General features: G+C 59.9%; 61 protein-coding genes, 1 tRNA gene, 1 other RNA gene and 2 pseudogenes (1 of these 65 cut by a window edge). 30 read left to right on the top strand and 35 right to left on the bottom strand.

Features of this window, described 5'->3' with window-relative positions; all coding sequences use genetic code 11:
* Nucleotides 1–1,164 carry the 5' portion of a type III PLP-dependent enzyme gene (locus ACTIEN_RS14390; RefSeq protein WP_439523841.1) on the bottom strand. It extends 18 nt beyond the left edge of the window, so only the first 1,164 of its 1,182 coding nucleotides appear in the window; its start codon is at nt 1,162–1,164; the stop codon falls past the left edge of the window.
* Between the two features lie 103 nt (nt 1,165–1,267).
* Between ACTIEN_RS14390 and ACTIEN_RS14385 the strand changes: the two genes are divergently transcribed.
* On the top strand, nt 1,268–1,708 hold the full coding sequence (locus ACTIEN_RS14385) for an Lrp/AsnC family transcriptional regulator (protein ID WP_439523840.1): 441 nt from the start codon (nt 1,268–1,270) through the stop codon (nt 1,706–1,708).
* Nucleotides 1,709–1,738: 30 nt separating this feature from the next.
* On the opposite strand, the gene ACTIEN_RS14380 is transcribed toward ACTIEN_RS14385, so the two are convergent.
* Together ACTIEN_RS14380 and ACTIEN_RS14375 are read right to left on the bottom strand one after the other, a co-directional pair.
* Nucleotides 1,739–2,338 (bottom strand): inner membrane-spanning protein YciB, encoded by a 600-nt coding sequence (locus ACTIEN_RS14380; protein ID WP_439523839.1) that lies wholly within the window; start codon nt 2,336–2,338, stop codon nt 1,739–1,741.
* A gap of 3 nt (nt 2,339–2,341) precedes the next feature.
* Complete coding sequence (locus ACTIEN_RS14375; RefSeq protein ID WP_439523838.1) at nt 2,342–3,244, bottom strand: EamA family transporter; 903 nt, start codon at nt 3,242–3,244, stop codon at nt 2,342–2,344.
* A 59-nt stretch (nt 3,245–3,303) separates the two neighbouring features.
* Between ACTIEN_RS14375 and ACTIEN_RS14370 the strand changes: the two genes are divergently transcribed.
* Entirely contained in the window at nt 3,304–3,780 is a 477-nt protein-coding gene (locus ACTIEN_RS14370) for an MgtC/SapB family protein (RefSeq protein WP_439523837.1), read from the top strand.
* On the opposite strand, the gene ftsY is transcribed toward ACTIEN_RS14370, so the two are convergent.
* A complete protein-coding gene (ftsY, locus tag ACTIEN_RS14365) occupies nt 3,777–5,204 on the bottom strand; it encodes a signal recognition particle-docking protein FtsY (RefSeq protein WP_439523836.1) in 1,428 nt (475 codons plus the stop codon). The genes ACTIEN_RS14370 and ftsY overlap by 4 nt on opposite strands.
* Nucleotides 5,205–5,268: 64 nt before the next feature.
* The gene (locus ACTIEN_RS14360; RefSeq protein WP_439523835.1) at nt 5,269–6,954 is read right to left on the bottom strand and encodes an NAD(P)H-dependent oxidoreductase subunit E; all 1,686 of its coding nucleotides are present in this window, start codon (nt 6,952–6,954) and stop codon (nt 5,269–5,271) included.
* Nucleotides 6,955–7,143: 189 nt separating this feature from the next.
* On the opposite strand from ACTIEN_RS14360, the gene ACTIEN_RS14355 reads away from it, so the two are divergent.
* Complete coding sequence (locus tag ACTIEN_RS14355) at nt 7,144–7,545, top strand: hypothetical protein (RefSeq protein WP_439523834.1); 402 nt, start codon at nt 7,144–7,146, stop codon at nt 7,543–7,545.
* 74 nt (nt 7,546–7,619) lie between these two features.
* Here the strand turns inward: ACTIEN_RS14355 and ACTIEN_RS14350 are convergent, their stop codons facing one another.
* Nucleotides 7,620–8,402, bottom strand: coding sequence for a Bax inhibitor-1/YccA family protein (locus ACTIEN_RS14350; RefSeq protein WP_439523833.1), 783 nt, complete (start codon nt 8,400–8,402; stop codon nt 7,620–7,622).
* Nucleotides 8,403–8,567: 165 nt separating this feature from the next.
* Nucleotides 8,568–8,789, bottom strand: a complete 222-nt coding sequence (locus tag ACTIEN_RS14345; RefSeq protein ID WP_439523832.1) for a DUF1127 domain-containing protein — start codon at nt 8,787–8,789, stop codon at nt 8,568–8,570.
* A gap of 124 nt (nt 8,790–8,913) precedes the next feature.
* On the opposite strand from ACTIEN_RS14345, the gene ACTIEN_RS14340 reads away from it, so the two are divergent.
* Nucleotides 8,914–9,792, top strand: a complete 879-nt coding sequence (locus ACTIEN_RS14340) for a LysR family transcriptional regulator (RefSeq protein ID WP_439523831.1) — start codon at nt 8,914–8,916, stop codon at nt 9,790–9,792.
* 10 nt (nt 9,793–9,802) lie between these two features.
* On the opposite strand, the gene ACTIEN_RS14335 is transcribed toward ACTIEN_RS14340, so the two are convergent.
* Nucleotides 9,803–10,774, bottom strand: a complete 972-nt coding sequence (locus ACTIEN_RS14335; protein WP_439523830.1) for an NADPH:quinone oxidoreductase family protein — start codon at nt 10,772–10,774, stop codon at nt 9,803–9,805.
* 300 nt (nt 10,775–11,074) lie between these two features.
* Here ACTIEN_RS14335 and ACTIEN_RS14330 point away from each other — a divergent pair, with 300 nt between their 5' ends.
* The 7 genes from ACTIEN_RS14330 to rpmG all read left to right on the top strand — a co-directional run bounded on the left by ACTIEN_RS14330 (nt 11,075) and on the right by rpmG (nt 15,600).
* Complete coding sequence (locus tag ACTIEN_RS14330) at nt 11,075–11,455, top strand: helix-turn-helix domain-containing protein (protein WP_439523829.1); 381 nt, start codon at nt 11,075–11,077, stop codon at nt 11,453–11,455.
* A gap of 53 nt (nt 11,456–11,508) precedes the next feature.
* Complete coding sequence (hisN, locus tag ACTIEN_RS14325; RefSeq protein ID WP_439523828.1) at nt 11,509–12,309, top strand: histidinol-phosphatase; 801 nt, start codon at nt 11,509–11,511, stop codon at nt 12,307–12,309.
* 116 nt (nt 12,310–12,425) lie between these two features.
* Nucleotides 12,426–13,757 carry an 8-oxoguanine deaminase gene (locus tag ACTIEN_RS14320; protein WP_439523827.1) on the top strand — a complete coding sequence of 444 codons (1,332 nt, stop codon included), beginning with the start codon at nt 12,426–12,428 and terminating at the stop codon, nt 13,755–13,757.
* Between the two features lie 110 nt (nt 13,758–13,867).
* Nucleotides 13,868–14,068 (top strand): hypothetical protein, encoded by a 201-nt coding sequence (locus ACTIEN_RS14315; RefSeq protein WP_439523826.1) that lies wholly within the window; start codon nt 13,868–13,870, stop codon nt 14,066–14,068.
* A gap of 3 nt (nt 14,069–14,071) precedes the next feature.
* Entirely contained in the window at nt 14,072–14,782 is a 711-nt protein-coding gene (locus tag ACTIEN_RS14310; RefSeq protein ID WP_439523825.1) for an alpha/beta fold hydrolase, read from the top strand.
* A gap of 149 nt (nt 14,783–14,931) precedes the next feature.
* An RNA gene (rnpB, locus tag ACTIEN_RS14305) (RNase P RNA component class A) lies at nt 14,932–15,310 on the top strand.
* Nucleotides 15,311–15,432: 122 nt separating this feature from the next.
* Entirely contained in the window at nt 15,433–15,600 is a 168-nt protein-coding gene (rpmG, locus tag ACTIEN_RS14300; protein WP_028958297.1) for a 50S ribosomal protein L33, read from the top strand.
* A gap of 392 nt (nt 15,601–15,992) precedes the next feature.
* Here rpmG and guaD read toward each other — a convergent pair whose 3' ends face one another.
* Nucleotides 15,993–17,282 (bottom strand): guanine deaminase, encoded by a 1,290-nt coding sequence (guaD, locus tag ACTIEN_RS14295; RefSeq protein ID WP_439523824.1) that lies wholly within the window; start codon nt 17,280–17,282, stop codon nt 15,993–15,995.
* Nucleotides 17,283–17,411: 129 nt separating this feature from the next.
* Here guaD and mgtE point away from each other — a divergent pair, with 129 nt between their 5' ends.
* Nucleotides 17,412–18,797 (top strand): magnesium transporter, encoded by a 1,386-nt coding sequence (mgtE, locus tag ACTIEN_RS14290; protein ID WP_439523823.1) that lies wholly within the window; start codon nt 17,412–17,414, stop codon nt 18,795–18,797.
* Nucleotides 18,794–19,354 (top strand): 5-formyltetrahydrofolate cyclo-ligase, encoded by a 561-nt coding sequence (locus ACTIEN_RS14285; RefSeq protein ID WP_439523822.1) that lies wholly within the window; start codon nt 18,794–18,796, stop codon nt 19,352–19,354. Before mgtE ends, ACTIEN_RS14285 begins: the two co-directional genes overlap by 4 nt.
* 24 nt (nt 19,355–19,378) lie before the next feature.
* Here ACTIEN_RS14285 and ACTIEN_RS14280 read toward each other — a convergent pair whose 3' ends face one another.
* The 10 genes from ACTIEN_RS14280 to ACTIEN_RS14235 all read right to left on the bottom strand — a co-directional run bounded on the left by ACTIEN_RS14280 (nt 19,379) and on the right by ACTIEN_RS14235 (nt 26,885).
* Nucleotides 19,379–19,957 carry a hypothetical protein gene (locus ACTIEN_RS14280; protein WP_439523821.1) on the bottom strand — a complete coding sequence of 193 codons (579 nt, stop codon included), beginning with the start codon at nt 19,955–19,957 and terminating at the stop codon, nt 19,379–19,381.
* A gap of 180 nt (nt 19,958–20,137) precedes the next feature.
* Complete coding sequence (locus tag ACTIEN_RS14275) at nt 20,138–20,512, bottom strand: STAS/SEC14 domain-containing protein (RefSeq protein ID WP_439523820.1); 375 nt, start codon at nt 20,510–20,512, stop codon at nt 20,138–20,140.
* A 72-nt stretch (nt 20,513–20,584) separates the two neighbouring features.
* Complete coding sequence (locus ACTIEN_RS14270) at nt 20,585–21,091, bottom strand: GNAT family N-acetyltransferase (RefSeq protein WP_439523819.1); 507 nt, start codon at nt 21,089–21,091, stop codon at nt 20,585–20,587.
* 103 nt (nt 21,092–21,194) lie between these two features.
* A complete protein-coding gene (locus ACTIEN_RS14265) occupies nt 21,195–22,157 on the bottom strand; it encodes a nuclear transport factor 2 family protein (protein WP_439523818.1) in 963 nt (320 codons plus the stop codon).
* A gap of 204 nt (nt 22,158–22,361) precedes the next feature.
* Nucleotides 22,362–23,120, bottom strand: a complete 759-nt coding sequence (locus tag ACTIEN_RS14260; RefSeq protein ID WP_439523817.1) for an SDR family NAD(P)-dependent oxidoreductase — start codon at nt 23,118–23,120, stop codon at nt 22,362–22,364.
* Between the two features lie 75 nt (nt 23,121–23,195).
* On the bottom strand, nt 23,196–23,804 hold the full coding sequence (locus ACTIEN_RS14255) for a hypothetical protein (RefSeq protein ID WP_439523816.1): 609 nt from the start codon (nt 23,802–23,804) through the stop codon (nt 23,196–23,198).
* A 14-nt stretch (nt 23,805–23,818) separates the two neighbouring features.
* Nucleotides 23,819–24,247 (bottom strand): VOC family protein, encoded by a 429-nt coding sequence (locus ACTIEN_RS14250; protein ID WP_439523815.1) that lies wholly within the window; start codon nt 24,245–24,247, stop codon nt 23,819–23,821.
* Nucleotides 24,248–24,501: 254 nt separating this feature from the next.
* Nucleotides 24,502–25,242: an alpha/beta hydrolase gene (locus tag ACTIEN_RS14245; protein ID WP_439523814.1), complete on the bottom strand. Its 741-nt coding sequence runs from the start codon at nt 25,240–25,242 to the stop codon at nt 24,502–24,504.
* 70 nt (nt 25,243–25,312) lie between these two features.
* Entirely contained in the window at nt 25,313–26,560 is a 1,248-nt protein-coding gene (locus ACTIEN_RS14240) for an MFS transporter (protein WP_439523813.1), read from the bottom strand.
* A 79-nt stretch (nt 26,561–26,639) separates the two neighbouring features.
* A complete protein-coding gene (locus ACTIEN_RS14235; protein ID WP_439523812.1) occupies nt 26,640–26,885 on the bottom strand; it encodes a hypothetical protein in 246 nt (81 codons plus the stop codon).
* Between the two features lie 308 nt (nt 26,886–27,193).
* Here ACTIEN_RS14235 and thrS point away from each other — a divergent pair, with 308 nt between their 5' ends.
* The 6 genes from thrS (at nt 27,194) to ygfZ (ending at nt 32,755) form a co-directional block, all read left to right on the top strand.
* Nucleotides 27,194–29,140 carry a threonine--tRNA ligase gene (thrS, locus tag ACTIEN_RS14230; RefSeq protein WP_439523811.1) on the top strand — a complete coding sequence of 649 codons (1,947 nt, stop codon included), beginning with the start codon at nt 27,194–27,196 and terminating at the stop codon, nt 29,138–29,140.
* Nucleotides 29,141–29,374: 234 nt separating this feature from the next.
* Entirely contained in the window at nt 29,375–29,680 is a 306-nt protein-coding gene (locus ACTIEN_RS14225; protein WP_439523810.1) for a BufA1 family periplasmic bufferin-type metallophore, read from the top strand.
* Nucleotides 29,681–29,769: 89 nt separating this feature from the next.
* The gene (gene bufB / locus ACTIEN_RS14220; RefSeq protein ID WP_439523809.1) at nt 29,770–30,627 is read left to right on the top strand and encodes an MNIO family bufferin maturase; all 858 of its coding nucleotides are present in this window, start codon (nt 29,770–29,772) and stop codon (nt 30,625–30,627) included.
* Nucleotides 30,624–31,358 carry an HvfC/BufC family peptide modification chaperone gene (locus tag ACTIEN_RS14215; RefSeq protein ID WP_439523808.1) on the top strand — a complete coding sequence of 245 codons (735 nt, stop codon included), beginning with the start codon at nt 30,624–30,626 and terminating at the stop codon, nt 31,356–31,358. The genes bufB and ACTIEN_RS14215 overlap by 4 nt, the downstream gene beginning before the upstream one ends.
* Nucleotides 31,359–31,386: 28 nt before the next feature.
* Nucleotides 31,387–31,959 carry a DoxX family protein gene (locus tag ACTIEN_RS14210; protein ID WP_439523807.1) on the top strand — a complete coding sequence of 191 codons (573 nt, stop codon included), beginning with the start codon at nt 31,387–31,389 and terminating at the stop codon, nt 31,957–31,959.
* A 58-nt stretch (nt 31,960–32,017) separates the two neighbouring features.
* Complete coding sequence (ygfZ, locus tag ACTIEN_RS14205) at nt 32,018–32,755, top strand: CAF17-like 4Fe-4S cluster assembly/insertion protein YgfZ (protein WP_439523806.1); 738 nt, start codon at nt 32,018–32,020, stop codon at nt 32,753–32,755.
* Between the two features lie 351 nt (nt 32,756–33,106).
* Here ygfZ and efp read toward each other — a convergent pair whose 3' ends face one another.
* Nucleotides 33,107–33,670, bottom strand: a complete 564-nt coding sequence (efp, locus tag ACTIEN_RS14200; protein WP_439523805.1) for an elongation factor P — start codon at nt 33,668–33,670, stop codon at nt 33,107–33,109.
* Between the two features lie 215 nt (nt 33,671–33,885).
* On the opposite strand from efp, the gene ACTIEN_RS14195 reads away from it, so the two are divergent.
* A complete protein-coding gene (locus tag ACTIEN_RS14195) occupies nt 33,886–34,209 on the top strand; it encodes a DUF6280 family protein (protein ID WP_439523804.1) in 324 nt (107 codons plus the stop codon).
* Between the two features lie 84 nt (nt 34,210–34,293).
* Here the strand turns inward: ACTIEN_RS14195 and ACTIEN_RS14190 are convergent, their stop codons facing one another.
* The 3 genes from ACTIEN_RS14190 to ACTIEN_RS14180 form a co-directional block, all read right to left on the bottom strand.
* On the bottom strand, nt 34,294–35,508 hold the full coding sequence (locus ACTIEN_RS14190) for a hypothetical protein (protein WP_439523803.1): 1,215 nt from the start codon (nt 35,506–35,508) through the stop codon (nt 34,294–34,296).
* Nucleotides 35,509–35,576: 68 nt separating this feature from the next.
* Nucleotides 35,577–36,986, bottom strand: coding sequence for a TolC family outer membrane protein (locus ACTIEN_RS14185; RefSeq protein WP_439523802.1), 1,410 nt, complete (start codon nt 36,984–36,986; stop codon nt 35,577–35,579).
* Between the two features lie 53 nt (nt 36,987–37,039).
* A complete protein-coding gene (locus ACTIEN_RS14180) occupies nt 37,040–37,693 on the bottom strand; it encodes a protein-L-isoaspartate O-methyltransferase family protein (protein ID WP_439523801.1) in 654 nt (217 codons plus the stop codon).
* A 162-nt stretch (nt 37,694–37,855) separates the two neighbouring features.
* Here ACTIEN_RS14180 and ACTIEN_RS14175 point away from each other — a divergent pair.
* Nucleotides 37,856–37,929: transfer RNA gene (locus tag ACTIEN_RS14175), tRNA-Cys, on the top strand.
* Between the two features lie 171 nt (nt 37,930–38,100).
* Here ACTIEN_RS14175 and ACTIEN_RS14170 read toward each other — a convergent pair.
* The 3 genes from ACTIEN_RS14170 to ACTIEN_RS14160 are packed head-to-tail and all read right to left on the bottom strand — an operon-like array spanning nt 38,101 to nt 41,199.
* The gene (locus ACTIEN_RS14170) at nt 38,101–38,805 is read right to left on the bottom strand and encodes an ATP-binding cassette domain-containing protein (protein ID WP_439523800.1); all 705 of its coding nucleotides are present in this window, start codon (nt 38,803–38,805) and stop codon (nt 38,101–38,103) included.
* Nucleotide 38,806: 1 nt separating this feature from the next.
* Complete coding sequence (locus ACTIEN_RS14165) at nt 38,807–39,979, bottom strand: FtsX-like permease family protein (RefSeq protein ID WP_439523799.1); 1,173 nt, start codon at nt 39,977–39,979, stop codon at nt 38,807–38,809.
* A complete protein-coding gene (locus ACTIEN_RS14160) occupies nt 39,976–41,199 on the bottom strand; it encodes an HlyD family efflux transporter periplasmic adaptor subunit (RefSeq protein WP_439523798.1) in 1,224 nt (407 codons plus the stop codon). The genes ACTIEN_RS14165 and ACTIEN_RS14160 overlap by 4 nt, the downstream gene beginning before the upstream one ends.
* A gap of 255 nt (nt 41,200–41,454) precedes the next feature.
* Between ACTIEN_RS14160 and ACTIEN_RS14155 the strand changes: the two genes are divergently transcribed.
* Together ACTIEN_RS14155 and ACTIEN_RS14150 are read left to right on the top strand one after the other, a co-directional pair.
* Nucleotides 41,455–42,705 carry an MFS transporter gene (locus tag ACTIEN_RS14155; protein WP_439523797.1) on the top strand — a complete coding sequence of 417 codons (1,251 nt, stop codon included), beginning with the start codon at nt 41,455–41,457 and terminating at the stop codon, nt 42,703–42,705.
* 92 nt (nt 42,706–42,797) lie between these two features.
* Entirely contained in the window at nt 42,798–43,373 is a 576-nt protein-coding gene (locus tag ACTIEN_RS14150; protein ID WP_439523796.1) for a carboxymuconolactone decarboxylase family protein, read from the top strand.
* On the opposite strand, the gene ACTIEN_RS14145 is transcribed toward ACTIEN_RS14150, so the two are convergent.
* Nucleotides 43,361–44,368: a succinylglutamate desuccinylase/aspartoacylase family protein gene (locus tag ACTIEN_RS14145; RefSeq protein ID WP_439523795.1), complete on the bottom strand. Its 1,008-nt coding sequence runs from the start codon at nt 44,366–44,368 to the stop codon at nt 43,361–43,363. The two genes, ACTIEN_RS14150 and ACTIEN_RS14145, sit on opposite strands and share 13 nt — an antisense overlap.
* Nucleotides 44,369–44,585: 217 nt before the next feature.
* Here ACTIEN_RS14145 and ACTIEN_RS14140 point away from each other — a divergent pair, with 217 nt between their 5' ends.
* The 4 genes and pseudogenes from ACTIEN_RS14140 to ACTIEN_RS14125 all read left to right on the top strand — a co-directional run.
* Nucleotides 44,586–45,332, top strand: coding sequence for an amino acid ABC transporter ATP-binding protein (locus tag ACTIEN_RS14140; protein ID WP_439523794.1), 747 nt, complete (start codon nt 44,586–44,588; stop codon nt 45,330–45,332).
* The gene (locus ACTIEN_RS14135) at nt 45,333–46,178 is read left to right on the top strand and encodes an amino acid ABC transporter permease (protein WP_439523793.1); all 846 of its coding nucleotides are present in this window, start codon (nt 45,333–45,335) and stop codon (nt 46,176–46,178) included.
* Between the two features lie 46 nt (nt 46,179–46,224).
* Nucleotides 46,225–47,058 (top strand): transporter substrate-binding domain-containing protein, encoded by an 834-nt coding sequence (locus ACTIEN_RS14130; protein WP_439523792.1) that lies wholly within the window; start codon nt 46,225–46,227, stop codon nt 47,056–47,058.
* Nucleotides 47,030–47,926, top strand: a pseudogene (locus tag ACTIEN_RS14125) (amino acid ABC transporter permease); the annotation flags it as partial. The gene ACTIEN_RS14130 and the pseudogene ACTIEN_RS14125, both read left to right, overlap by 29 nt.
* A 2-nt stretch (nt 47,927–47,928) precedes the next feature.
* On the opposite strand, the gene ACTIEN_RS14120 reads toward ACTIEN_RS14125, so the two are convergent.
* A complete protein-coding gene (locus tag ACTIEN_RS14120) occupies nt 47,929–49,107 on the bottom strand; it encodes a hypothetical protein (protein WP_439523791.1) in 1,179 nt (392 codons plus the stop codon).
* A gap of 89 nt (nt 49,108–49,196) precedes the next feature.
* Between ACTIEN_RS14120 and ACTIEN_RS14115 the strand changes: the two genes are divergently transcribed.
* Nucleotides 49,197–50,144: a LysR substrate-binding domain-containing protein gene (locus ACTIEN_RS14115; RefSeq protein WP_439523790.1), complete on the top strand. Its 948-nt coding sequence runs from the start codon at nt 49,197–49,199 to the stop codon at nt 50,142–50,144.
* Nucleotides 50,145–50,242: 98 nt separating this feature from the next.
* A complete protein-coding gene (locus ACTIEN_RS14110; protein WP_439523789.1) occupies nt 50,243–51,268 on the top strand; it encodes a Rieske 2Fe-2S domain-containing protein in 1,026 nt (341 codons plus the stop codon).
* A gap of 3 nt (nt 51,269–51,271) precedes the next feature.
* Here the strand turns inward: ACTIEN_RS14110 and ACTIEN_RS14105 are convergent, their stop codons facing one another.
* The 7 genes from ACTIEN_RS14105 to ACTIEN_RS14075 form a co-directional block, all read right to left on the bottom strand.
* A complete protein-coding gene (locus tag ACTIEN_RS14105; RefSeq protein ID WP_439523788.1) occupies nt 51,272–51,592 on the bottom strand; it encodes a non-heme iron oxygenase ferredoxin subunit in 321 nt (106 codons plus the stop codon).
* The gene (locus ACTIEN_RS14100; RefSeq protein WP_439523787.1) at nt 51,589–52,554 is read right to left on the bottom strand and encodes a fatty acid desaturase family protein; all 966 of its coding nucleotides are present in this window, start codon (nt 52,552–52,554) and stop codon (nt 51,589–51,591) included. Before ACTIEN_RS14100 ends, ACTIEN_RS14105 begins: the two co-directional genes overlap by 4 nt.
* A 197-nt stretch (nt 52,555–52,751) precedes the next feature.
* The gene (locus tag ACTIEN_RS14095; protein ID WP_439523786.1) at nt 52,752–52,949 is read right to left on the bottom strand and encodes a CsbD family protein; all 198 of its coding nucleotides are present in this window, start codon (nt 52,947–52,949) and stop codon (nt 52,752–52,754) included.
* Nucleotides 52,950–52,976: 27 nt separating this feature from the next.
* A complete protein-coding gene (locus tag ACTIEN_RS14090; RefSeq protein WP_439523785.1) occupies nt 52,977–53,219 on the bottom strand; it encodes a hypothetical protein in 243 nt (80 codons plus the stop codon).
* 61 nt (nt 53,220–53,280) lie between these two features.
* Nucleotides 53,281–53,745 carry a baeRF12 domain-containing protein gene (locus ACTIEN_RS14085; protein WP_439523784.1) on the bottom strand — a complete coding sequence of 155 codons (465 nt, stop codon included), beginning with the start codon at nt 53,743–53,745 and terminating at the stop codon, nt 53,281–53,283.
* Nucleotides 53,735–53,947, bottom strand: coding sequence for a hypothetical protein (locus ACTIEN_RS14080; RefSeq protein WP_439523783.1), 213 nt, complete (start codon nt 53,945–53,947; stop codon nt 53,735–53,737). The genes ACTIEN_RS14085 and ACTIEN_RS14080 overlap by 11 nt, the downstream gene beginning before the upstream one ends.
* On the bottom strand, nt 53,931–54,323 hold the full coding sequence (locus ACTIEN_RS14075) for a DUF4112 domain-containing protein (protein ID WP_439523782.1): 393 nt from the start codon (nt 54,321–54,323) through the stop codon (nt 53,931–53,933). Before ACTIEN_RS14075 ends, ACTIEN_RS14080 begins: the two co-directional genes overlap by 17 nt.
* A 120-nt stretch (nt 54,324–54,443) precedes the next feature.
* On the opposite strand from ACTIEN_RS14075, the pseudogene ACTIEN_RS14070 reads away from it, so the two are divergent.
* Nucleotides 54,444–54,715, top strand: a pseudogene (locus tag ACTIEN_RS14070) (IS21 family transposase); the annotation flags it as partial.

The following is a 54,715-nucleotide window of genomic DNA, read 5'->3' as shown; positions in this document are numbered from 1 at the left end:
CTGTCCAGCCTGAACGCACAATGAAGAAAGGTTAAAGATCTCGCGGGTACCATATCCGTTGAAGCCGGTCACAAGCGCAAGGCTGTACGCTCCGGCCCCGGTGAGCAGGACATAATCCCCCTCTCCGATCTCGGCAGGCAAGTGCCATGTACCCGGCACACGATCAAGGCTGTCGCAGGTGGGGCCAAAGACGGTGAACCCACATGTCGGCCCCGAACGGGTACGTCCGTCGGTCTGCAAGACGATCCGGCGACCGGGCACCGGCATATCGCGCCATTCCCCCAGCGCCCCGTACACCCCGTCATTCAGGTAAAGCGCATCATCACTGCGTGCCTTGACCCGCAGAAGCAGCCAAAGCGCATCCGCCACCATCGCGCGCCCCGGTTCACACCAGAGCTTTGGCGGATGGTCCGGGAAATGTGTTGCGACGGCAGAACGGATGGTGGCAAAGATCTGTGCCAACGCCGTGGCGTCCGTGTCTGCATCCGAGGGAAAACCACCGCCGACGTTGAGGCTTGCAAGCCGCAAACCGGCGCGTGTCGCGATCATGGCGCAGGCCGCGATATAGTCCGACCAGCTTGACGGATCGGTGCATTGTGTTCCCGGATGAAAGGTCAGCGCGGGTGTCATGCCGCGTGCGACCACCTCTTGCAGGAGCGTTGTCGCCTCGTCTGCGGAAGCCCCGAATTTGGACCCGAAATCATACGCTCCTCCCGCGCGTTTCAGCGTCAGGCGCACGGCAATTTCGGATGTGGGTGGCAGGTTGCCCAGCTTGTCGAGCTCGGACCTCCGGTCCACCGACCAGGAGGCAACATCCAGCGCCTTGGCGTCGCTGATCTCGGCCACAGAGCGGACCGGGTTGTGATAATGCAGCCGCGCCTTTGGGCACGCGTCTCGTGCGGCGCGCATTTCCGCAACCGAGGCCACGTCGAACGCTGTGATCCCCGTCTTGGCCAGCGTGTCCAGGATGTCCGGTGCGGGATTGGCCTTGACCGCATAGCTGACAGCGCCGGGAAACCCGCGCAGAAAGGTTTGCGCGCTGCGTCTGAGCGCCTCGGGACGCATCAGGGCGATCGGGGCGTCCGGGGCGTTCTTTTCGATCAGATCCGTCACGCGGGCCATATCGAACCGCGCATGTTTGATGTCTTGTGCATCTGCTACCATGACTGCCTCTTCTTCCTGCCTCAGAACCAGTGTGCGGCCTTCGCCTGTCAGATTGTCTCGACATATCTTGCAAACCCGACTCTTTTGCAGTCAGACTGACGAAATGACACTACATATCGACGAAACTGATGTGGAACTGATCGCGCTTTTGAAACGGGATGCCCGCGCGCCCGTGGCGGAACTGGCGCGCAAACTGGGGCTTGCACGTTCCACGGTGCAAACGCGGATCGACCGGTTGCTGGAAAAAGGGGCCATCGCCGGCTTTACGCTCCGGCAGGGGGATGGTCTGGCCGCGCCGATCCGCGCGACCGTACTGGTGTCGATTGCGCCGCGCACCGGACCCGGCGTGCTCGCCCGACTGCGGGCATTGCCCAATGTCGAAGCGGTTGTGACTGTGTCAGGCCGTGCCGATCTTGTGGTCGAACTCAGCGCCCGAACGACGCAGGATCTGGATCGGACGCTGGACGACATCGCCGAAGCCAAGGGTGTGCAAAGTTCGGAAAGTTTTATCCACTTGTCCACCAAGATCGACCGGCGGGGATGAACGGGACCAAAGGCCGGGGCCGTGTGGTGCCTAGTCTTCTTCGGCAGTGCTGTATTTCTGGATCAGCCCGGCCTGCGCGATGAAGAACACAAACGTCGCTCCGGTCAGGACAAAGGTTTCGAAATAGACCCAGATTTCAGTCGTTTGTGTGCGCCACACGATCTCGTTCGAGATGGCGAGCAGGAAGAAGAAACCGGTCATGCGCTTGGTCAGGATCATCCAGCCCTCCTGCTCCATCGGCAGCAGCTCCCCCATGACCACGCGCAGGTAACTTTGCCCGCGCAACAGACCAATGGCAAGGACGCCGCCCAACAGGGAATAGACCATCGTCGGTTTCATCTTGATGAACCGATCATCATTGAGCCAGACCGTCAGCCCGCCAAACACCACCACCAGCACGGCAGTGACAATCTGCATCCGGCTGATATGCCCGGTCAGCCACCAGAGTATCCCCATAGAGGCAAGGATCACCGGGATGAACAGCGCCGTGACCACGACGAACCCGTCATAGTCGGTGCCGCCGATGGGAAACACCTCGTCCTTGAGCCAGAGATAGGCGACGAAAAAGCCAAGCACCGGACCCAGTTCCAGTGCCGATTTCACCCATTGCGGGATATCACGTTGTGCCAAGGCTCAGCCTCCGATTTCCACGATGACAGCCCCTAGCGCGATCAGGGCCATAAGCGCAATCCTGCGCGGACCAACAGTTTCCTTGAGAAACACCCAGCCGATGATGGCGGCAAAGACCGTCGAGGTTTCGCGCAGAACCGCCGCCTCTCCGACCTGGTCAAGCCGTGTGGCAACCATGATGGAGCCAAAACTGAAGAAAGCCACCAGCCCGCCGATCACACCTCTGATAGCGAGCGACCCCAGTTCCGGTTTGTGAACCATACTGCGATAGCGCAGCGTCGAAAGGACAGGCATCACGAGACCGTCGATCATGAAGAACCACGCCAGAAAGGTGAACGGATCGGCGGTGGCGCGAATACCATAGGCGTCGTAGGTGGTGTAAAGCGCCACGAAAAGCCCCGTCGCGATCGCCAGCATCAACGCCACGGGCAGCGTGTTGCGTTCGGCCACAAGGAAAATCAGATTGTAGACCGCCAGCCCGAAAATCCCCGACAAGAGCACGCCAAGCCCGAACCATTGCGTACCCGAGAAGACCTCGCCAAAAATCAGATACGCGCCGATGACCGCAAATAGCGGACCAGTGCCGCGCACCACCGGGTAGACGACCGTGTAGGCGCCCTTGGAATAGGCCTGCGCCTGCAAGAGCTTGTAGCCAAGATGGATGACAAACGCGCCCAGGAAGATCACCCACATATGCGGCTCGGGCCAAGGCACCACGAAAAGCGCAAACGGCGCCGCCATCAGGCAATAGCTCGCATCAATGGCCCCGCGCGACATCCACGGATCATGCCGCCCCTTCTGCAACGCCCCGAAGATGGCGTGCAAAAGCGCCGCCAGAAGCGCAAGCCACAGGGCAAGCTGTTGACCGGCCGCCGTGCCCTCGATCGAAACAAGCCAGGCGCTCATTGGCGGAACCATGCCTCGAAGCCGGTCGTTGAGCCTTTAAATCCTGGAACGAGGACCGTATGGAATTCCTGCTTGACGACCTGACCACCACGTTTTCCGAAGTCCCCGCCGGGGTGGCATTCGTGCGCATCATCAGCGCCGTGGTTCTGGCCGCGCTCATCGGGGCCGAGCGGGAACGGCGGGAAAAGCCGGCGGGATTGCGGACGCATATTCTCGTATCCGTCGCGGCCTGCCTGTTCGTGATCCTGGGCCAGGAACTTGCCGCGCTGGATTTCGGCGGCGAGGCCAAACGGGTCGACCCGCTGCGCATGATCGAAGCCGTGACGGCGGGTGTCGCGTTCCTGGCGGCCGGTCTCATCTTCACATCGAACGGCAAAGTCCAGAACGTGACCACGGGCACATCGCTCTGGCTGGCGGGTGCTGTGGGTCTGGGCTGCGGTGCGGGTCAGCTCGCGCTGGCGGCGATGGCAACCGGGGTTGTCATCTTCGTTTTGCTGCTGTTGCGAAAATTGGAAAAACTGATGGGCACACACTAGGCTGACAAGCCTGTCAGCGCAGCGGCGAATTCTTCAGGATCGAACGCCTGTAGATCGTCGATCTGTTCGCCCACACCAATCGCGTGAATCGGCAAACCGAACTTGTCAGCCAAAGCCACCAGGACACCCCCCTTGGCGGTGCCGTCAAGCTTGGTCATCACGAGGCCGGACACATCGGCCAGTTCCTGAAACGTCTTGACCTGGGACAGCGCGTTCTGGCCCGTCGTCGCGTCGAGCACGAGGATCGTGTTGTGTGGTGCGTCCGGATCTTTCTTGCGGATCACCCGCACGATCTTGGCCAGCTCTTCCATCAAATCGGCACGGTTCTGCAACCGGCCCGCGGTGTCGATCATCAAAAGATCCGCCCCATCCGCCTGCGCCTTGGTCATCGCATCGAACGCAAGGCTGGCGGGATCGGACCCTTCGGGCGCGGTCAGGACCGGCACCCCGGCGCGATCACCCCAGACCTGAAGCTGTTCGACAGCCGCCGCGCGGAACGTATCACCGGCGGCGATGACCACATTCTTGCCCGCCGCGCGAAACTGGCTGGCCAGCTTGCCGATGGTTGTGGTCTTTCCCGATCCGTTGACCCCGACCACCAGCACCACCTGCGGTTTCGTCGGATACAGCGGCAGCGGGCGCGCGACCGGTTCCATGATGCGGGCGATCTCGCTTGCCAAAAGCTCCTTGATCTCGCGCACGCTGAGTTTCTTGCCATAGCGGCCTTCGGCGATGTTGGCGGTGACGCGCAGCGATGTGTCGACGCCCATATCGGCCTGGATCAGCAGCTCTTCAAGCTGTTCGAGCATGTCGTCGTCAAGCTCGCGCCGGATTTCCGTGGGCGCGGTGGACCGGCCAAGCAGGCGACCAAGGAAGCCCGGCTTGGCAGCTTCAGTCGTTGGTGCGGTGTCGGTGAGCGTCATCGACTTCACCGGGATTTCAATCGGTGCCGCAGGCTGCGTTTCGCGGGGCGGTGTCGGGACCGGGTCGCTGGGCTGCGGAACACCTTGTGGCGGTGCCGGCGGGCTGACCGGGGTTGGTTCCGGCGCGGGCATGTCCGGGCCGGGGCTTGGCGGTGTATCCTGTCCGGGCAGGTCCGGCTGTGGCACCTCCTGCGGCGATTCCGGTTCGGGCAGATCAGGCTGCGGCACCTCGCGCGGGGTATCCGGTTCGGGAATGTCCGGCTCAGGAAGGTCCGGCTCAGGAAGGTCCGGCTCTGGCACCTCCTCCGGTGTCTCGGGCGCAGGCACGTCAGGCGGAGGCGTTTGCGGATCGGGTTCTGACGGCGGCGTCGGGTCGTTGGGCGGGGGCGCGTCGGGGGTCGGCGTTTCCTCGCCGCCATCCGCAACGATGGCATCCAACCCTTCGTCGAGCTTGGACGAGGATTTGAAGAGCTTCGATTTCAGCTTGCCGAAAAAGGACATGAGGGGCCGTCCGTTACAGGGTCATCGCCCTTCACCTAGTCCTTCTCAGGGCAAGATGGAAGGCTCAGACCTCGTCCGGGAAGTGCTTGATCGTCAGGCGGATCGGGTTCGGGGCCGCCTGCCCCAGCCCGCAGATCGACGCGTCGCCCATTGCCTGACACAGTTCCTCGAGCAGCGGCTGGTTCCAATGATCGGCCTGCATCAGCTTGACCGCCTTTTCGCAGCCCACCCGGCACGGTGTACATTGACCGCAGGACTCGTCCTCGAAGAAACGCAGCATGTTGAGCGCGGCATCGCGGACACGGTCCTTGTCGGACAACACGACCACCGCCGCAGAGCCGATGAACGACCCGTGCGGTTGCAACGTGTCGAAATCCAGCGGAATGTCGTTCATCGTGGCGGGCAGGATGCCCGAGGACGGTCCACCGGGTTGATACGCCTTGAAGCTGTGCCCCTTGGCCATGCCGCCCGCAGCGTCGATGATGTCGGTGATCGTGCTGCCCGCTGGCAGCAGGTACACCCCCGGATTGGCGACGCGCCCCGACACGGAATAGGACCGCAGCCCCTTGCGCCCGTTCTTTTCGGTGGTGTTCAGACATTCCGGGCCTTCGCGGCAGACGCGGGCAACCCAGTAGAGGGTTTCAACGTTATGAACGAGGGTCGGACGGTCGAAGACGCCCACTTGCGCCACGAAAGGCGGACGATGGCGCGGGATGCCGCGCTTGCCTTCGATGCTTTCAATCATCGCGGATTCTTCGCCGCAGATATAGGCGCCTGCTCCACGGCGCAGATCGATATAACCCGGCGCGACCATGCCAGTCGCCTCAAGCGCGGCAATCTCGCGGCGCAGGATGGTCAGCACGGCGGGATATTCGTCACGCATGTAGATGAAGCAGGTTTCCGCCTCGACCGCCCAGGCGGCGATCAACATGCCTTCCAGGAAAAGATGCGGCACGCGTTCTAGGTAGAAGCGGTCCTTGAACGTGCCCGGTTCGCCCTCGTCCCCGTTCACCGCAAGGTAACGCGGGCCGGTATTGGCGCGCACAAAGCCCCATTTCTTGCCGGATGGGAATCCCGCCCCGCCAAGGCCGCGCAGGCCTGATTCCAACATGGTGTCCTGCACCGCTTCCCAATTGCCATTGGCGCGCAGGTCGATCAGCGCGGAATAACCGCCTGTCTTCAGATAGGCGTTCAGATCCTGATAATCGGGAATATGCGTATGGGTGTCGCCCGCCGCGATGGCCGCTTTCACCCTTTCGGGTGTGGCGTTGTCGATATGGTTGTGACCCAGCTCGAGCACCGGGGCGGTGTCGCAACGGCCCATGCAGGGCGCGCGGACGACGCGGACCTCTGCCGGGTCAAGCCCATCCTCAAGTGCCTGTTGCAACGCCTGCGCCCCCGCCAGTTCACAGGAGAGCGAATCGCACACCCGGATGGTCAATGCGGGCGGCGGAGTCTCGCCTTCTTTCACCACATCGAAATGGGCGTAGAAAGTGGCGACCTCATACACCTCGGCCATGCTCAGACGCATTTCTTCGGCCAGCGCGCGCAGATGATCGGCGCTCAGGTGGCCATGGGCATCCTGAATGAGGTGCAGGAATTCGATCAGCAGGTCGCGGCGGCGAGGTTGGTCGCCCAACAACGCCTGAACATCGGCCATCGCCTCGTCGGTGTACTGACGGCCCTTGGGCGTCTTGCGGCCTTTGCCGCGTCCGGATTTCCACACACCCTTGCGTTCGTCCAATGCCATCGGGATCGTCCTTTGTTCGCGTCTGGCGGCAAACTTGCACGGACGCACCGGCGAAACGAGCCTGAAAACGACCTTCAACACGGCCCCTGCGCCGAAGCGTTGGCGTCTATGGGGAACAGGGCGCGTTTTTAGGAAATCTTACGCCGATGTCATTTGTGCCGGGGCGCTGTGTTGGCTAGGCTTTGGGGCATGAAACACTATTTCGCATATGCCGCCATCGCCGCTGTGCTGGCCGGGCCAGTTCTGGCCGCAGAGCCGTTGAACGGTACACAGTTCGAAAACTACGTCACCGGCAAGACGCTCTATTTCGGTCAGAACGGGCAGGCCTACGGGGTCGAGGAATATCTCGACGACCGCCGCGTGCGCTGGTCGTTCCTGGACGGAAAATGCAAGGACGGGGTGTGGTACGAGGATCAGGGCATGATCTGCTTTGTCTACGAGGACAATCCGACTCCGCAATGCTGGTCCTTCTTCAAGGAAGCCAATGGGCTGCGGGCCATTTTCGAGAACGATCCAAACGCGACCACGCTGTACGAGGCGCAGCAGAATGATGAACCGATGATGTGCCTTGGTCCGGAGGTCGGGGTCTAGGCCCGAAACAACAAGCGCGGAAACAAAAAAGGCCGGTCAGATGACCGGCCTTTCGCGTTCGATGACGGGATGTCTTATTCCCGATTGCCAAGCAGTTGCAGCAGGAACATGAACATGTTGATGAAGTCGAGGTAGAGGCGCAGCGCGCCCATGATCGCCGACTTGCCCATCCACTCTGCATCGCCGTGCTGCGCATGCTGAAGGTACTCGTTCTTGATCGACTGCGTGTCATAGGCGGTAAGACCCGCAAAGATCAGCACACCCAGGATCGAGATTGCAAAGGCAAGGCCGGGCATCGGCCAGAAGATGTTCACGATCGACGCCACGATCAGGCCGATAACACCCATGATCAGGAAGCTGCCCCAACCGGAAATGTCTTTCTTGGTAGTGTACCCCCAAATCGACAGGCCCGCGAAAGAGATGGCGGTGATCAGGAACACCTGGATGATCGAATAGCCGGTGAACACCAGGAAGATCGAACTGATCGACACGCCCATCACGGCGGCGAAGACGTAGAAAACTGTCTGCGCAGTCGCTGCGGACATGCGGTTGATCCCGGCCGAGAAGCCGAAGACGAAAATCAGCGGTGCAAACATCACCAGCCATTTCAGCGGCGACATGTAAAGCGCCTGACCCAGCGATGTCAGATACTTGTCCGTCCCGATCTGGGCCACTGCCTGCGACGGGTCGGTTGTCACGGCCAAGCCGGATATGGCCCAAGCCGCAGCAAAGGTCAGCAACATGCCAATCGACATGGTTGCATACACCTTGTTCATATGCGCGCGCAGACCCTCATCAATCTGGGCGGTTCTGGCGCCAGCAACGCCGGACGTCCGGATTGTGTTATACTCAGCCATTTATCCCTCCGAAATAAATCTAGGCGTCACCCGCACCTGCGGGGACAGATGAAGTGAATATCGGGTGTCTGGGCATACATTTCAAGCGTCGTCAGGCACCAGAAGTGCCGAAAAATGCATGCGATTTGCATTTTTCGGACAACTGATCGTCACCGGCAGACAAAATCACTGCCTCCAGCTTGACGGAGCGTCCCAGACCGGGCGCGCGGCTTCTTGCGCGGCGGTGGTCCGGTCGATTCCGATATCCTCAAGCAGATGCTGGTCGAGCGCGGCCAATTGCATGCGGCTGCGGTGCAGTGCCATCGCGGCATTCAGGCGGTCAAGCGCGGTTCCGCGCGACGGTGTCGTGGAGAGTCGGCCGAAAAAGGTATCCATCAGGCTCAACATGTCGTTTCCTTTCACATCTGTGATGCTTTCCCGTGAAACCATCGTATTGCCTGATGTATATGCGGGTGCTATGATCATTTGTGAAACGAATGTTTATGAACTGATTCATCATGGATTGTGATACATGCGTAACTTGGACATCACCACGCTCAGATCGTTCATTGCCGTCGCCGATGCGGGCGGTGTGACGCGGGCTGCGTCGTTTCTGAACCTGACGCAATCGGCGGTGTCGATGCAGATCAAACGGCTTGAGGAAAGTCTTGATCTGACCTTGCTGGACCGGCAAGGGCGGGGCGTCGCCCTGACCTCGGCCGGAGAGCAATTGCTGACCTATGCCCGTCGGATCGTCGATCTGAATGATGAAGTCTACGGCAAGCTGACCAACACCGTGTGGGAAGGCGAAATCGTGCTTGGTGTGCCGCATGACATCATTTATCCGGCCATTCCCAACCTGATGAAGGCAATGCAGCGCGATTTCCCGCGTGTAAAGGTGCAGCTTCACAGTTCCTACTCAAGCGATCTGAAAGAACGTTTTGCGCGCGGCGAGGTTGATGTCATCCTGACCACGGAAACCCATCCCGACGGTGCCGCAGAGGTTCTGATGAAAGTCCCCCTCCGGTGGTACGGCGCGCCCGGTGGGCAGGCCTGGAAGGTCAGCCCCCTGCCCGTAGCTTTCTGCAATCATTGTTCGTTCCGTCCTGTTGCGCTGAGCAAGCTCGAGAAAGATGGCGCGGCCTGGGATCTGGTGCTGTCGTCAGACAGCGACCGGGCCATCGAAGTGGCCGTCAGCGCCGATCTTGCGATCACATCCGTGCTTGAAGGGCATGAACCACCGCAATTCGAAGCGATTCCCCACAATGCGGACCTGCCCGATCTGGGCTATCAATCCGTGGCACTTTATCGCGGCACGGCCCGTCCACAGATCATCGAACCGCTGTGCGATCTGCTCCGGCGCGAATTTGCAGCCATTTCCGGCGTGGATCTGCGTTCTGCCGCAGAATGACCGGGACCGATTAACCGTCGTCGGTGATTCGGATCACGACTTTTCCGGTCGATGCGCGGCTGCGCAAAAGCTCTAGTCCGTCCGCCACGGCATCAAGCGCAAAGGTGTGACTGACATGTGGTGTCAGTTTGCCTGCGCTGTACCATCCCATCAAGGTGGCAAGACTTTTGGTGACGACGTCGGGACGAAACCGAAGATACCCACCCCAGTATACACCCTGTACCGAAATGTTTTTCACCAGCAGATGGTTGGCCTTGATCTGGGGAACCTGCCCGCTGGCAAAACCAATGGGCAAAACGCGCGCTTCGGGCTTGCAGGATCGGAACGCAGCCTCGAATTGATCCCCGCCAACCGGATCATAAACAACATCCGCACCTCCGAGCGCTTTCATCTCGGCGCGGATGTCCTGTGTCTCGGCATCAATCAGATGGTCCGCGCCAGCAGCCTTGGCCGCCGCGAGCTTGGCAGCGCCGCGTGCGCAGGCCACCACACGCGCGCCCATCAATTTGCCAATCTCGACCGCCGTCAGTCCGACACCACCCGCAGCCCCCAGAACCAGAAGCGTCTCCCCCGGTTGCAGCCGCGCCCGATGGTCCAGCGCAAGATGGCTGGTGCCATAGGCGATCTGAAACGCCGCCGCGTCCACCATCGACATGCCATCGGGTACCTGCACAGCACGGCGGGCGTCAAAACAGCCGAACTCCGCCAGACCACCCTGCCCGCCAAACACCGCGACTCGGTCACCGACGGACACGCTCGTCACACCCTCTCCAAGGGCATCCACCGTACCGGACACCTCCATGCCAAGCACAAATGGCAGCTCGGGAGTGTCCTGATAGGTGCCTTTGACCATCAAAAGGTCGGCAAAGTTGAGACCACAGGCATGGATTCGGACGCGAATCTCTCCTGCGGCAGGATCGGGGACCACCACATCCATTATTTCCGGTGCGGCACTGTAACTTTGGACCTGAAACGCCTTCATTGCAGGCTCCTGTTCTAAAATTCCATGGACTTACTTTGACTTACACAGCCACAACTGTCACGATCCTGCATTGCCGATGACGGTCATAAAATTGCGTTCAACCTCACTTGATCAGGTTTTGTTAACCATTTGATGAGTAACTGGCCCAATTTTCTTGCCCTCATACCTGTCATGCTATAGCGTCCCGGCATCAATAATCGGATAGGTTGTTCTGATTAGGCTTCGGTTAAACTGCCGCGTCTAGAGTGCTTTTTATCCGACAGAAAAAGACGAAAATTACGTCTGGTGAAAGGGAGAAAGATGGCACATCCTGTTGACGTACATGTAGGCAAGCGGGTTCGGCATCGCCGGTGGCTTGTCGGTATGACCCAGCAACAGCTGGCAGAAAAAGTCGGAATCAAATTCCAGCAAATCCAGAAATATGAAACCGGTGCAAACCGCGTCAGCGCGTCCCGCCTTTGGGATATTTCAGACGCGCTGGATGTTCCGGTGGCGTTTTTCTTTGAAGGCATCGAAGAAAGCCAGCAGGCGCAAACGGCGACTCCTGCGGCCGAAGCAATCCCTGCGGACCTTCTGGGCGACAAGGAAGCACTGGATTTGATCCGTTCGTACTACTCGATTCCGGAAAACCAGCGTCGCCGCCTGTTTGAACTCGCCCGCGTTCTGTCAGACGTCGCTTGAGCCGACCTGCCACCTGAGGTAGCCCATGGAGGGCTGCTTGCAGGAGGCGTTTCATGGCAGAATTTACACCGTCGCAGGCTGCTGACCTCTGGTCAGTGGCCGAACACATGGCGGATGCAGCGGGGGCGGCCATTCTGCCGCATTTCCGCTCGGCACATCTCGACACGGACAACAAGCTGACCACCGGGTTCGATCCCGTCACCATCGCAGACCGCGCCGCCGAGACCGCGATGCGGGATGTGCTGGCCGATCTGCGGCCAGATGACGGCATCCTTGGTGAAGAGTACGGCACGGTCGACGGCACCAGCGGCCTCACCTGGGTGCTGGATCCCATTGACGGCACACGGTCCTTTATCAGCGGCACGCCGACATGGGGCGTCCTGATCGCATTGTCCGATGCCAATGGACCTTTCATGGGCATGATCGACCAACCCTATGTGGGCGAACGCTTCATGGGTGGGCTGGGGCGCTCACACTGGACCGGACCGGGGCGCAATGCCCCCTTGGGCACGAAATCCACAACCGCCCTGTCCGAGGCCACGTTGTTTTCAACCTTCCCCGAGATCGGCACCAAGGACCAGCACACCGCGTTTCAGCGTGTCGCGCGCGCGGTCAAACTGACCCGCTATGGCTGTGATTGCTATGCCTACGCCCTGCTTGCGGCGGGACAGATCGACCTTGTGATCGAAGCCGGGCTGAACGCCTATGATGTTCAGGCGCCGATTGCGGTGATCCAGTCCGCTGGTGGCGTTGTCACCGATTGGGAAGGGCGACCTGCACATGAAGGGGGCACCATTCTCGCGGCAGCGACGCCAGATCTGCATGCCCGGACGCTTGCGCTTTTGAAAGGCTGACAACACCGGGAAATCGCGTTAGACTTTTCCGGTCTGGTCGAGTCCTTCCGCTCCTTTTCTGTCGTCCCGACCTTGGTTGCACCGAAAAGGACATGACACAAGCGGAAGGCAAGCCCATGAAAACACGCATTAAAAATGCAGCCGCCATGCTGACGATGGACAACGACGCGCGGGAATTGTCCGGTGTCGACGTGATGATCGAGGATGGTGTGATTATCGCGGTCGGCCCCGACATTTCGGACGCGGATACGGTTGTGGATGTAACCGGTTGCGTTGTCACGCCGGGTCTCGTGAACACGCACCACCACCTCTACCAGACGCTGACCCGCGCGGTTCCCGGCGGTCAGGACGCGCTGCTGTTTGGCTGGCTTCAGACGCTCTACCCGATCTGGTCGCGGTTTGGACCGGAAGAGATGTTTGTCTCGGCACAGATCGGGCTGGCAGAACTGGCGCTGTCAGGCTGCACGCTCACGTCGGATCACTTGTACCTGTATCCCAACGGCGCACGGCTTGACGACACCATTGCGGCCGCACACGAGGTCGGTCTTCGCTTTCACCCCACCCGCGGCGCAATGAGCATCGGGGAAAGCGACGGAGGGTTGCCACCCGATTCCCTGGTCGAACGCGAAGCGCATATCCTCGAAGACTGCATCCGCGTGATCGACGCACATCACGACCCGCGCGACGGGTCGATGGTCCGGGTGGGCGTCGCCCCTTGCTCGCCATTCTCGGTCAGCCGCGATTTGATGCGCGACGCCGCGATCCTGGCGCGCGACAAGGGGGTGATGTTGCACACCCACCTGGCGGAAAACGACGAAGACATCGCCTACAGCCTCGAAAAATTCGGCTGCCGCCCCGGCCAATATGCCGAAGACCTGGGCTGGACGGGACCCGATGTCTGGCACGCGCATTGCGTCAAACTGGACGGGCAAGAGATTGATCTTTTTTCCAAATCCCGCACCGGGGTCGCACATTGCCCCTGTTCCAACTGCCGCCTTGGATCGGGCATCGCGCCGGTGCGCGCCATGCGTGATGCGGGCGTGCGTGTCGGGCTTGGTGTCGATGGGTCCGCCAGCAATGATTCCGGAAACCTTGTGGCAGAGGCACGACAGGTCTTGCTGTTGCAGCGGGTGGTCAACGGCGCAGATGCGATGAGCGCCCGCGAGGCGCTTTTCATTGCCACGCGCGGCGGTGCCGAGGTTTTGGGCCGGTCCGATTGCGGACAGATCGCCGTCGGCAAACGCGCGGACATCGCGATCTGGGACGTCAGCGGCGTGGAAAGCGCCGGAAGCTGGGATCCCGCCGCGCTGTTGCTGGCAGGGCCGACACGGGTGAAACACCTGTTTGTCGAAGGTCGGCAGGTGGTGCGGGACGGTCATGTCACGACGATTGATCTGCCCCGCGCTGTCGAGCGACAGAACACATTGGCGCGGGCGCTGATGATCTAGGCGCAACCACGCTTTTTGAAAAGCGTGCCCAGATGCTTCGAAGCATCTGGCACCCGTCGCACGATTTGTTAGTGTCCCCGCAAACCTGTGCAGGATGAGGGGCCAAGCGCATGACGCGCATCAAGATCACACATGTCGGATCGCGGCCTCGAAAGCAAAAGACCGTAGAGTTCCACGTCGCACGCGAAAACGGACAGGACCACGACCCGGATGACATGGTGCTGGTGCCCGGCGCTGTCGGTCCGGACATCATCTGCGCCAAGCTGTGCGCGCTGGCCGAAGGGGCGAAACGCGCCTTTGGGCGGGTGTAGTCGATGACGGAACCGCTTGTCTTTCTTCCGGGCATGATGTGCGATGCACGACTGTTCGAACCGCAGATCCGAGCGTTCTCCGCAACCCATCCCGTCATGATCGCCCCCATCACCAAAGGGCAGCGGATGGAGGAAATCGCCTCCAACCTCATCACCGCCCTGCCGCAGAAATTCGCATTGGCTGGGTTGAGCATGGGCGGCATCGTGGCAATGGAAATTCTGCGCCGCGCGCCGGATCGGGTGACGCGGATCGCGCTGATGGACACGAACTGCCTGGCCGAGACACCCCAGGTTGCCGCCAACCGCGAGCCGCAGATCGTCAAGGTCCGGTCGGGCAAGCTATCCGAGGTGATGCGCGATGAACTCAAGCCCGCCTACCTCGCCCCCGGCCCCCGGCGTCCGCAGGTTCTGCAAACGGTGATGGAGATGGCCCACACACTGGGACCGGACGTCTTTGTCAACCAGTCCCGCGCGCTTCAACGCCGCCGGGACCAACAGGCGACGCTGCGCAAGATCCATCAGCCCGCCCTGGTGCTGTGCGGCGCGCATGATCTGTTGTGCCCGATCAAACGCCACACCTTCATGGCCGAACTCATCCCCCATGCCCGGCTGGTTGTTCTTGACGACGCAGGGCATTTGCCGACGCTGGAAACCCCGGACGAAACCAACGACGCGCTCTGGGACTGGATGCATCAGCCCTATGTGCTACGCTAGGGGCACGATGCGTCGACGCATCGTGGACGGTCCGTCGACGGACCGTCTTGAGGGCTCTGCCCTCAAACTCCCGAGGTATTTCAGGCCCAAAGAAGCATGGGGCGGTTTCGATTGACCGCGCGTCGGACTTGGCCTAGGCCACATCTCGCGCGGAGGGCCGGATGGCCGCCCCTGGCAACGGGGGAGGAAAGTCCGGACTCCCTGAAGCAATGGTGCCGGGTAACGCCCGGGCAGGGCAACCTGACGGAAAGCGCCACAGAGAACAGACCGCCCCGATTTCGGTCGGGGTAAGGGTGAAACGGTGGGGTAAGAGCCCACCGGGGGGCTGGCAACAGTCCCCGCATGGCAAGCCCCACCGGGAGCAATGCCGAATAGGGGGATCGCGCCGCGCGTCGGCAGGGTCGCTTCAGCCCAGATCCCCGGGTTGGCAGCACGAGGCCGGTGGCAACATCGGTCCCAGAGGAATGGTCATCCATCCTTGGGGAAACCCGAGGGGGACAGAATCCGGCTTACAGGCCCTCCGCGCGTTTTTGTGACCCTTTTGCCCCGCAAGCCCCGCGTGAAGGGTTGACTCAGTCGCGCGCACGGGTAGAAGGCAGCTTTCATACTGGAATTCACGGGCAGTCCTTGCCCGATGCAGGAGACGACCCATGGCGAAGCCGACCACAATCAAAATCCGCCTGAACTCGTCTGCGGGAACGGGTCATTTTTACGTGACCAAGAAAAACGCGCGGACGATGACGGAAAAGATGTCTGTTCGGAAGTACGACCCCGTCGCGCGCAAGCACGTCGAGTACAAAGAAGGCAAGATCAAGTAAGTCTTCCGGTCACACGGACAGTGAAGAAAAGCCGCGCCGGGATCATCCTGGGCGCGGTTTTTTTATGACATTTGACCTTGCTTCGAATGTCGGCTGTGAACCCATTGTCGTCGTGGAAACTGCAGTCAGGTCATTGTATCGTCGGAATGAGGGTAGCGCTGTGGAGGTATTCCTATGCTGGGTTTTAGGCAAACAACCCGCTGGTTCTCTGAACGATTATTAGAGAAAAATACCGGCACTAGATGGATTTCCGCGGTTCAACGCCTGTTCGTTGTGGTATTATTTGGGTTGGGATTATTCGTCGCCTACCTAAGGTTCGCGCGAAGCCTGTGATTTCCGAATCAAGACCTTTGCAATATTGCAAAAGACCTCTTCCTCCGCTCGACTGACAGTCACCCCAACCGCTCCCCCATCACCCAAACCCCCGACACGGCGCGGTCATCGCCCATCATGATTGTCGGGAACACCGCCTCCCAGATGTCCGCTGCGCGGGTGCTGCGTTGCGCGATGGCAGGTGTTGATCCCAGATCCAGCGTGATAAAATCCGCCTCCGCCCCCGGTGCCAACGTCCCCACGCGGTCGGCGAGTCCCAAGGACCGGGCCGAGCCTTCGGTCGCCAGCCACAGCAAAGCCGACGGATGCAGCGCCACGCCGCGCAATTGCGAAACCTCGTAGGCCGCCGCCATCGTGCGCAGCATCGAAAACGACGACCCGCCGCCGGTATCGGTGGCCAACCCGACGCGCTGCCCCTCACCCACCAGCCCCGCCATGTCGAACAGCCCCGACCCGATGAAGGTGTTGGAGGTTGGGCAATGGATCAACGCCGCGCCGACCTCGCGCAGGCGGTCGCGTTCGCGGGGTTCCAGATGGATGGCGTGGCCGTAAAGGCCGTTTGCGCCCAAGAGACCATGCGCCTCGTAGGTGTCGAGGTAATCGCGCGCCTGCGGATACAGCCCGCGAACCCAGGTGATTTCGTCGATCTGTTCGCTCAGATGGGTCTGCATCAGACAATCCGGGTGGTCGGCCCAAAGCGCGCCCAGCGCCGACAACTGCTCCGGCGTCGACGTCGGCGAAAAGCGCGGCGTGATCACGTAGGACGCCCTGCCCTGCCCGTGCCATGCCTCCAGCAGCGCCTTGCTGTCGTCATAGGCGCTTTGCGCACTGTCCAGCAGACCGTCAGGCGCATTGCGGTCCATGCAGGTCTTGCCCCCCAGAATCCGCATTCCCCGCGCCGCTGCCGCTGTGAAATAGGCGTCCACGCTTTCCGGGTGGATGGTGCAATAGCTGCACATCGTCGTGGTGCCGTTCGCCAAAGCGATATCCAGATACCGTCCGGCGATATCTTGCGCATACTCCGCATCACCAAACCGCATTTCTTCTGGGAAGGTATATGCGTTCAGCCAGTCGATCAGCCGCTTGCCCCAGCTCGCGATCATGGCGGTTTGCGGATAGTGGACATGCGCGTCGATGAAGCCCGGCAGGATCAGCGCGTCATCGTGATCTTCGACATCCGCGCGCGGATAGGCACGCCGCACATCGTCAGCGGATCCGCGGGCCAGAACGGTCCCGTCCTGCACGGCAATCGCGCCCCGTGTATTGTGGATGGCGCTTTGCGGCCCCAGGACCATTGGATCGCCCTCGAACCAGAGCGTCTGGCCGAGATGAAGTGTGATGTCTGACATGCGGCGACCTTTTTGACCTGGACCAGATGAACCTATCTCTTCGTCATGTGTTGGTAAATTGCGCGCTTGCCCTGTCGAATCCCGAGCCGATTGCGTAAAGGTGACGCAGGCAAAGGAGCAAGGGGCAAGATGAGCGAAGATCAAACCATCGAGGCAGACGGCGCAGATGACGCTTACAGCCTAGGCCGCAAGGCTGTTGCCCAAATTCTCTATGCCGTCGATCTGGATGATCGGGATCAGCTTGTCGCGCTGATGGAGCCTTTGCACCCGGCGGACATTGCGGACCTTCTGGAGCAGGTCAATGCGTTCGACCGGATGCGTCTGATCAAGCTCTACGGCAAGGAATTTGACGGCGACATCCTGTCGGAACTTGATGAATCGATCCGCGAAGAAGTCATCAACATCCTCTCGCCCGAAGTTCTGGCCGACGCGGTCCGCGAGCTTGACAGCGATGACGTGGTTGACCTTCTCGAAGACCTTGAACAAGGCCAGCAGGACGCCATCCTCGAGGTTCTGGAAGACAGCGACCGGGTCGCGGTACAGCAATCGCTGACCTTCCCGGAATACTCTGCCGGCCGCCTGATGCAGCGCGAGGTGGTGATGGCCCCCGAGCACTGGAATGTCGGTGAAGCGATTGATTACCTGCGCAATTCCGATGATCTACCGGAACAGTTCTATCACATCATCCTTGTCGATCCGCGCCTGCGTCCGGTCGGCAACGTGACGCTGGGCAAGCTGATGGCGTCGCGCCGCGAGGTGCTGCTGCAATCGCTGGTGTCGGACACGTTCCATGTTATCCCGGTCATGCAATACGAAGGCGACGTGGCGTATGCGTTCAACCAGTACCACCTGATCTCGGCCCCCGTGGTCGACGAAAACGAACGTCTGGTCGGGGTCATCACCATCGACGACGCGATGGCCGTGCTGGACGAGGAACACGAGGAAGACGTGCTGCGTCTTGCCGGTGTGGACAGCGAAAGCTCTCTTTCGGACAGGGTGCGCGAAACCACCAAGCGGCGTTTCCCGTGGCTGTTGGTGAACCTGATCACCTCGATCCTTGCCAGCCTCGTGATTGCCCAGTTCGAGGACGCCATCGCAACCATCGTGGCGCTGGCGGTGCTCATGCCGATCGTGGCCTCCATGGGGGGCAATGCCGGGACGCAATCGCTGACCGTTGCGGTGCGCGCCCTGGCGACCAAGGATTTGACCGGATCGAACGTCTGGCGGGTGATCCGGCGCGAGGTGCTGGTGGGCACCATCAACGGCATCGCGTTTGCGGTGATCATGGGAATCGTCGGTTATATCTGGTTCGGGTCGATGGCGCTTGGCGGTGTGATCGCAGCAGCCATGGTCATCAACCTTGTTGTCGCAGGTCTGGCGGGCACGGGCATTCCGATTGTGCTTGAGAAGATGGGCGTTGATCCGGCGCTGGCGTCGGGGGCGTTTGTGACAACCGTGACCGATGTGGTGGGCTTCTTTGCCTTCCTCGGTCTGGCCGTTGTGGTGCTGTTGTGACGCTGGACGAGCGCAAGGCGGCGGCGCGCAAGGCCGCCTTTGCCCGGCGCAAACTGGCCCATGAGGCGGGCCATCGTGGCGCGGCGGGGTATCTGAGCGAGGTTCTGGCAGGCTATCGTGGCGTTCCGCTATCGGGTTACATGCCCATGCGCACCGAAATAGACCCCCTGCCCGCCATGGCCGAAGCTGCGGCACACGGGCTTGTCTGTGTGCCGGTGATCCGCGCCAAGGCACAGCCGCTGGTCTTTTCGCAATGGGAACCGGACTGCGCACTGATCGACGGACCCTTCGGTGCCTCGGTCCCGGCGGTCGAGCAATTGATCACGCCCGAAGTGCTGATCGTGCCGTTGGTGGCTTTTTCCCGGACCGGTGGCAGACTGGGCTATGGCGGCGGGTTCTATGATCGCACGCTGCAAAGGCTGCGCGCCCAGCGCCCGACCCTCGCCATCGGTTTCGCCTTCGCTGCGCAGGAAGACAACGACCTGCCGCTCGAACCGACGGATCAGCCGTTGGACATGATTGTGACCGAACGTGACGTGATCGACATCGCTCGGTAGGGTCTTCCCAATCGCCGACGCGACCTAACCGGATCGCAACAGGATCAGCGAAGAATTCCCGATTGCCGCGGCGATGTTCGTGTAGGCGAGCTTGCTGCGTTGTGACCGTTCTGAAGCGCGCAGAAGCTGTGTCTCTGCCTCTTCCACAATGGCCACAGCTGCAGAGCGTGCTGCCGCTTGGCGCTCGGGGGCCACCGGGATCACGACGCGGCTGGTCCGGCCGGAGGGTGCGCTGCTGTTGTTCAGGCGGATCACTGCCGGGCGCCTGGTAGCGGAGGCATTGTCACGCGCAACGCGGTTCATCTCGCTGGCTGCACCGCTGATGATACTCCGCGCCTCCCAAAATTCCTGCGTTTGTGGAAGTCTGTCCGCAAGCCAGTCGAAATAATCCGCGACACAATCAACCGTATAGGCCGGGTCAGGGATATTGCCGCACAAACGTTGCGCGCCGGTGGTGAACCCACGCACGACGTCATTGATGTCTGACGGGGACGCTCTTCTTGTGTTGTTCTCTGTGGCGTAGCCTTGGGTATGTCCCGGAGTGCCAAAGGTCAGGACTCCTGCCAGAAGGACCAACGCGCACAGGGCAAGAATTCGGGTCACAGGGATGTCCTTTTCCGATTCTTGGTGAAAATTCTGTCTCCTTTCGTCATAGGTCGCAATATGGCTGTTGATCAACCATCTTGAACGCATCAGTTGTGGTTTGACCATGCGGGGCGCGGAAACGCCCTGCATTTGACCGTATGCCAAATGCGACCCCTGTCACCTCGCGCGTCGAACCGCTCAGGCGGGTGCGTTGGCCAGCCAGGCCTCGGCTTCGTCCTTTTCGGAAAGTTCAAAGCCCTTTATGTCGATGCCGGGAAACAGCGCGCCCTCGATCTCGGCTGCGGTTCTGATCCAGGACGCGTCACACAGAACGGCGCAGCGGTCGAACCGGCCCAAAAGGCCAAACATCTTGGGAAGTCGCGCCATCTCGACGGCCATTGCCCCTAGTTCGGGAAACGCAAACGACGTGATTGTGTACAGCATCTTCCCCTCGTTCACATCCTGAGACATGTCGAGCAGGTCATCCAGACCCTTGGCCATTTCCTCGGAATCAACTTTCCCGGACAGGTCGATATCAACCCGGTTTGGTTCTGGTTTGGTGATTGTCAGCATGGTCCCCTCCTTTGCTGGATCATGAGTCCACTCCAAAAAAGGTAAACACTCCATGACCCAAATCAATTGAGGTCACAGCAATCGCGACATGAATACCGCCGGAAACAGAATTCCGGGGCGCAATGGGATCTCGATCTCGCCTTGTGCCTCAAAACCCATCGCTTCGTAAAACGAAACGGCTGTGCGGGTGCTTTGGCACTGCAATTGGGACATGCCGGACGCACGGGCGTGCAAGATGATGTGCTCCAACAATCTGCGTGCGATACCTTCGCGGGTGCGACGATGATCGGTGACGACGTGACGGATATGCCCGATTCCCCGCACCCCCGGTTTTCCCCCCGGCGCCTGCATCGTCCAACCACCGGCACCGACAATCTCGGGGCCGTCGCACATGACATAGAAGGTGCCCGAAGCGATCAGCGCCGGTTGCGCCTGTGAAATCAGAGGAACAGCCGTGACAAGGATGGAAGGTGGATAATCGGGCTTGAGAAGAACCGGATAGCTTTGCCCGAACAAACGATCCAGCGCATCCCTGTCCGAGGGTTCGGCCGCGCGCAGTGTAAGCGTGTTTCCAGACATGGCATCCCTCCGCATCCCAGATAAAATGGTAATCTAGCACATCGGCAAGACCGCTCCAGTAGCCAAGGATGCTTGGTTACGCATGTCTTGCGACGGGATCGTGTCAGCCCTGATGAGCCAGAATTTGCATCCAGATCGCGGTTTCATCGTAAAGCGTCCATTCCCGTCGCAATCCGCGTGGGCCGAACTCGGCATGGGAAATCCCCATGACATGAACCTCGGCACCTGTCGGTGCGCCAAACGCGCCCCAGCCGTCATGTTTGCCGGTCAGCGACCAGCGGATCGCGGCGCGTGGCGGCATGTTGACCTCTTCCATGCCGATCTGATGGTGAATGTCGAACATGGCCGACGGAAACGACGACCGAAGACCAAGCCAGACCGCATCGACGCCAGCAGTGCCATGCACGGTTTGACCGCCGGGATAGTCGGCCTGAACAGCGCGATCATACTGATCTGGAATGACCGAAAATTCGCCCTCCATGATCCGGGTCAGAAGCGCCCCAAAGGCCGCGCCCCACTGATTGTCATTGCCCTTGCCCGTATACGGCCCCTGCACGTCGATTGTCGGGCGGAACGGCTGGGTGCCGGGATCAAGCGCAACGATCCGGTCGCGCACCCAGTCCTTCACGTCATAGCCCAACTGGCGGACGATCGCGCCAGTGTCGCGGATCAACCATTCGTCGCTGATCCTGTTGTTCTTGGCATAACTATCCGCCAGCGCCCGCAGCGTGATCCTGCGTCTGGTGGCTGGCCCGAACGGACCGTCGTTCACATGGGTCGCGGTTGACAGGATACGGTGCGAGGACAGCATTCCGACCTCTGGCGTGCCGGACCAGATCACATCTTCTCCCAAAAGCTGACAGTCCGGGAATTCGTGACAGGTCGCCATCATCGCCGCCGTCTTCGCAGGCTCGCCGAACGTGATCCCGCCGGGGCTTCGCACGATCACTTCGGGGTGGTAATACGCTTTCATCCGCGCCCCAAACCCGCGATCCTCCCAAATCTCTTTGGTGATCCCGAGGATATACTCGGGGAAATCGGTGAATCGGTTGTCGAACCCTCTCATTGCAAGCCTTTCGGTTTGCGGGCCGATCCGCGCAGGATCAGTGCCCGTCGATTCCAGTCACCCCGGCTTGCGCGGATTTGTCTTCGATTTGGTTAACAAGTGCGCTGATGGGTGCCCGGACAAGTCACAAATGTGACCTGCGCCACTCTGTTTGTGGTCTTCGCTTGGTCGATCCGAATCCCGGCAACCGCGTCCCGTGCCGTGTCATCCGGCGGTCCATCCACCATCAACAAGGATCGACGTCCCGGTCACCAGCGCACTGGCATCAGAGGCCAGAAACAGGCAGGCGCCCATGATGTCCTCGACCCGCCCCACACGCGGCAGCTTGATCTTGCTGTCGATCCAGGCCCGTTGCTCGGGATCGTCAAACGTCGGCTTGGTCAATTCGGTCAGGATGAAGGTCGGGCAGATCGTGTTGACGCGGATATTTTCCGGCCCCCATTCCATGGCCATCGCCTTGGTCATGCCTTCGACGGCATGTTTGGTTGCGCAATAGACCGACCGATCAATGGCGCCGACATGACCCATCTGGCTGCTGATTTGTATGATCGACCCGCCGCGACCGATCATCTGTTTCGCTGCGGTCTGCGCCAGGAAATAGGCGGCGCGGATGTTGATGGCGCTCACCGCATCAAAGTCGTCGGGCGTGGTCAATAGCGCCGGGCTGTGGCGCGCCGATCCTGCCGAATTCACCAGAATGTCGATTGGCCCAAACACGTCAAACGCGTCGCGCACGGCGTCAAGATCGGTCACGTCGAGCAATTGCGCCTCGGTGCTGAACCCGGCCTGAGCCATTTCGTTGACCGCCGCCTGCACCTCGGTCGCGCCGCGCGCGGCAACGATCACATGCGCCCCTGCTTCGGCCAGCGCCACGGCACATCCAAACCCGATCCCACGCGATCCGCCGACCACCACGGCACGCTTTCCATCCAATCGAAAAGGCGGCGTTCTGGGCAGGTTCACAAGCGCGCTCCTCAACTTGCATAGGCGTGTAGCGGTCACGCTAGTTTCGGTGGCAAGCCCTGTCCAGACCCGGTGTCAGGGATAGGCGATGCCCCGAAAGGGTGGGAAATCGACATAGCGTGCAGCGCGGGTGTCCAGCGGCTCTGACGGCGGCAAGCCAGCGCGGACCAGCGTCCCTTTGGGAGCGATATAGCTGTCGATCCGACGCTGCGGGTCAGGCCGCCAGGACAGGTTGAAGGCACAAAGCCTGGGAAAGAACCACGCTTCGGCAAACGGCAGATGATCGTAAAGCCACCACGCCAGATCGCGCCAGTCGCGCCCCTGATCGTACTGATCCGCAAACCATGGAATGACGATGCTGGCCCCCGCCACCGCGACATCCGGCCGATCCCAGATGTGGCATTCCAGCGGATAATCGTTGCGTGCGCAATTCAGCCCGTTCTCATTTCCAAAACTGTTGAGCGCGGCAGAGCGAAACCCAGAGCGGACCGCAATCCGGCCAAAGGTTTCCTCCAGCGGGTCGAGCAGCGTTTCGCACAGAGCCTGTCCCCGCGCGATGGCAAGGTCAGGATGATCCGGAATGTTCTGAATCCGGTGAATGTTGCCAATTTCCGAGAACAGGAAATCCCGCATGAAGAAATGTCGCGACAGGCGCACGCGGCCAAGCGTCTCAAGGCCCCGCATGCTGTGCGGTCGTCTCAATACCCGGTCCAGCGGAAGGCACTGTCGCCTTCACGCAAGGTCGAAAACGGGTTATGCGCCACTTCCCAGATATGACCTTCCGGGTCGCTGAAATAACCGTGATACCCGCCCCAGAACACCTCTTGCGGCGCTTTCAGCACGGTTCCGCCTGCCGCTTCGACACGTCCGATGACGTCATCCACCCCGGCCCGGTCCCGCGCATTGTACCCCAGCGTCATCGCGCCGCGCCCAAGTTGGGCAACATCAATCCCGATATCGTCAGCCAGCTTGTCCAGCGGATAAAGACCTAGCGTCTGACCCAGCAGATCATAGGCGATCACGCCGTCCTGCGCCTCGACGCGTACCCAGCCCAGCGCATCAAGAAACGCCGCCGCTCTCTCCATGTCGCGCACGCCCAGCGTGATCAGCGATATCCTCTGCTCCATGACAGCTCCTTTTCCGGACAAGCCCACCCATATCAGCGTGGGCATAGAGGGGACGCAGGTCAACGAAAACCCCGGTTTCGCACATCAGCCCGGTCCCCAATAGCCACAGATCCCCGTCTGGCGAAAGTGTTTCCGTTAACGGAAACACACGATGCGTTCACGGATCGTCGCTCCCCCGGATCAAATGTCCGGCGGCAACATGCTGTGGCATCGGCCTCTCGGGTGGTCTTGGACAGGGTTGCAACACCATCACCTCAGCCCATCACATCAAGGATCGAATCCTCGATCTGGCGCAGGTTCTGTGGCTCCGAAAACCTGTGATCCGCCCTTTTGACAAGCGTCAACTGCACATCCGGCCCCTCGATATGATCAAGCAGGCGCAACGCGGTTTCGCGGGTGACAGCATTGTCTTCGGTGCCTTGCAGCAGGCGCACCGGGTAGGGCATGTGCAGTGGTGAGCGAAGTACAAGGTTCTCGCGCCCGTCTTCGATCAGGCGGCGGGTGACGATATAGGGGTCGCCGTACTCTGACGGCAGCGCGACCTGCCCGTCCTCCATGACCTGACGCCGCTCTTGGTCCGAGAACCCGGCCCAGAACCCGTCCTCGGTGAAATCGGGCGCGGCGGCGATGCCGACGAATCCAACCACATGCGCCAAGCGTTGCGTCATCAGCGACGCGATCCAGCCGCCCATGGACGAGCCAACCAGGACCACGGGGCCGTCGGTGGTGGCTTCGATCACCGCTTGCGCATCGCGCGCCCAGTCTCCGATGCAGCCCTCTTCGAACACACCGCCCGAGGCGCCATGCCCCGAATAGTCGAACCGCAAAAAAGCGCGACCATGGAGCTTGGCCCAAGCCTCAAGATGCACCGCCTTGGTGCCGTCCATGTCGGATTTGTAGCCCGACAGGAACACGATGGTCGGGCCTTCGCCTTCGGTCCTGGCATAGGCCAACCGGTGCCCGTTCGGTCCGTCGATATGGTGTATCTCTGTCATGCCTGCCTCCATTCCGGTTCGCCGCGAACTTTACGCAAAGCGCGCCGGAACCCAAGAGGTGACTGCTGGTCTAGCCGTTTTCGACCTCGTCAAGCCGCAGCGCCAGCACGCCGCCGATCAGGGACAGCACGGCAAACCCGACCAAAGACACAACCGGCCCCGCCAGGGCCAGCAACCCACCGACCGCCCCGGTCACCAGCAACAGAACCCCAATCGCCGTGTTGGCCAACGCGGCATATGACGACCGGGCATTCTCGGGGGACATATCGACAAGATAGACCGACCGCGCCGACCGCACGCCCTGATAGGACAGCATGAAAAAGAACAGGATCACCGGGATCACCCAAGCGGTTGTCGCCCAGCCCGTCAGTTCGGCCAGCACCGCCAGCGTGGCAAACCCCGTCGCCAGCAGGCCCGACAGGAACAGCACCTTGCGTGACGACACGTCAGACAGCCGCCCCCACACATACGACCCCGCAAACGCCGCCGCAGCAGAGGCCAAGAGCAGGGCACCCAGCCCTTGCAACGCCGATTGCCCACCACCCAGAAGCACGAAATACGGCGGCGCCAGCGCTGTCACGGTCAACAAGCCGCGCACCGCGATGAACAGGCGGAACTGACCGTCTTCCTTCAACGGCGTCAGGTCGACCGACGTGTCCGCAGTTTCCGTCGATGCCTTTTCCTCAAGCCGCGAAAACAGGGTGGCCGCCGCGATCCACAACCCTGCGGCAAGGGCGATGGCAACGATCACGGGCGTCACGTCGCGCAACAGGCCAGAGATCAGCAACCCCGCAAAGACCAGCACGGCAATCGACGCTGTGGACCCGGCAACCCCGGTCACGGCACCTCTGCGGGTTTTTTGTACCGTCTTGCCCAGAAGATCCTTGTAGCTGACAGAACAGGCCGCCCGCGACAGCGCCAGAACCGCCAATGCGCCACACAGCGCGGCACCGGCGGCGACACCTTCCATCGTCAGGGCGATCACCACGATGGCACATGCGGCGATGCCCTGCCCCGCCGATCCAAGAACCCAGGCCCATTTGCGATGCGCCATAGACTGCACCCAGCCGGCAAGCGCGATCTGCGGCAACAGCGCTCCGGCCTCGCGGATTGGAACCAGAAGCCCGGTCATCGCAGCAGGCGCACCAAGTGTGCCGGCCAGCCAACTGAGAACAAGCTTGGGGTCGATCAGCCCATCGGCCACTTTCGTCATCGACAGGCTAACCATGTGACGCACGCCGTTGCGCGCCTCACGGTCACGAACCTCTCCGTCCGCGTCTGTCAGGACTTCATAGCTGTCGGTGATCTGGCTCTGCATGCGCGCTCCTGGGTCAAACCCTTGGTAAACGCCAGCGTGCCGAGGTTGGTTCCGCGCGCATCGCAGCGCGCGGTAAGGTTCACCCGCCGATATAGGCGCCGGATTTCGGGCGGAAGAAATTCTTCTGATTGTGCAGACGCCCCAGAAGATCATTGATCTGCTTCATCGACGCATCGACAGAGCGCGTGTTTTCACAAGGGTGCAGCGGGTCCGCATCCTGCTGGATCACCGCCGTGTTCAGCGACCGCTTGGTTGTGCGCAGCGCGTCCTCGATCAGCTCCATATCCTCGACAGTCAGATCGAATTTCGTGTTGTAACCGGGCATTGCCTGCTCTCCCGTGTCGAATGACGTTCAAAGCTTCCAATAGTGGAATGTCGTTATACATATCAATTACGTCGTTTTCGTCCATAACGAAAGCAAAGTTTAACCCATTGTTTATAAACGACTTCCAATAATACATTGGTATACCGCGCAAGAATCTTTCGCGCCCAACCTCAAAAGGGCCGACTCACCCGGTCGTTTCCGACCCGCCCTGTCTTGACGCGCCGCCGCCCCCCTGCCAAAACCCGCGCGACGTATATAACCCGCAACCGGGCGTTCCGTGGGCGCCAAACTGACGAGGAGCATGGCCAATGAGCCAGATTTCCCTGACCTTTCCCGATGGTACTGCACGCGACTTCGAACAGGGTGTAACCCCTGCCGACGTCGCCGAAAGCATTTCCAAATCGCTGGCCAAGAAAGCCATTTCCGCCACCGTCAACGGCGCGCATTGGGATCTGCAATGGCCGATCCCGGCTGACAGCAGCATCGCCGTCAATACCATGCAGGACGACGCCCCGGCGCTTGAACTGATCCGGCATGACCTGGCGCATATCATGGCGCGCGCGGTGCAGGAACTGTACCCGGATGTCAAAGTCACCATCGGACCGGTGCGGGACAATGGCTGGTTCTACGATTTCGACCGGCAAGAGCCGTTTACACCCGAAGATCTGGGTGCCATCGAAAAGCGGATGAAAGACATCATCAACGCCCGCGACGCGGTGCGCACCGAACTCTGGACCCGCGACAAGGTGCGCCAGCACTACACCGACAACAACGAGCCTTATAAGGTCGAGATCCTTGACCGGATTCCCGAAGGTGAAGACATCCGCATGTATTGGCACGGCGACTGGATGGACCTGTGCCGTGGCCCGCATCTTCAGCACACCGGACAGGTGCCTGCGGATGCGTTCAAACTGATGAACGTCTCGGCCGCCTATTTCCTTGGCGACAACACCCGTCCGATGCTGCAACGCATCTACGGTGTGGCGTTCAAGAACCGCGATGACCTGAAGCAATATCTGAATTTCCTCGAAGAGGCCGAAAAGCGCGATCATCGCAAGCTGGGCCGCGAGATGAACCTCTTTCACATGCAGGAAGAGGCCCCCGGTCAGGTGTTCTGGCACCCCAATGGCTGGCGCATCTATACCCTCTTGCAGGATTACATGCGCCGTCGCCAGACGCGTGGCGGCTATGTCGAGGTGAACACCCCGCAGGTGGTGGATCGCAAGCTGTGGGAAGCCTCGGGTCACTGGGAAAAGTACCAGGACCACATGTTCATCGTCGAAGTGGATGAAGATCATGCGCGGGAAAAAGCGGTCAATGCGCTCAAACCGATGAATTGTCCCTGTCACGTCCAGATTTTTAATCAGGGGTTAAAGTCTTACCGCGATCTTCCGTTGCGTATGGCCGAATTCGGGTCGTGCAACAGATATGAACCTTCCGGGGCCCTGCACGGCATCATGCGCGTGCGCGGGTTTACCCAGGATGATGCTCATATTTTCTGTAGAGAGGACCAGATCGAAGATGAAACCAAACGCTTTATCGACTTTCTGTCAGAAATTTACATCGACCTCGGATTTTCGGACTTCAAGGTCAAGTTCTCTGATCGCCCAGACACCCGCGCCGGATCTGACGAGGTCTGGGACAAATCCGAAGCAGCCCTCAAGGCCGCCACGATTGCCGCAGGTTGCGAGTTCGAGCTGAACCCCGGCGAAGGCGCTTTCTACGGACCCAAGCTTGAATTTGTGCTGACCGATGCGATTGGCCGGGACTGGCAATGCGGCACCTTGCAGGTCGATTTCGTTCTGCCCGAACGGCTGGACGCAACCTATATCGGACAGGACGGCGCGCGCCACCGTCCGGTGATGCTGCACCGGGCAACCCTTGGGTCATTCGAACGCTTCATCGGTATCCTGATCGAGGAACACGCGGGCAAACTGCCCTTCTGGCTGGCCCCGCGTCAGGTGGTTGTGGCGTCGATCGTGTCCGAGGCGGATGAGTATGTACGCGAGGTGGTGGATGCCCTGACCAAGGCCGGTGTGCGGGCCGAGGCGGACATTCGCAACGAAAAGATCAACTACAAGGTCCGCGAACACTCGGTCGGAAAGGTGCCGGTGATCCTTGCCATCGGCCACCGCGAGGTTGAGGACAGAACCGTCACCGTGCGACGGCTGGGTGAGAAGCAAACCTCTGTAACATCCCTGACCGAGGTCGTGAGCAGCCTGTCCAAAGACGCCACACCGCCGGATCTTCTGTAACATTCCAGGACTGGAAACTTTCAAAAAGGCCTCGTATTATTACGGGGCTTTTTCTATTTTACTGAAAACAAACGATAATAATACGCCCAAAACCTCACCAACCATAACGCACGCGTGAAACACACCGCCGTGAATAGCGCGACAGCCTGTCGCGGGGCATTGTTGAGATGTCGACGATGCAGACGCAGCGCCGAGCGAATTTGAAAATCTAGATCAACCAAAAGGACCAATCACATGTCGAGAGCCATCAAAACCGTCGCACTCGTGGGCGCTGTTGCCGCAAGCCTTGCCGCGCACACCACAACCGCATCGGCCCAAGCAAAAGAGAAATGCTTTGGCGTGTCCCTTGCAGGTCAGAACGACTGCGCCGCAGGTCCGGGCACAACATGCGCGGGCACATCCACCGTTGACTACCAGGGCAATGCGTGGACGCTGGTCGACGCAGGCACTTGCGCCGAAATCGAACTGCCGACAATGGCAGACGGGTCGGAGCGCATGGGTGCGCTTGAAGAGCTCGAGCGCGACCTGCCACAAGGTTGAGGGATCGGGGCGGCCGGGCAGAGACCCGGTGTGCCCATCCAAAATACGCAGGTCGGGCCAGAGCCCGGCCTGCACCAGAGGACACGACCATGCCTGACGCCACACATGCCTTTCCATATCTTCCCGCCCGTCCCGGTGTCGGTTACAAGGCCCAGCACTTCACCGACATTCTCAACGATCCCAGTCCGGTGGGTTGGCTGGAAATCCATGCCGAAAACTACATGGGCGATGGTGGGCGCCCGCTGGCACAATTGCGCGTTCTGGCAGAACGCTTTCCCATTTCGGTGCACGGTGTCGGCCTTTCCATAGGCGGTGAAGGTCGGCTTGATCCCGACCACCTTGCGCGGCTGAAACACCTATGTGACTGGCTTGACCCCGCCAGCTTTTCCGAGCATCTGGCCTGGTCCACCCATGACAGCCATTTCCTGAACGACCTGCTGCCCCTGCCCTACACAAGCGCGACCCTGACCCGCGTTACCGATCACATCGACGAGGTGCAAAGCCTGTTGGGCCGCCGGATGCTGCTGGAAAACCCCTCCTCTTATCTGGCCTTTGCCGAGAGCACTTATTCCGAGACAGATTTCCTGGCCGAGATCGCGCGCCGCACCGGCTGTGGCCTGCTGCTTGATGTGAACAACGTGTTCGTGTCTGCAACCAATCTCGACTATTCGCCGCAAGAGTATATCGACGCCTACCCGCTTGACGCTGTTGGAGAAATCCACCTTGGCGGTCATGACGAGGACGAAGATGACTTTGGTTCGCCCCTGCTGATCGACAGCCACGGGCGCGAGGTCGTGGACCCGGTTTGGGCCTTGCTTGATTACACGCTGGCGCGATCCGGACCAAAGCCGCTGCTGGTCGAATGGGATACCGATGTCCCCGGCTGGCCAGTGCTGGCGGACGAGGCGCGGCGCGCAGAATCTGCGCTGCACCGCGTGTCGGCATGATCACCCAGACAACCTTTTTCGGCGGTTTGCTGAACCCTGCACATCCGGTTCCCGATGGCCTGACCGATGGCCAAAGCCGACCCGCCGGACGCCGCTACGGAGTCTACCGCAACAACGTCACGGTGTCCTTGCGCGACGCGCTGGCCGAAGGGTTTCCGTCGATTGTCGGGCTCATTGGTCGTGAGAACTTTGACCATGTGGCGCGCGCATTCTTGCGCCAGACCCCGCCAAGTTCGCCATTGATGATGCATTATGGTGCTGAATTTCCGTCCTTTCTTCAAGGTGTCGAACAGCTTGCCCATCTTCCGTATCTGGCCGATGTGGCCCGGATCGACGTCGCCATGCGGCAAAGCTATCACGCCGCAGACAGCACCGGGATTGACCCGTCAGCCCTGCAGGCGCTGGACGAAGACATGCTTCTTTCCACGGTTTTTGATTTTGCACCGTCGATGATCCTGCTGCGGTCGCACTGGCCCATCGGCGCGATCTGGCACTATACGCTGCGCGGCGGGGGCAAACCCGCTGGCACGGCGGAAGATGTCCTGATCCTGCGCGCCGAATTTGATCCCGAGCCCGTTGTTCTGGGCACCGGTGCGGCGGATGTCCTGATCGCGCTGCAAGACAGAACGCCGTTTGGCAAAGCCATCGACGCGGCAGATGAAGCCTTTGATCTGGCTGCGTTTCTGAACCTTCTATTATCCCGCAACGCCATCACGGCTTTGACACATTAACCAGAATTCAATCAGAAAGACCGCCCCTATGGATCGTATTGCTTTCCTTCACTCGTCCGTCTTTTCAGCCATTGAACGGTCGATGGACGGGCTTGTCCCTTTGCTGGCGCGCTTCGTCTTTGCCGCAACGCTGCTGATGTATTTCTGGTCCTCGGCCATGACCAAACTGGGTGACGGGATCATGGGCGTCTTCATCCCGTCGACGGGAGCCTATGCGCAGATCTTTCCCAAGCAAATGGAAGCGGTGGTCTATGACGTTTCGCAGCTTGGCCTCTTTCACTGGGCGGTTGTGGTGGCGGGCACATGGGCTGAATTCATCCTGCCGCTGCTGATCGTGATCGGGTTGTTCACCCGGCTGGCCGCACTGGGGATGATCGGGTTCGTGGTCGTGCAATCCCTGACTGACCTTTACGGTCACGGCGGACTTGCCCATGTCGAAACGCTTGGCGCGTGGTTTGACAGGGTGCCGGACAGCGTGATCCTTGATCAACGCGCGTTCTGGATGCTGATCCTTGTCACGCTGGTGATCAAGGGCGCCGGCGCGGTGTCGATTGATCGCATCCTGTCGCGCCAGATCCTTGGGGCACCGGCAACGGCCTGACCCCTTGCACACGGGAACATCACCGTTATCTCTGACGGGAACACAGTCAGGGGGCGACATGCCAAATCGAACGGTTTTCAGGATCAGCGGCGCAGAAGCACAGGATTTCCTGCAAGGGCTTGTGACCAATGATGTGACCAAGCTGGACAAGGGTCTGGTCTATGCCGCGATGCTGACACCACAGGGCAAGTACCGCGCGGATTTCTTTCTGGTGCCTGCGGGTGACGCCATCCTGCTGGACGTTGCAACACCGTTGGCGGCGGAGCTGAAACAGGCGCTGACGATGTACAAGCTGCGCTCCAAGGTCGAGATCGAAGAAACCGATATCGCGGTGAGCCGTGGGCTGGGCGATGTGCCGGACGGTGCCTTTGCCGATCCGCGTGATCCCAGCCTTGGCTGGCGCGGCTATGACGGGCAACTCGGCGATGACAACGTCGATTGGGACACGCTGCGCGTGGCGGCGGTTGTGCCGGAAAGCGGTGTGGAGTTGACGCCGGACAGCTTTATCCTCGAAATGGGATTCGAGCGGCTGAACGGTGTCGATTTTCGCAAGGGATGTTTCGTCGGCCAGGAGGTCGTCGCGCGGATGAAGCACAAGACCGAACTGCGCAAAGGACTGGCACAGGTCGTGGTCGAGGGCAGCCCGCCGGTGGGATCAGAGATTGTCGCGGGGAAAAAGGCCGCCGGGACGCTGTTCACGCAGGCCGAGGGTCGCGGCCTGGCCTATCTGCGCTTTGACCGCGCCAGTGACGACATGCGCGCCGAAGATGCCGTAGTGCGTTTCAAGCCCGCGTAGATCCACGCCCAAAACCCCGCACGGGTGTGTCCCGGCAGGGGTTTGGTTTGTATTGGTCCCGACTGAGACCGAAAGAGTGGAAGCGGCGCCGCCCCGAAGGTCGACAGCTCTGTCCTTGTGGCGGGGTCTCCCCCGCGACCATGAGGCTGCCAAAGCCCCGGAAAGATCGATCTCGGTTGGTCAACGCGTTGCCGCGTCACGCCGATGAGATGTCTGTCGCGGCATGGGAGTGACCCTTCCCGCTCGGTGCGCACCGTGGGACGGGGTATGGCGCATCAAAGGTTAATTGCGCGGAAATCGGGCGTTCGGAGACAAGCGCATTTGCACGCGCCTGTCGCTGGTTGCGTTAACTTACGCGCGCTCGGAATATTCCATCGTTTCGGTGTTCACCACGATCAACTCGTCCTGACCGACGAAGGGCGGCACCATCACCTTGACCCCGTTGTCGAGGATCGCGGGTTTGAAGCTGTTGGCGGCGGTCTGGCCTTTGACGACCGGTTCCGTCTCGTCGATCTTGCAGGTCACTTTCTGCGGCAGGGTCGCGTTCAGCGCCTCGGCTTCGTGGAATTCCACCAGAATGGTCATGCCGTCCTGAAGGAACGGCCGGCGTTCGCCAAGAATGTCGGCAGGCAGTTCGACCTGGTCATAGGTTTCGGTGTCCATGAACACGAGCATACCGTCGGTTTCATAGAGAAACTGCATGTCTTTCTGTTCAAGCCGGACGCGTTCGACCTTGTCGGCGGACCGGAAGCGTTCGTTGAGTTTGGAGCCGTTGCGCAGGTTCTTCATCTCCACTTGTGCAAATGCGCCACCCTTGCCGGGTTTCACATGGTCGACCTTCACAGCGGCCCAGAGACCACCGTTATGCTCCAGTACGTTACCGGGGCGGATTTCGTTACCGTTGATTTTGGGCATGGCAAAACTTTGTTAAAAGGTTGATCGAACTTTGGCTGCCCCTATATCTGGGTGATGATACGCTGTCCAGACAACCATATTTCGTATATTCGATCCGGCAAGCCATGCAGCTTTTGCATAAAAGGTATGCAAAACTAGGGTATCCGAATCGTCTGGAATGCGCCATAACGAGCTTCACGCCGGAAAACACAAGAGCAATAATCACAGGACGGATCATGAAAGATTTCGTTGACGGTACCGCCTTCAACGCAGAGCAAGGTAATCGCGCACGCAAGCTGTTCGCTGCCGTGGTTCTTGCCGCTTTGGATGACGCGATCGCAGATGACAAGAAGTATGGTAACGGACCAGAGCAGATTGCGCGTTGGGCGCGGTCTCGTGACGGTCGCGAAGTCCTGAGCTGCGCCGGGATCGACCCAAACGAGCGGGTTGTTACCGGACTGATGGACTTTGTAGGCAAAGGTGTTCGGACCTCGGTTGCGCTGTCGCGCGAAGAGAGCGAGCGTCGCAATGCTGCTGCCCAACAGGCAGAAGCCGCTTAACCAACTGACCAACAACCAGAAAACGCGCCCTCAGTGGGCGCGTTTTCTGTTGTCTTGGCTGGGTGGATGTCAGGTCGTCGGCGGTCAGTCGAATTCCTGCGAGATGAGCATGCGGTGAATCTCGCGACGGACCAACTTGCGTACATTGCGCGTGATCCGTTCACCAAGCGCACCCTGAAGCTCTTGCCGCACGATATCGCCGACCAGTTCCCGCAGAATCTCTTCATCAATTTCAAGCTGTGCAGCCTGCCCCGTATCCACAGAGGGCAGCGTTTCTTCTTCTGGCTCTGCGTCCTCGACAGGGTGCGGCACCTGGGCCTGCGGCCAGGCATTTTCAGCATGCAACACATTCGATCCCGACGGCGCTTCGTCCTCTTCTTCCACCTCGACGAACGGCGCGACATCGGGCCATGTCATGGGCTCTGATGTGGCTGCGAGGTCGTCAGCATCCGGGCGATCCCGCTCTTCCTCGAATTCCTGGCTGTCACGCGCGACCAGGCGACCCAATGCCGCAACCTTGTCTTCAAGCGTTTGAGGGGGTGCAGGTGGTTCAGCAAGCGTCGGTTCGGGGTCCACGACCGCCATCACCGACGCCTCTTGGTGTATGTCTTCTTGTGCGGCGCTGTCCCGGTCGTCTTCGGCATCGCCCGCGTATGATGCAGGCAGATCTTCGGCTGCGTGATCGACCTCGATGTCTTCCAAATCGCCTTCAGGGGAAGCGTCTTCGGGCACGAGCGCTACAGTGTCATGATCGGACTCAAAGTCAGCCCAATCAAAATCTTCGTCATCGTCGGGAATGATCCCAGCCTGATCTTCGAGGCTTTGTTGCCCCGCGTCCGTATCGTCGGCCTTGTCAACGTCAACGCCAAGTGCAGCGGCCACTTCCTTTTCGATCAGGCGATCAAGATTACCGCGCGGCGACGTGTTTTCTTCTGCCTTTTCAGGAGTCTGCTCGGGGCGCGCGTTTTCGGTCACCTTCGTCTCGACGCTGTCGATATCCGGAAACGCGCCTTCTACGTCACCGAAATCGGCAAGACGGGCATCGCGAGGAATGTCGTCAATGGGCATGCCACCCGTGGGGTTCGGCGCACGATTGACAGGTTGAGTCAAAAGAACCGGTTCGGCAGAGGGTCTTGGCGCAGGCGCGTCGTCTTTCACCCGTTGCGCCGGGGTCAGGACAAGCCGCTCTGGTTTTTCCGGTTTGCGCGTCCGAGGTGCCGTGCGCGAATCTTCCGCCACGAGCTTGCGAATAGACGACAGAACGTCCTCAATTTCCACGTTTGTCACAGGATCAGACATGGTTCACCACTGCTACCTCGATGTCAGAGTAGCTTGGCGGCGCGCAACGCACAACAGATCCGCAAAAACTAGTTCTTTCCTAGTGACTTGAGAACACGGTCAAGCTGTTTGCCCTGCTCGCTTTTGCGAATGGGGGCATCCTTCACAAGGTTGTAGTAGCTGACGGGGTCGTATTGCTGCACGTTCAGACGCAGATCCGCTGCCGTCAGACGCCCCAGCGTGGACAAGACGCTATACGCCGCGATGCTTTGATCAACCTCCGCCGAAATCCGGGCAGATCGCGCATTCAGCAGTTCTTGCTCGGCGTTCAGAACGTCCAACGTGGTCCGCGCGCCAAGTGCTGCTTCTTCGCGCACACCCCGGAAGGCGACGGTCGCCGCACGAACCTGACGATCCGACGATTCCAGACCCGCCTGCGCGATTCGCAGCTGCGCGTAGGCGTTGCCGACATTCTGCGACACCTGGTCGATTGCCTGAAGCAACTGTCCGCGTGACGAATCACGATTTGCCATCGCCTGTCGGACCAGCGACGTCAGTCGTCCACCCTGATAGATAGGGCCACCCGCTTCGACACCGATGGACCCACCACGCGTGAACCGCTCCGTTTCAAAGTCTTCCGTCACCGACAGACGTCCTGCCAACCGCACCGACGGTTTCATGGCCGCTTCGGCCCGCAGGATGTTCAGTTCGGATGCGGCGACTTGATGCTGCACCGATTTGACCTGCGGATGTTCCCGCACCGCAATCGACTTGGCAGCATCAACGGAATTCGGCAATTCCGGAAGGCCACGCAAAGGCTCCAGCGTTCCGGGCAGACGCCCGACGATGGCAAGATACTCTTCGCGCGCAATGGTCAGCGCCCCTTGTGCCGCGGCCAACTGGCTGCGGGCGGCGGCAAGACGTGCTTCGGCAAGCGCTGTATCCGTGCGGGTCACTTCACCCACTTCGAATCGCTCACGGGCGGCGCGCAGTTCCTGCGTGATCAGACGGACGTTGTTTTCCCGCAGCGCCACGTTCTCAAGCGCGCGACCCACTTCGAGAAAAGCTTCCACAGCGGACAGGATAACCTGCTGCTCCACCGAAACAAGCTGCTGGCGGGTGCCAAGCACCGCCTCTTTTGCAGTCTCGATCGCCAGTCGGCTTTGACCATTGTCGAACAGGGTCAGTTCGGCAATCAGGCTGGCAGACACCGTGTTGGAAACCGTGTCGACGATCAGGTTGCCGGTAGACGCGCTGCGTGAGGTTCCGAACTGGCGGGTTGCATCTGCCGACCAGGAAATAACGGGCCGAAGGGCCGCAGCGGCCTGCGCGACGTCTTCATCCGCAGCACGCAGGACCGCGCGGTTCTGTTCCAGGAGACCGCTGGTGTTATACGCACCGATCATGGCGTCGGCCAGCGTTTCGGCCTTGGCCATCTGCACGCTGAACGTGAGACCCAGCGCAACTGCGATTGCAGTCAGTTTCGTGCGTTTCGCCATTCCTGCTGTCCCCCAAAGACCTGTTCTTTTTTATCTGTTTCGGTGCCCGGATCTTACAACGCGAAGGCTGTTTCTTTCTCAAATCCCGGCAGCACGGGTGCGGATGCGTTGAACGCAAAGCGCCACGTCATGTCACCATCAATCTTGTAGCCGATTCTGGCAACGCCCAGAGCGCCTTCCATGAAGACACAGCCGATCCGGCCACCTTCCTTGAGCTGGTCTATCAGGGCATCGGGCACCTGTTCGACGCTGCCCTGTATGAGAATCGCATCGTAGGGCCCGTGCTGCGCTGCACCTTCTGTCAGCGGCCCGGTATGGACCGCGACATTGTCCGCGCCCTGATCCGACAGGATGCCCTGCGCCTCGCCCGCGAGTGTCTCATCCTCTTCGACAGCGATCACGGCTTCCGCCATACACGCCACAACTGCCGAGGAATAACCGTAGCCTGCCCCGATATCGAGCACCAGCTCATCGCCTTTGATATTCAACGAATCCAGTAACTTGGCCAATGTGCGCGGTTCAAGAACCACCCGCCCCGGCGCAATCACCACGTTTTCGCTGATATAGGCCGCCTCGACCTGTTCGCGCGGCACATAAAGCTCTCGCCGCACCGACAGCATCGCATCGATAATCGGAAACTTGGTCACATCGGAGGGACGCACCTGCGTATCGACCATCATGGTCCGTCGGCCAGCAAAGTCTGTCATGGGCTAAACTCATCCGTTCAGTTCGCTGTTGGACTTCTGCCATAGCTGACAGATTTCAGCAATGCGCAGAACGCGCGAAATACTGCCACATCATGTGACGCGATGCACACCCGATATCCGCTTGACGCGCCCAGCCCAACCGCCTAATCAAAACGCCACTCTGGCGAGTTGGCGGAGTGGTGACGCAGCGGATTGCAAATCCGTGTACACCGGTTCGATTCCGGTACTCGCCTCCATTTGACCTCGGTGGGTTAGTGGGTAGCCCGAAGGGTCTGAAATAACGTGCCGGGGCGAGGTATTGACGACATCGGCGGTCAGGCTGTGTGACGGGACGGTTCGGTCCCGTTGGTGTGCGCCACTGCGGACTTATTCCCACATCAGCGACAAGACATCAGCCAGATGTGTGCTCAGGTGTTGGTCTGGCGATCCCCCACGATACGTCCGTCTTCGAGCGTGACGATCCGGTCGGCCTGGTCGAGGACGCGGTTGTCGTGGGTGACCATGACCGTGGTGGTCCCGCGTTCGCGGCCCAGACGTTTGATCAGGTCCACGACATTGGCGCCACTTTCGCGGTCGAGGGCGGCGGTGGGTTCGTCGGCGAAGATGACATCGGGATTCCCGACCAGTGCGCGGGCCACGGCGACACGTTGTTTCTGGCCGCCTGACAGGTTTGCGGGCAGATAATCAAGGCGGTCGCCCAGACCCACCAAGTGCAGGACGTGGCTGGCGGCGGTATCGGCTTGATCCGCAGGCAAATTGCCATGCACCTGCAGGCCCATCACGACATTCTGCCGCGCGGTCAGACTGTTGTGGAGGTTGTGCGCTTGAAACACAAAGCCCAGTCTGCGCCGCAATGTGGTGAGCAGCGCGCCGTTGGCGCCATGCAATTCATGCCCGAGCAACTGCACAGAGCCGTCCTGCACTTCGCGCAGGCATCCCAGAAGCGTCAGCAAAGTGGTCTTGCCCGACCCTGACGGACCCATCAGAACGGTCAGGCTCCCGCGTTTGACCTTTAGGGTAACGTCGAAAAGCGCCTGTTTCCTGGCCTCGCCGGTTCCGAACCAATGGTTCAGGTCATGCGCCGCAATGGGGGGATCGCTGTCAGGCGGCATCTCAGAACAAATCCGCCGGATCGGCGCCGGCCAGACGGCGGGTCGCGATTGCCCCCGAAAGCGCACAGGCCACAACCGTTCCCACAAACACCGCTGCCGCCATTCCGAGTGTCATCTGCAAGGGCAAGGTCGTGGCGAGAGCCATAGCTTTGAGAATCCCGGTTCCGACGATAAGTCCCGGCAGAAAGCCAAGAATCCCGAGGATCAGCGCCTCTTCCAGCACGATGCCAAGAAAGAACGGGTGGCCATACCCCATTGCCTTGAAAGTCGCGTATTCGCGCATGTGATCCGAGACATCCGTCGACAACACCTGATAGACAATGACGATCCCCACCAGAATGCCGATGATGACACCAAAGCCAAAGATGATGCCGGTGGGACGCTTGGTTTGCTGGTATGTCAGGTCTTCTTGGGCGGCGGTTGCATACTTTCTGATCCGCAGGGTCTTGTCCGAAATGAGTTCCCGCAATCGGGTCGCGACCTGATCCGCGTCCACTCCCGGGCGCGTTTGCAGCAGGATATGATCAGGAGCCGCGGACGTGCGGCCGCCAAACAGCGTCAGGTATGTCTGGTCCGACACCATCATGTAGCCGTCACCGCCAAAACCGCCGCCACCGGCGAAGGTATCGTACAGCGTCAGCGTCTTGCCGGAGACTTCAAAGGAAAGCGGCGTCTGGGGGCGGATCGACGCGGCCTCCTCACGCGGCAGTCCCCGGCTGAACCGATCCAGAAGGCCGGACCCCTGAAGTTGCAGGACAGAGCTTTTGGCGGCGATATCGGGTGACAGGAACCGCGCTTGCGTCGGGTCGATCCCGTAAGTGGTCAGGCCCAGGGATTTTTCGCCGCGCTGCCAGGAGACGTTGCCGATAAAAAGCCCCATGCCCGCATCGACATCCGGGTCCGCCAGCGCCTGCAACAGCCATTGGCGGGCGACGTTTCCCCCTTCGGTCATGGAATTCGCATCCCCCGCCGAGATCATGATGTCAGCCGAGAAAAAACCGTAGGGCTTGAGTGTCGCCGTGGCCATCGAGTTCATGATGCCAAGCTGCACAAAGACCAGAACATTCGCAAAGGCGACCCCTGCAAGGGCTGCGGCAAACCTTGGGCGGCTGTGCGTCAGTTGCAGCCAGCCGATCGGCAGACGCCCGAGAAGGGCATGCAAGAAACCGGTCATGGGCGCACGGATCCATGAGTGTCGATGCGGGCGATCACTTCGAGATTGGTAAACCGCGAGGCAATCCGCGATGACGCCTCATCCAGTTCGACCATCACGCGGATCACCCGTGCATCGGTGTTGGCTGCGGTGTCGTCAGACATCAGACCCTGGCGGCCCACGGTCAGGCCGATGAATTCGACCTGTCCCTGAAACGTCTGCCCCAACGCGGTAGAGACAAGCTCCACAGGTTGACCCTTCTGGACCTGAACAATGCGGTCCTGATAGATTTCGACCTCGGCCATCATCTGGTCGGTGTTGCCCATTTCAAGGATACCTTCAGCCGGTGGTCGCTGACCGGGTGTGGCGTGGATGTTGAGCACGGTGCCGGTGATCGGGGCGAAAACATCGGCGCGCGCCAGATCACGTCTGGCACGCGTCAGGTCTGCCTGTACCGCATCCAGGTTGCGCGCCGCAACAATGACATCCGGCTGTTCCTCGACCTCAACGGCGGCGAAGCGTGCCAGCGTCGCCTCGGCCTTTGTCACAGCCAAGGCGGCCTGCTGTTCGGCCGCGATGACGGCATCCAGCGTGGCGCGCGTGGTCACTCCGCGTTCAAAAAGCGATTGGGACCGTTCCTGCTCTGTCTTGGCTTCTGCCGCGGCGCTGCTCGCCTGATCAAGCGCGGCCTGCGCCTCGTCCCGGCTGTTTTGCACGGCGACCTGCGTTTGCATCAGGGTCGCTTCGCGGATCGCAACGGCGGCTTCTGCCTGAAGCACCGCGCTTTGCAGGACATCGTGATTGTCGAGCCGGGCCACGGCTGTACCCTTGTCCAACCTGTCCCCCTCGGCGACCAGTATTTCGGCGACCCGCGCATCGCCGGCACCGAAGGGCGCAGCAACAATCGACACATCGCCACGCGGCAACAGTCGGGCCAACCCGATCACATCGGTGACACGCATCGTTTCGACCATATCCTGTGGGAGTTCGATCTCGGGCGGCAAGGCGATCGGAGAGACAGAACCGCCCCCCGGTTGAAGACCTGTCACCGCGTAGAATTTTTGCAGACCCGGCGGTTGAAAATACATGCCGATGACGGCCCCGGAGAACAGGAAGACCGGAATCAGGAGGACCAGAAGATAGCGTTTGCGAAACCAGCGGCGCGACGGGGGATGACCCTTGTGCTCTGAGCCATGGTCTATGATCTCAAGCGGCAGATCCCTGTCCGGTTGGTCGTTCATGTGATTTCCGTTCCTGTCATCCGCAGCGAGACGGACCATAGGACAAATCAAACGGGTCCGCAGGTGCGCATAATGTCCAACCATGCGGCAAGCTGAAGCAATGCGAACCGGCGCAAGGATCGTGGATCAGTTCGCAACGGCCATTGTTTTATCACCACTAATTTGGCAAACAGGAGCCAGTCAACAGAGGCTGGAGATCACGCCAAGGCTCCGATCACCCGCCGATTTTCGTGAAACTCAAGTGATGAGGATCTGATGCGCGCACATCCGCTCGAAGCTGTCCGTGCGCGCATTGCCGATTTCAAAGCCGTATTCGCCATCCCGGCTTTTGCCACCTATCAGGCCGGAAACCTGATCATGACCACCGGGTTCTGGATGCAACGGATCGCGGTGGGTTGGGTCACATGGGAACTCACCGGATCAGAGGCGTGGCTGGGCACCGTGGCTTTTGCAGAGCTGTTCCCGTCGCTGTTGACGGCCCTTTGGGGCGGATCACTGGCGGACCGGCACGATGCGCCACGGATCATGTATTGGGGGCAGATCGCCAGTGCGGTGGTGTCGGTATCTTTGGCTTTGCTGTACTTCACGGGCAACCTGACCCCCTGGACGATGGCGGGCATGATGGCGGCCCTTGGTGCGGTGTCTGGCGTCCTGCTGCCCGCGCGGCTGTCGATGGCGCGCCATCTTGCCCCACCGAAACTGTTGGCCTCTGCGCTTGCGGTAAACTCAACCGGATTCAACCTGTCGCGTTTCCTGGGTCCGGCGCTGGCTGCCGGGTTGCTGGTGGCCGGATCCGCAGGTCTGGTTTTTTCTGTCTCGGCAGTTGGTTTTCTTGCCTTGTCCGTCGCGCTTTACCGTATTCGCGATGTCCCGGCGCAGACAAAACGCGTGATCTCGGCGCAGCCGGTCAACATGCCGGCTGTCCTGCGGGATTTGATGCGCACACCGCTGATCCTTGGCGTGCTGTTGCTGCAATTGGCACAGGGTCTCTTGATTCGCCCGGCAAGCGAGCTTTTTCCGGCCTATGCCGAAGTGGCCTTTGGCCGCGGAGAAGTTGGTCTGGGTCTGTTGAACGCGGCACTGGGAATCGGCGCCATTATCGGGGCGCTCTTGATGAGCACAGCGTCAACCACACGCGGCGCATTGGTTCAGATCCTGACAACGTCCTCGCTGTTCGCATTGTCGTTGATGGTCTTTGCGGTGACGCCGTTTTTCTGGCTGGCGCTGGCGGTGCTGCTGGTTCACGGGGCAACCATGTCGTCCTCCAACATTGCCGCCCTCGCCTATGTGCAGCTGGAAGCGCCGCAAGACCGGCTTGGGCGGATCCTGAGCCTTTACACCATCATTTTCCGCGTTGGTCCGGCGCTTGGGGCATTCCTGTTCGGAATGACGGCAGAGGCGACGGGCCTGATGACAACCGGCGTCAGTTTTTCTCTGGCGGGTCTCTTGGCCACCGCGGGCCTTGCGCTTTTCCTTCTCAAACCGCGTGATACGGACAGCCGATAGACCGGCGTCCTTGATGACAAGGCCAATCGCTCTGGTTTGATCGCGTTGACCTGCTAAACAGTCTCAACCAATCCGAACCAAGGAGCGTTCCCGTGACAGCATGGATCGAAATGATTGCCGACGAAGACGCCGCGCCGCGCCTGAAAGAGCTGCTGGATCAGGCCCGCACACCGCACGGCACGGTAGACACGGTGATGCGTGTCCATTCGCTGCGCCCCGAGACGATGCACGGGCATGTCACGCTGTATCGGTCTGTCTTGCACTCGGATGACAACACGTTGCCATTCTGGTTTCTCGAGGTGGTTGCCAGCTACACCTCGATCCTGAACGACTGCACCTATTCGCTGACGCACCATTTCATGAACGTGCGCAACCTGATCAAGGACCAACCCCGGTCGGATCGCATCTTCACGGCGCTCAAGGCGCACCGTCCCGAGGACGAATTCACGGGTAAAGAGCTTGCCCTGCTGCGCTATGCCGCCAAACTGACGCTGTCGGTCGGCAAGATGGTCAAGTCCGATTTCGAGGCGCTTCGGATTGCCGGTTGCGAGGATGGCGAGATCCTTGAGGTCAATCAGGTCTGCGCCTATTTCAACTATTCCAACCGCCTGCTGAACGGGCTGGGGGCCACAACCGATGGGGATGTTGTCGGGTATTACAAAGCCTGATCAACGTCTTGCACGACAAGCAACAGCATTTCCCCCCGCGAGACCAGACCGCGATTGGTGTGGGCAAGGATCATGCCATCCTGCGGCACATGCAGACGGACCGAGGGCCGTTCGGGTTCGGTGACATGATGAAGCCATCCCGCGACATCACCTGCCGACACATCCTGACCGGCGGATAGCGCCCGATCGAACACCCCTTCGGACGTGGCATAGAGCGACGCCGCTGCATCCCTGATCTCGACGATGCGCTGCTCGGGTGGGTGTGCGGTCCCTCCCTCGATCACGCCAAGGTGGCGCATGATGTTCAAAATCCCGGACTCGGCCTGATCCGTTATCTGCGGATCCACGCCCCCGCCGCCACCAAGTTCGGTGGCGATCATCGGCACACCTGCACGTTCAGCGGCGGAATTGACCGATCTGTTGTCATTGTGGCTGCCCAGTCGCCAGATCAGCGGAAGACCAAAGAGTTCGGCCAGGTCCATATTCTTTGCCGCCAGCGCCCGATCCGTGGTGTGCGTCGGCAATGCACAGGGATGAAAGAACGACGCCTTGCCGCCCGAATGAAGGTCTATCGCGGCATCACACAGAGGCAGGATCTCGGTCTCGAGAAAATGCGCGATCATGGCCGTTGGCGTGCCGTTGGCATCGCCCGGAAACGCCCGGTTGAGGTTCATCCCGTCCAAAGGCGACACCCGCGCGGATGCGTGGACCGCAGGCATGTTGAGGGCCGGAATGGCAATGACCTGCCCGCGCAGGAGTGCCGGGTCCAGATTTTGGATCACCCGCATGATCGCCGCTGGCCCTTCGAATTCGTCGCCATGTGTGCCACCTGTCAATAGCAGCACAGGCCCGTCCGCGCCCTTTATCGACACGACCGGGATCGGGTGATAGCCAAGCGGGTTGCCGTTATCCGACCACCGCAGCATCGCGTCGCCCACCTGTTTTCCATCCCGTGAGAGGTCGATCGTCAGGCCAATGCGGCTTGGGGTTTTCATGATGTCGTGTTGCCTCTGTCCGTCCGAAGATTATCTGACGCGCATCGCGGGCAAACATCAACTCCCGCGATGCACCACAGGAGCGAACAGAATTGCAGCACATCGTCACGCGCGCCCCTTTGCAACGACAAGACCCGAAATTTTACCTTGCGCCCGCAAGGGCTTCCTTGGTTTGATGGCGGCACTCTGGGGGAAGATTGATACATGACCGTTTTGCATGTCGGCTAACGCACCGATCATCACGTTCGACCATGTCGACAAGTTCTATGGCGACTTTCACGCCTTGAAAGATATTTCGATCAGCGTTCGCGAAGGCGAGCGCATGGTGGTGTGCGGCCCATCCGGATCAGGCAAGTCAACGCTGATCCGGTGCATCAACGGTCTGGAGTTTCACAACTCGGGCGTACTGACAGTGGACGGGATCGACGTTTACGAGGACTCCAAGAACATCTTCCGCCTGCGTCAGGAGGTCGGAATGGTGTTTCAGCAATTCAACCTTTTTCCACACCTGACCGTTCTGGAAAACCTGACCATCGGCCCGATCAAGGTGCGCAAGGTGTCGCCCGCCGAGGCGGAAAAGACCGCGCGCAAATACCTTGAGCGGGTCCGCATTCCGGAACAGGCCGACAAATACCCCGCCGCCCTGTCCGGCGGCCAACAGCAGCGTGTCGCGATTGCCCGGTCGCTGTGTATGGAAAGCCGGATCATGCTGTTTGATGAACCAACCTCTGCGCTTGATCCCGAGATGATCAACGAAGTGCTCGACGTGATGGTCGAACTGGCCGACACCGGCATGACCATGGTTGTGGTCACACACGAGATGGGCTTTGCCCGCAAGGTTGCGGACACGATGGTGTTCATGGATGCAGGCGAGATCGTGGAAACCGCCCCACCTGAAACCTTCTTCACCAACCCCGCCAGCGCCCGCTGCCGGGCTTTCCTTGACCAGATCCTGGATCACTAGATGACGGTCGCGGACACCTCCTATGCCCCCAAGGGTCGCGCCCTGCCCGAACGGCAACCGATTGCGCGGGTCATCGACTCTTTCGTCTTCTCGGTCATCCTTTACACGGTGATCGTCGGAGGCATCGCCCTGCTGTCCTATAATGGCGCGCAGGCCATGGGCTATAATTGGCAGTGGTATCGCATCCCGCAGTATTTCTACACCGTCACCGAAGACGGCTTTCAGTGGGGAGAGATCAGCACCGGGCTGGTCAAGACACTGACACTTTCGGCCACCGCCTTTGCACTGGCAATCTTTCTGGGGCTCATCACCGCATTGTTGCGTCTGTCGGGGCTGGTCGTCTGCACGGCCGTTGCGATTGGGTTTCTGGAACTGATCCGCAACATCCCGCTGCTGGTTCTGCTTTACCTGTTCTACTACGTCCTCGGTCCGATCTTCGGCTTTGATCGCTACTGGGCCAGCATCCTGTGCCTTGCGGTGTTTCATTCGGTCCTGATTTCCGAGATCTTCCGCGCCGGGATCAACGCGGTTCACAAAGGTCAGTGGGAGGCAGCGACCTCGATCGGCATGTCGCGGGGGCAGGCCTATCGCTATATCATCCTGCCGCAATCCGTGCGCTTCATGCTGCCACCGATGACCGGTGAGGCCGTGCATATGGTGAAATCCTCGGCCATCGTCAGCGTGATCGCCGTGGCCGAGCTGACCACTATCGGGCGCAACATCATCTCTGACACATATATGAGTTTTGAAATCTGGTTCACGATTGCCGCAGTCTACATGGCGGTGACCCTGATCCTGTCGGTTGGTGTGTCGTTTGTCGAAAAGCGATACGCCGTAGATACATAACCCGCGTGGCCAACACCGCGCATTCTTCAGAACAGGGAGTTCTAAAATGAATATCACCAGAAGATTAATAGGTGCAGCGCTTGGCGCGGCACTGGCGGCAACAACGGCCCTGCCCGCCCTGGCGCAAAGCACCGCACAGGAAGTCGCAAGCTCGAGCGTGATCGAGACCATCAAGGAACGCGGCGTAATCAAGATCGGCCTGTCGCTGTTCAAGCCCTGGTCGATGCGTGACCTGAACGGCGAACTGATCGGGTTCGAACTCGACGTGGGCCGCCAATTGGCCGAGGATATGGGCGTTGAGGTCGAATTTGTGCCAACCTCTTGGGACGGCATCATCCCTGCCCTCGTGTCCGGCAATTTCGACACGATCATCAGCGGCATGACCGTCACACCCCAGCGAAACCTGACGGTCAACTTTACCACGCCTTATGCCTATTCCGGCATGACCATTCTGGCCAACACGGCGATGACCGAGGGTTTCACGCTTGCCGACTACAACAGCTCGGACGTCACCTTTGCCGCCCGGCGCGGCGCGACACCGGCAACCGTGATCGCGGACATGTTCCCCGAAGCCACGCTGCTGCTGTTTGACGAAGACGGCGCTGCGACACAGGAAGTGCTGAACGGCAATGCCCATGCCACGATGGCCTCTGAACCGACCCCATCCAGCGAGGCACGTCGCTATCCCGAGACGCTGAGCGTTCCGTTCAACCAGGCGTTCCAGGCCGGCGGCGAAGGCTTTGCCATCCGCAAAGGCGACCCTGACGCACTAGCGTTCTTCAACAGCTGGATCACCGCCAAGACCAATACCGGCTGGCTGAAAGCGCGTCACGACTACTGGTTCCGTGGCGATGACTGGAGTGATCAGGTTCCGGAATAACACTTCTTTTTGCCCTCCGGCGACAGGTCGGGGGGCAAATACAGGCAGGGACGCGATTGTGCTGAAACGACTGAAGAAACTTCACTGGCTCGACTGGCTTGTTCTGGCCGTGGTCGTGGGTTTCTTCGCCTATGTCTGGTGGAAGATCGAAGGCACGCTGAACTATGACTGGCGCTGGCATCTGATCCCCAACTACATCCTGCGTTTCCACACGGTCCGCGAAGAGTGGTTCGCCAACGTCCTTCTGCAAGGCCTGATCACCACCATCCGCATTTCCATCTACGCCAGCATATTGGCCGTCATTCTTGGCACAATCCTTGGCATCGCGCGCTGTGCGAAGAACCTGACCATTCGCATGCTCGCGCGGACCTATCTTGAATTTTTGCGCAACATCCCTCCGGTTGTTGTGATCTTCATCTTCTTTTTCTTCCTGTCACAGCAACTCATCACCGCCCTGAACATCGAAAGCTGGGCGCGCGAGATTGCGAGGTCCGACAACCGTGCGGGCTGGGAATTCTTCTTTGGCGACATGCGCCGCTTTCCATCGCTGGTGTCGGGCGTGATCGTACTGGCCCTGTTCGAAAGCGCCTTTGTCGGGGAAATCGTGCGCGCAGGCATCCAATCCGTCGAAAAAGGCCAGCGCGAGGCGGCGCGGTCGATCGGGATGAACCGCATGCAGGAAATGCGCTATATCGTCTTGCCGCAAGCCCTGCATAAAGTGATGCCTCCGATGGCGAACCAGTTCATCACGTTGATCAAGGACAGCGCAATCATCTCGTTGATCTCGGTTCAGGAACTGACCTTCAAGACGGTCGAACTGGTGGCCTCCACCCGGCTGATCTTTGAGGCGTGGATCACCACCGCCGCGTTTTATTTCGTGATCTGTTTCGGGCTGTCGATGCTGTTCCGCAAGCTGGAAAACCGCAAATCCTTGGACATCGCCTCAAGAACCGTCGAAGCACCGGACCGCACGCACCCTTCGACCAAACCGACATGGGCGTCGGGATGCGCAAAGATCACCGCAGCATCGGGGTATCGGTCAAGGACACCCTGTCCACCGGCCAGACGCGATGGATGGAACACACCGTTTTCCCACACCGGAACACCGTCGATCCAGATCGTTGGATCAAGCACGTTCCACGAGATTTCACCGGGCGCATAGCGGCCGCAGGTGTGGAAATGCAAAAGCCGCGGATTGCCAAAGGCCGCCCCGCCCCACCGTTCGTAGTTTTCGCAGGCGTCCTGAAGGTAACCGCATCCCGGATGAATGCCTGCATGCCACGAATGCACACAATTCCGATCAATGCCCAACGCCGAAGAAATCCGGTCATAATGCGCATTGGCCGCCGCAACATCGCGCGCTGACCCTTCGAATCCGGTCAGTCGCCCGTGGTCAAGGTGGGCCAATACCCGGCCATCAAATTCAAGCGTGTAATCCTCGTAGTATTGCGACCCCGTTCCCGTCAGAAATCCGCAAAGGGCGACATGTCCGGAAAAGCTGTGCGCCGGAACGGGTTTGAAAACGGACATCGGAAACCGCAAGACCGTGGTGTCGCCTGTGTCGATCAAGGGCATGTCCGGCTTGCCGACAAAATCAGTCCCGTTCGGACAGGTGACATGTACGGTTTCTGCGTGGGAAAACGCGTCCGTGATCAGGTCTTTCAGTTCGACCATCGCATCATGCGGTGTGGTTCCAAAGCCAGATTCCAGAAGTCCGGCATCCAGCGCGAAACTCACCACGATACGTTTGTCCCTGGGCATGTCGCAAAACCGCAACTGATCCCCGAGACGTGCAAGGAAGATGACGATATCAGACTGTGCGATCAAGGCCCGCAGCGCGTCGGGCAATGTCGTAACGCTTGGGCTGAAGCCGACATTCACGGTCCGAACCTTCAGGCCCAAGGCGTGCGCCGTTTGCACAACCGCGTCGCGGATGCTGGCATCATAATACCCGAATTCTTCCGGTTCATAGGCCACCAGAACACGTTCGCCGCGCTGCGCCCTTGCACAGTTCAGCAACATGTTCTTCGCGCCTGCCTTGGAATTCATTGGTCTTCGCTCCTGTTACAAAAAGGTTAAAATCAACAAGAGCGTTCCGCCAATTGAAAGCAGGCATAAATCGCATTAGTCTGGCTAATATGATTTTGAACCTGCCCTTTGCCGCTCTCAGAGCCTTCGAAGCCGTGGCGCGGCACGGAAGCTTTTCCGATGCGGCGGACGAATTGGGTGTTGGGCAAAGTGCCGTAAGCCAGCATGTCAAATCGCTTGAGGAATGGCTGGGACACGATCTGATCACGCGGGGTGCACGACGGTCCTTTCCGACACGCGATGGCGCACGCCTGGCGTTAAGCATTTCGGATGGGTTGGGCCAGATTTCCGAGGTGTGCGAAGACATCCGCGACAAACGTCGTGACGACAAGACCATCGTCATCAGCTGCCACCCCGGATTTGCCTTTATCTGGTTGTTTCCAAGGCTTTTAAGCTTTGATCACGCACACCCGGAATCTGCGATCTCGATCACCACAGACACCGGGCTGCGCGGGTTCGCACGCTCTGAAGCGGATATCGGCATCCGGTATGGCACGGGTGATTTTCCAGGCTACGCCGTCCAACCGTTGATGAGCGAAACCCTGTGTCCTGTTTGCGCGCCAAGCCTGCTCGAAGGGTCAAAACCACTGCGCCGCCTTGCGGACCTGGCCTTTCACACCCAAATCCGAGACGAGTTTGCGCCCACCACAACAGAGCTTCCCACCTGGGAATACTGGGCGCGCGAGACCGGACAATCCCTGCCGACTCCGGCCCGCATCCGCAGTTTCGGGCAGACCAACATGGTCTTGCAGGCGACCATCCAGGGGGACGGTGTGGCCATGGGTCGCAGCCCTTTGGTGATGGATGCGCTGGCGGATGGACGTCTGGTGCAACCCTTTGCGCAAACTGTCCGATCCCCCTTGGAATACTGGCTGGTCTACCCCGAAGACCAACGCAGACAGAAAAAGATCGCCGTCTTTCTGGATTGGATCACAGCCGAAGCAGACGCGCAGATGCGACGGCACGCATCCCTTTCTCACCGCGTCGCGAACGATTAGTCAGGTTAATCACTGCAATCAGTTGTTCTCACTGGTGCCAAAACCGGATCCGTTGCACTCTTTGCGACAACAGCTCCAGTAAGATCGAAAGGCAGCGCATGTTCATCCGCAACTGTTGGTATGTGGCCGGTTGGTCCAAGGACTATGGTCGGACGTTGAGAGCCGAAACCTACCTTGGCGACAACGTGGTCATCTACCGGACCGAGGCTGGAGACCCGGTGGCTTTGGAAGACGCCTGCCCGCACCGCAAGCTGCCTTTGTCGCAAGGCAACCTGAAAGGCGACACCGTTGAATGTGGCTATCACGGCCTGACCTTCGACTGTTCCGGGTCTTGCGTGGACGCACCCACCCAACGCGGCCAAATTCCGCGCCGCGCCGTGGTCAAATCCTATCCCGTGGTCGACCGATACCGCCTGCTCTGGATCTGGATGGGCGACCCCGACAAGGCCGATCCCGACCTGATCTTTCCGATCGAGAACTTCGAAAATCCCGATTGGGGTTATACCGATGGCGGTGTTCTGGACATTGACTGTCATTACCTGTGGGTCTGCGACAACCTGCTGGACCCCAGCCATGTCGCGTGGGTGCATGTGACCTCGTTTGCGGGGGCTGGCACCGGTGACGGTCAACTGGACGTCAGCAAGACGGACCAAGGCGTGATCGTCGCGCGGTGGATCTATGGCCAGCCTCCATCGCCCTACTATGCCAATCTCGTGAAATTCGACGGTATCTGCGACCGGCTCCAGCATTATGAAATGTGCCTGCCGGGGATTGCCTTGAACAAGTCGATCTATACCCCTCCGGGCACCGGCGGGCCGGACAGCACACCTGTGGAAAACACCCTGATCAACATCTCCTACAACTTCATGACCCCGATCACCGAAGACAAGACGCGGTATTTCTGGTTCCAGCACCGCAATACCGATCCGCACGACACCGCGGTGTCTGAACGCATGAACGCGGGCGCGCGCATGGCCTTTGAAGAGGATCGCGCGGTTCTGGAAAAGGTCCATGCAGGCATGAAAAACCCGGCGACACCGTATATCGACCTTGGGCTTGATGCCGGGGCCAAGCTGTTTCGTCAGATGGTGTCGCGCACGATAGAGGCCGAACAAACCGTCTGAGGGTCAAAGCAGGATCTGCACCATCCCGTCCACAACCCGCGTTTCAAACATCCGAAGCGGCACACGCGCCGGGGCGGCCCTGGGCGCGCCGGTGCGGACATCGAACAACCCCTGATGCAGCGGGCATTCGATAAAAGTGCCGTCGAAATGCCCGTCACACAGATTTGCCGCCCCGTGTGTACACCGCGCGAGGGCCACGAACACCCCGTCAACGGCATCGAACACCGCGAGTTCACGCGCGCCAAGCGTCACAGGCGTCGCGTCTCCCGGCTCAAGATCGCTGACCGCGATCACGTCGGTCCAGGCCTTTTCACGCGCGCTCACGCCTTGCGGACCTCACCGTCACTGCGCGGTTTGCGCCCGATCAGCTGGCTGATGATGTCGATATGCGCGCCCAGATATCCACGTTCTTCGACATAGACATAGCCGCGCAGCTTTTCGTGCAGCTTGGGCAGCGCATGAAACGGCACCGACGCCGCGTAATGATGTTCGGCATGGTAATTCATGTTCCAGCACAGAAACCGCATCGGACCCGAGGCAAGCGACGTGCGCGTGTTCTCTTTCATGTCGTCCACATTGGGTCGGCCCCCATGCTCTGTCAGGCGGATCGCGCGCATCACCGGTTCGCCCAGAAACAGCGGAATGATCCAGTACCAAAGAGGCGCGGTCCAACCCATCGCCACCGACACCACTCCCATGATCGCATAGAACGCCACCATCAGCCGCGCTTCCCGAATAATGACCGGCGCTTCGTGTTTGGTCAGGAAGGTGCGGTCTTCGTCGTTCAAGCGCCCTGATGCATTGCGGATGATCTGGGAAAACTTGTTGCGCCAATAGGGGATCGACGAAATGTACCAAAGGTATTTCCAGACCGAGATCGGCAATTCGATCAGTTCGGGATCCTGCCCCTTGAGCTGTGTAAAGGTGTGGTGATTGCAGTGCTCATAGCGGAACTGCTGGAACGGCAGAATGATCGCATAGCCGCAGATATTGCCGAAAATATCGTTGAGTTTCCGTGTCTTGAACACGGTGTAATGCACACATTCATGCTGAAGCGAAAACAGGTGCACGATCACCACGCCCTGTACGAACATCGCGGGCCATACCCACCAGCTGTCCTGGGCCACAAGGATCAGGCCAGACGTGACCGCCAGCATCAGGACAAACGCCGCAACCCGAACAAGGGCGGGCCCGTTGGAGCGGACCATCAGCGCCTTGAGCTCTCGACGCGTCAACGCGCCTTCCTGCATGGCTTGGGTGATCGGTGTGCGAACGTCGGTGGTCATGTGGGCTCCGCTGCGATGTGTCCGCAGGTTACGGCCCACAACCCGCCATCGCAATTGCCCTTGGTTGGTCATACCGTCGCGATATGCGGATCGTGTGGCATGTGATGCGATTTGCGGCAAACCCATCAATCACACACAAAAAGACGCGCGGCTGGAGGGAACCAACCACGCGTCAGGTACGTGCCTTGAAGAGAGGGTCAGACGTTGTTCAGAATCCGATCCACGGTCTGGCGCACGTCGTCTTTCGACTTGCCCAGCTTCTGCTGAAGCACACCCTCCATCTGTTCGCGATCACCCTTGGCTTCTTCAACGTCGTTTTCCGTCAAATCACCATAAGCTTCACGCAGTTGACCTTTGATTTCGGTCCATTTTCCTTCGATTTGGTCGCGGTCCATGTGGGCCTCCTGTTTGTCGGTTTCAGATCAGTTGGACGCAACAGCGTCCTCTTCGGGCGTTTCGACATCGACGGTCGGAACGGTCACGGTGACATCGCGTTCACCTACATCGACATCGCCCACCTCGGTGTCGTATTCAGGCAGCGACCCGCCATCAATCGACACGGTCGGCAGCGCGCCGTCTTCGGTCTGTTCGATGTCAACCATGTAGACGCCAAACGCCACCGCCGCGACAAGCACAACGCCCGCAAGAATTGCTCCTAGTTTCATCGCAAAATCTCCTTTTATCAGTTGGTTAACGAAGATTGTGCGAGAAAGGTTCCAAGGTTTTTCAGCCGTTTTCCATTTCCCGGCTCAACAGCGTTTCGATCTCGTCAAGTGGGTGATTGGTCAGCACTTTCGCCACATCCAGACGCAGGCATCTCGCCACTTCCGGGTGCAGTTCCTTGCGCAGTTCGCTTAGCGCCGGGCGACTGGCGACAATGATCAGATCCTTGAACCGACCCTTGTGCGCGTCCTGGTACAATTGATCCGCCACATCCTTGGCAAAGCGCTCTTTCTCAAGCTGGTGCCAATCGGTGTCGTCAACGGAAGACCGCTGAACCGACGGACCATCGTTGAACCGTCCGGGGCGGTTGGCCGCCCAGTCCTGCGCTTTGGGATTGTCCTGTTCTTCCTTGTCACGGACGACAAGATTCATGTCCATGTCGTCACCCTTGTTGACCAGATACAGCGCCTTTTCGCCATCGACGATCACAACCCATGCATTTTGCGGAACACCTGACTTACGACTCATTGCTGTCCTCCTCATCTTCCATGGATTTCGTCACCCGAGTCGCGCCCGCCGGGCGTTCTTCGGTGCGTTTCATCTCGTCTTTCGTGCCCACCGTGCGGGCCAGACGCCCACCGCTGCGGCCTTGCTGCGCAACGTCGCTTTTGTCGCCCAGGATTTCTTCGGTCTCGCGACGTCCGTCTTTAGATTTATGCCGTTCGGCCATGTGCCACCTCCTCAGAGCTTGCGTGAATGATTTTGCGCTGCATGTCCGCCCGAAGCAGCGCGACGTTTTTCTTGTGGGATTTGAAAGCGATGTCGAACATGTCCCCCAAGATCGGGATGCCGCCGACAACCAGGTCGATCCCTGCGTTTGCGCCCATCCGCACCAGGGTGCGTTTTCGGGCACCCAGTTGATGGCCCTGCCAGATCATCCACCCGGCAGGAATGGTCGTGATGGCGTCACCCAGACCAGGAACAAGACCAAGTATGGAATCCCAACCGACGCGCACGCCGATCCCCGGCAGGCGAAAGCGACTGTCCAGAAGACCCGCGACACGTTCGATACGCGCCATCCGGTCCACAGCGTCAGCGGCGGGCAATGATGTGAATCCCGGAGACAAAATGCCCACAGAAACGGTCTGATGATCTGACCGTCGCGGAGTAAAATTCCGCAATCTGACACCTGAAGCCGATGAGCGGAGGGTGGGGAGATGTATTCTGTGGACTTATACAACCGTGTCCGTCGGGCGTGCCATGTTGATGGTATGAGCAAAAGTGCAGCTGGTCGTCTTTTTGGGATCGACCGCAGAACGGTGGCAAAGATCCTGCTGCACTCGGTGCCCCCAGGGTATCGGCGAACTGCTTTGCCTGTCCGCCCGAAGCTTGACCCATTCATTCCGATTATCGATCAGATCCTGGAAGACGACAAACGGGTTATCAAAAAGCAGCGTCACACTGCCAAACGTATCCATGCCCGGCTTCGGGACGAGCA

The organism is Marivita sp. (assembly GCF_051859345.1).
Classification (GTDB): domain Bacteria; phylum Pseudomonadota; class Alphaproteobacteria; order Rhodobacterales; family Rhodobacteraceae; genus Marivita.
The sequence above is the reverse complement of the archived record's forward strand: the minus strand, read 5'-3'. Positions and strand labels throughout refer to the sequence as shown.

Coding starts and splice junctions, on each gene's coding strand:
- ACTIEN_RS14385 (WP_439523840.1), top strand. CDS start 1,268: ATGACACTACATATCGACGAAACTGATGTGGAACTGATCGCGCTTTTG.
- ACTIEN_RS14375 (WP_439523838.1), bottom strand. CDS start 3,244: ATGAGCGCCTGGCTTGTTTCGATCGAGGGCACGGCGGCCGGTCAACAG.
- ACTIEN_RS14370 (WP_439523837.1), top strand. CDS start 3,304: ATGGAATTCCTGCTTGACGACCTGACCACCACGTTTTCCGAAGTCCCC.
- ftsY (WP_439523836.1), bottom strand. CDS start 5,204: ATGTCCTTTTTCGGCAAGCTGAAATCGAAGCTCTTCAAATCCTCGTCC.
- ACTIEN_RS14360 (WP_439523835.1), bottom strand. CDS start 6,954: ATGGCATTGGACGAACGCAAGGGTGTGTGGAAATCCGGACGCGGCAAA.
- ACTIEN_RS14355 (WP_439523834.1), top strand. CDS start 7,144: ATGAAACACTATTTCGCATATGCCGCCATCGCCGCTGTGCTGGCCGGG.
- ACTIEN_RS14350 (WP_439523833.1), bottom strand. CDS start 8,402: ATGGCTGAGTATAACACAATCCGGACGTCCGGCGTTGCTGGCGCCAGA.
- ACTIEN_RS14345 (WP_439523832.1), bottom strand. CDS start 8,789: ATGTTGAGCCTGATGGATACCTTTTTCGGCCGACTCTCCACGACACCG.
- ACTIEN_RS14340 (WP_439523831.1), top strand. CDS start 8,914: ATGCGTAACTTGGACATCACCACGCTCAGATCGTTCATTGCCGTCGCC.
- ACTIEN_RS14335 (WP_439523830.1), bottom strand. CDS start 10,774: ATGAAGGCGTTTCAGGTCCAAAGTTACAGTGCCGCACCGGAAATAATG.
- ACTIEN_RS14330 (WP_439523829.1), top strand. CDS start 11,075: ATGGCACATCCTGTTGACGTACATGTAGGCAAGCGGGTTCGGCATCGC.
- hisN (WP_439523828.1), top strand. CDS start 11,509: ATGGCAGAATTTACACCGTCGCAGGCTGCTGACCTCTGGTCAGTGGCC.
- ACTIEN_RS14320 (WP_439523827.1), top strand. CDS start 12,426: ATGAAAACACGCATTAAAAATGCAGCCGCCATGCTGACGATGGACAAC.
- ACTIEN_RS14315 (WP_439523826.1), top strand. CDS start 13,868: ATGACGCGCATCAAGATCACACATGTCGGATCGCGGCCTCGAAAGCAA.
- ACTIEN_RS14310 (WP_439523825.1), top strand. CDS start 14,072: ATGACGGAACCGCTTGTCTTTCTTCCGGGCATGATGTGCGATGCACGA.
- rpmG (WP_028958297.1), top strand. CDS start 15,433: ATGGCGAAGCCGACCACAATCAAAATCCGCCTGAACTCGTCTGCGGGA.
- guaD (WP_439523824.1), bottom strand. CDS start 17,282: ATGTCAGACATCACACTTCATCTCGGCCAGACGCTCTGGTTCGAGGGC.
- mgtE (WP_439523823.1), top strand. CDS start 17,412: ATGAGCGAAGATCAAACCATCGAGGCAGACGGCGCAGATGACGCTTAC.
- ACTIEN_RS14275 (WP_439523820.1), bottom strand. CDS start 20,512: ATGCTGACAATCACCAAACCAGAACCAAACCGGGTTGATATCGACCTG.
- ACTIEN_RS14270 (WP_439523819.1), bottom strand. CDS start 21,091: ATGTCTGGAAACACGCTTACACTGCGCGCGGCCGAACCCTCGGACAGG.
- ACTIEN_RS14265 (WP_439523818.1), bottom strand. CDS start 22,157: ATGAGAGGGTTCGACAACCGATTCACCGATTTCCCCGAGTATATCCTC.
- ACTIEN_RS14255 (WP_439523816.1), bottom strand. CDS start 23,804: ATGCGGGGCCTTGAGACGCTTGGCCGCGTGCGCCTGTCGCGACATTTC.
- ACTIEN_RS14250 (WP_439523815.1), bottom strand. CDS start 24,247: ATGGAGCAGAGGATATCGCTGATCACGCTGGGCGTGCGCGACATGGAG.
- ACTIEN_RS14245 (WP_439523814.1), bottom strand. CDS start 25,242: ATGACAGAGATACACCATATCGACGGACCGAACGGGCACCGGTTGGCC.
- ACTIEN_RS14240 (WP_439523813.1), bottom strand. CDS start 26,560: ATGCAGAGCCAGATCACCGACAGCTATGAAGTCCTGACAGACGCGGAC.
- ACTIEN_RS14235 (WP_439523812.1), bottom strand. CDS start 26,885: ATGCCCGGTTACAACACGAAATTCGATCTGACTGTCGAGGATATGGAG.
- thrS (WP_439523811.1), top strand. CDS start 27,194: ATGAGCCAGATTTCCCTGACCTTTCCCGATGGTACTGCACGCGACTTC.
- ACTIEN_RS14225 (WP_439523810.1), top strand. CDS start 29,375: ATGTCGAGAGCCATCAAAACCGTCGCACTCGTGGGCGCTGTTGCCGCA.
- bufB (WP_439523809.1), top strand. CDS start 29,770: ATGCCTGACGCCACACATGCCTTTCCATATCTTCCCGCCCGTCCCGGT.
- ACTIEN_RS14215 (WP_439523808.1), top strand. CDS start 30,624: ATGATCACCCAGACAACCTTTTTCGGCGGTTTGCTGAACCCTGCACAT.
- ACTIEN_RS14210 (WP_439523807.1), top strand. CDS start 31,387: ATGGATCGTATTGCTTTCCTTCACTCGTCCGTCTTTTCAGCCATTGAA.
- ygfZ (WP_439523806.1), top strand. CDS start 32,018: ATGCCAAATCGAACGGTTTTCAGGATCAGCGGCGCAGAAGCACAGGAT.
- efp (WP_439523805.1), bottom strand. CDS start 33,670: ATGCCCAAAATCAACGGTAACGAAATCCGCCCCGGTAACGTACTGGAG.
- ACTIEN_RS14195 (WP_439523804.1), top strand. CDS start 33,886: ATGAAAGATTTCGTTGACGGTACCGCCTTCAACGCAGAGCAAGGTAAT.
- ACTIEN_RS14190 (WP_439523803.1), bottom strand. CDS start 35,508: ATGTCTGATCCTGTGACAAACGTGGAAATTGAGGACGTTCTGTCGTCT.
- ACTIEN_RS14185 (WP_439523802.1), bottom strand. CDS start 36,986: ATGGCGAAACGCACGAAACTGACTGCAATCGCAGTTGCGCTGGGTCTC.
- ACTIEN_RS14180 (WP_439523801.1), bottom strand. CDS start 37,693: ATGACAGACTTTGCTGGCCGACGGACCATGATGGTCGATACGCAGGTG.
- ACTIEN_RS14170 (WP_439523800.1), bottom strand. CDS start 38,805: ATGCCGCCTGACAGCGATCCCCCCATTGCGGCGCATGACCTGAACCAT.
- ACTIEN_RS14165 (WP_439523799.1), bottom strand. CDS start 39,979: ATGACCGGTTTCTTGCATGCCCTTCTCGGGCGTCTGCCGATCGGCTGG.
- ACTIEN_RS14160 (WP_439523798.1), bottom strand. CDS start 41,199: ATGAACGACCAACCGGACAGGGATCTGCCGCTTGAGATCATAGACCAT.
- ACTIEN_RS14155 (WP_439523797.1), top strand. CDS start 41,455: ATGCGCGCACATCCGCTCGAAGCTGTCCGTGCGCGCATTGCCGATTTC.
- ACTIEN_RS14145 (WP_439523795.1), bottom strand. CDS start 44,368: ATGAAAACCCCAAGCCGCATTGGCCTGACGATCGACCTCTCACGGGAT.
- ACTIEN_RS14140 (WP_439523794.1), top strand. CDS start 44,586: ATGTCGGCTAACGCACCGATCATCACGTTCGACCATGTCGACAAGTTC.
- ACTIEN_RS14135 (WP_439523793.1), top strand. CDS start 45,333: ATGACGGTCGCGGACACCTCCTATGCCCCCAAGGGTCGCGCCCTGCCC.
- ACTIEN_RS14130 (WP_439523792.1), top strand. CDS start 46,225: ATGAATATCACCAGAAGATTAATAGGTGCAGCGCTTGGCGCGGCACTG.
- ACTIEN_RS14120 (WP_439523791.1), bottom strand. CDS start 49,107: ATGAATTCCAAGGCAGGCGCGAAGAACATGTTGCTGAACTGTGCAAGG.
- ACTIEN_RS14115 (WP_439523790.1), top strand. CDS start 49,197: ATGATTTTGAACCTGCCCTTTGCCGCTCTCAGAGCCTTCGAAGCCGTG.
- ACTIEN_RS14110 (WP_439523789.1), top strand. CDS start 50,243: ATGTTCATCCGCAACTGTTGGTATGTGGCCGGTTGGTCCAAGGACTAT.
- ACTIEN_RS14100 (WP_439523787.1), bottom strand. CDS start 52,554: ATGACCACCGACGTTCGCACACCGATCACCCAAGCCATGCAGGAAGGC.
- ACTIEN_RS14095 (WP_439523786.1), bottom strand. CDS start 52,949: ATGGACCGCGACCAAATCGAAGGAAAATGGACCGAAATCAAAGGTCAA.
- ACTIEN_RS14090 (WP_439523785.1), bottom strand. CDS start 53,219: ATGAAACTAGGAGCAATTCTTGCGGGCGTTGTGCTTGTCGCGGCGGTG.
- ACTIEN_RS14085 (WP_439523784.1), bottom strand. CDS start 53,745: ATGAGTCGTAAGTCAGGTGTTCCGCAAAATGCATGGGTTGTGATCGTC.
- ACTIEN_RS14080 (WP_439523783.1), bottom strand. CDS start 53,947: ATGGCCGAACGGCATAAATCTAAAGACGGACGTCGCGAGACCGAAGAA.